Annotated in this window: 51 protein-coding genes, 1 tRNA gene and 2 pseudogenes (1 of these 54 cut by a window edge); 30 read left to right on the top strand and 24 right to left on the bottom strand. The window is 49.3% G+C overall.

Annotated features, from left to right (window positions below):
- The 14 genes and pseudogenes from P1P86_07440 to P1P86_07375 form a co-directional block, all read left to right on the top strand.
- Positions 1-930 carry the 3' portion of an L-lactate permease gene (locus tag P1P86_07440; GenBank protein ID MDF1575009.1) on the top strand. Its footprint begins 750 nt before the window's first position, so only the last 930 of its 1,680 coding nucleotides appear in the window; its start codon lies beyond the left edge, outside the window; it ends in the stop codon at positions 928-930.
- A 36-nt stretch (positions 931-966) separates the two neighbouring features.
- A complete protein-coding gene (locus P1P86_07435) occupies positions 967-1,359 on the top strand; it encodes a hypothetical protein (protein MDF1575008.1) in 393 nt (130 codons plus the stop codon).
- A gap of 144 nt (positions 1,360-1,503) precedes the next feature.
- Positions 1,504-1,833, top strand: a complete 330-nt coding sequence (locus P1P86_07430) for a LytTR family transcriptional regulator DNA-binding domain-containing protein (protein ID MDF1575007.1) — start codon at positions 1,504-1,506, stop codon at positions 1,831-1,833.
- A 200-nt stretch (positions 1,834-2,033) separates the two neighbouring features.
- Positions 2,034-3,038 (top strand): hypothetical protein, encoded by a 1,005-nt coding sequence (locus P1P86_07425; protein ID MDF1575006.1) that lies wholly within the window; start codon positions 2,034-2,036, stop codon positions 3,036-3,038.
- A 21-nt stretch (positions 3,039-3,059) separates the two neighbouring features.
- Positions 3,060-4,070 (top strand): annotated as a pseudogene (locus tag P1P86_07420) (TonB-dependent receptor).
- Between the two features lie 80 nt (positions 4,071-4,150).
- Positions 4,151-4,522 (top strand): cupin domain-containing protein, encoded by a 372-nt coding sequence (locus P1P86_07415; GenBank protein ID MDF1575005.1) that lies wholly within the window; start codon positions 4,151-4,153, stop codon positions 4,520-4,522.
- A 23-nt stretch (positions 4,523-4,545) separates the two neighbouring features.
- Entirely contained in the window at positions 4,546-7,869 is a 3,324-nt protein-coding gene (gene mfd, locus P1P86_07410) for a transcription-repair coupling factor (GenBank protein MDF1575004.1), read from the top strand.
- Between the two features lie 8 nt (positions 7,870-7,877).
- On the top strand, positions 7,878-8,618 hold the full coding sequence (locus tag P1P86_07405) for a type III pantothenate kinase (protein MDF1575003.1): 741 nt from the start codon (positions 7,878-7,880) through the stop codon (positions 8,616-8,618).
- Positions 8,599-9,903, top strand: coding sequence for a hypothetical protein (locus P1P86_07400; GenBank protein MDF1575002.1), 1,305 nt, complete (start codon positions 8,599-8,601; stop codon positions 9,901-9,903). The genes P1P86_07405 and P1P86_07400 overlap by 20 nt, the downstream gene beginning before the upstream one ends.
- Positions 9,904-9,929: 26 nt before the next feature.
- Positions 9,930-11,285, top strand: a complete 1,356-nt coding sequence (locus P1P86_07395) for a hypothetical protein (protein MDF1575001.1) — start codon at positions 9,930-9,932, stop codon at positions 11,283-11,285.
- A gap of 71 nt (positions 11,286-11,356) precedes the next feature.
- Entirely contained in the window at positions 11,357-11,920 is a 564-nt protein-coding gene (gene lptC / locus P1P86_07390; GenBank protein MDF1575000.1) for an LPS export ABC transporter periplasmic protein LptC, read from the top strand.
- A complete protein-coding gene (locus tag P1P86_07385) occupies positions 11,910-12,095 on the top strand; it encodes a hypothetical protein (GenBank protein MDF1574999.1) in 186 nt (61 codons plus the stop codon). Before lptC ends, P1P86_07385 begins: the two co-directional genes overlap by 11 nt.
- Positions 12,096-12,098: 3 nt before the next feature.
- On the top strand, positions 12,099-13,376 hold the full coding sequence (locus P1P86_07380; protein MDF1574998.1) for a hemolysin family protein: 1,278 nt from the start codon (positions 12,099-12,101) through the stop codon (positions 13,374-13,376).
- 100 nt (positions 13,377-13,476) lie between these two features.
- The gene (locus P1P86_07375) at positions 13,477-15,633 is read left to right on the top strand and encodes a SurA N-terminal domain-containing protein (GenBank protein ID MDF1574997.1); all 2,157 of its coding nucleotides are present in this window, start codon (positions 13,477-13,479) and stop codon (positions 15,631-15,633) included.
- 144 nt (positions 15,634-15,777) lie between these two features.
- Here the strand turns inward: P1P86_07375 and ftsZ are convergent, their stop codons facing one another.
- From ftsZ to mraZ, 13 genes are read right to left on the bottom strand one after another with little or no spacing between them, the layout of a single operon-like run.
- Positions 15,778-17,214 carry a cell division protein FtsZ gene (gene ftsZ / locus P1P86_07370; GenBank protein MDF1574996.1) on the bottom strand — a complete coding sequence of 479 codons (1,437 nt, stop codon included), beginning with the start codon at positions 17,212-17,214 and terminating at the stop codon, positions 15,778-15,780.
- 13 nt (positions 17,215-17,227) lie between these two features.
- The gene (gene ftsA, locus P1P86_07365; GenBank protein MDF1574995.1) at positions 17,228-18,559 is read right to left on the bottom strand and encodes a cell division protein FtsA; all 1,332 of its coding nucleotides are present in this window, start codon (positions 18,557-18,559) and stop codon (positions 17,228-17,230) included.
- Between the two features lie 4 nt (positions 18,560-18,563).
- The gene (locus P1P86_07360) at positions 18,564-19,334 is read right to left on the bottom strand and encodes a hypothetical protein (GenBank protein ID MDF1574994.1); all 771 of its coding nucleotides are present in this window, start codon (positions 19,332-19,334) and stop codon (positions 18,564-18,566) included.
- On the bottom strand, positions 19,316-20,689 hold the full coding sequence (gene murC / locus P1P86_07355) for a UDP-N-acetylmuramate--L-alanine ligase (protein ID MDF1574993.1): 1,374 nt from the start codon (positions 20,687-20,689) through the stop codon (positions 19,316-19,318). Before murC ends, P1P86_07360 begins: the two co-directional genes overlap by 19 nt.
- Entirely contained in the window at positions 20,686-21,801 is a 1,116-nt protein-coding gene (gene murG / locus P1P86_07350) for an undecaprenyldiphospho-muramoylpentapeptide beta-N-acetylglucosaminyltransferase (GenBank protein MDF1574992.1), read from the bottom strand. Before murG ends, murC begins: the two co-directional genes overlap by 4 nt.
- A complete protein-coding gene (locus tag P1P86_07345; protein MDF1574991.1) occupies positions 21,794-23,050 on the bottom strand; it encodes an FtsW/RodA/SpoVE family cell cycle protein in 1,257 nt (418 codons plus the stop codon). Before P1P86_07345 ends, murG begins: the two co-directional genes overlap by 8 nt.
- Before the next feature lie 12 nt (positions 23,051-23,062).
- Positions 23,063-24,409, bottom strand: a complete 1,347-nt coding sequence (gene murD, locus P1P86_07340) for a UDP-N-acetylmuramoyl-L-alanine--D-glutamate ligase (protein MDF1574990.1) — start codon at positions 24,407-24,409, stop codon at positions 23,063-23,065.
- 18 nt (positions 24,410-24,427) lie between these two features.
- Positions 24,428-25,678 (bottom strand): phospho-N-acetylmuramoyl-pentapeptide-transferase, encoded by a 1,251-nt coding sequence (gene mraY / locus P1P86_07335; GenBank protein ID MDF1574989.1) that lies wholly within the window; start codon positions 25,676-25,678, stop codon positions 24,428-24,430.
- A 3-nt stretch (positions 25,679-25,681) separates the two neighbouring features.
- On the bottom strand, positions 25,682-27,133 hold the full coding sequence (locus P1P86_07330; GenBank protein MDF1574988.1) for a UDP-N-acetylmuramoyl-L-alanyl-D-glutamate--2,6-diaminopimelate ligase: 1,452 nt from the start codon (positions 27,131-27,133) through the stop codon (positions 25,682-25,684).
- Positions 27,134-29,245: a penicillin-binding protein gene (locus P1P86_07325; GenBank protein ID MDF1574987.1), complete on the bottom strand. Its 2,112-nt coding sequence runs from the start codon at positions 29,243-29,245 to the stop codon at positions 27,134-27,136. It lies immediately after the preceding gene.
- 1 nt (position 29,246) lies between these two features.
- Positions 29,247-29,621 carry an FtsL-like putative cell division protein gene (locus P1P86_07320; GenBank protein MDF1574986.1) on the bottom strand — a complete coding sequence of 125 codons (375 nt, stop codon included), beginning with the start codon at positions 29,619-29,621 and terminating at the stop codon, positions 29,247-29,249.
- Positions 29,618-30,523, bottom strand: a complete 906-nt coding sequence (gene rsmH, locus P1P86_07315) for a 16S rRNA (cytosine(1402)-N(4))-methyltransferase RsmH (GenBank protein MDF1574985.1) — start codon at positions 30,521-30,523, stop codon at positions 29,618-29,620. Before rsmH ends, P1P86_07320 begins: the two co-directional genes overlap by 4 nt.
- Before the next feature lie 2 nt (positions 30,524-30,525).
- Positions 30,526-30,990: a division/cell wall cluster transcriptional repressor MraZ gene (gene mraZ, locus P1P86_07310; protein ID MDF1574984.1), complete on the bottom strand. Its 465-nt coding sequence runs from the start codon at positions 30,988-30,990 to the stop codon at positions 30,526-30,528.
- Positions 30,991-31,137: 147 nt separating this feature from the next.
- Between mraZ and P1P86_07305 the strand changes: the two genes are divergently transcribed.
- Both P1P86_07305 and P1P86_07300 read left to right on the top strand, forming a co-directional pair.
- A complete protein-coding gene (locus P1P86_07305; GenBank protein ID MDF1574983.1) occupies positions 31,138-32,007 on the top strand; it encodes a 1-acyl-sn-glycerol-3-phosphate acyltransferase in 870 nt (289 codons plus the stop codon).
- A gap of 16 nt (positions 32,008-32,023) precedes the next feature.
- Positions 32,024-33,037: a GNAT family N-acetyltransferase gene (locus P1P86_07300; GenBank protein MDF1574982.1), complete on the top strand. Its 1,014-nt coding sequence runs from the start codon at positions 32,024-32,026 to the stop codon at positions 33,035-33,037.
- Between the two features lie 29 nt (positions 33,038-33,066).
- Here P1P86_07300 and P1P86_07295 read toward each other — a convergent pair whose 3' ends face one another.
- Entirely contained in the window at positions 33,067-34,968 is a 1,902-nt protein-coding gene (locus P1P86_07295; protein MDF1574981.1) for an amidophosphoribosyltransferase, read from the bottom strand.
- Positions 34,969-34,979: 11 nt separating this feature from the next.
- Positions 34,980-35,441, bottom strand: coding sequence for an SPOR domain-containing protein (locus tag P1P86_07290; protein MDF1574980.1), 462 nt, complete (start codon positions 35,439-35,441; stop codon positions 34,980-34,982).
- Positions 35,442-35,545: 104 nt separating this feature from the next.
- Here P1P86_07290 and P1P86_07285 point away from each other — a divergent pair, with 104 nt between their 5' ends.
- On the top strand, positions 35,546-36,196 hold the full coding sequence (locus tag P1P86_07285) for a hypothetical protein (GenBank protein ID MDF1574979.1): 651 nt from the start codon (positions 35,546-35,548) through the stop codon (positions 36,194-36,196).
- 16 nt (positions 36,197-36,212) lie between these two features.
- On the opposite strand, the gene P1P86_07280 is transcribed toward P1P86_07285, so the two are convergent.
- On the bottom strand, positions 36,213-36,953 hold the full coding sequence (locus P1P86_07280; GenBank protein ID MDF1574978.1) for a YebC/PmpR family DNA-binding transcriptional regulator: 741 nt from the start codon (positions 36,951-36,953) through the stop codon (positions 36,213-36,215).
- Positions 36,954-37,009: 56 nt separating this feature from the next.
- Positions 37,010-37,543, bottom strand: coding sequence for a LiaF-related protein (locus P1P86_07275; GenBank protein MDF1574977.1), 534 nt, complete (start codon positions 37,541-37,543; stop codon positions 37,010-37,012).
- Between the two features lie 129 nt (positions 37,544-37,672).
- Between P1P86_07275 and miaB the strand changes: the two genes are divergently transcribed.
- Complete coding sequence (gene miaB, locus P1P86_07270) at positions 37,673-38,992, top strand: tRNA (N6-isopentenyl adenosine(37)-C2)-methylthiotransferase MiaB (protein MDF1574976.1); 1,320 nt, start codon at positions 37,673-37,675, stop codon at positions 38,990-38,992.
- On the opposite strand, the gene P1P86_07265 is transcribed toward miaB, so the two are convergent.
- From P1P86_07265 to aspS, 4 genes are all read right to left on the bottom strand, one after another.
- Positions 38,989-39,420 (bottom strand): STAS domain-containing protein, encoded by a 432-nt coding sequence (locus P1P86_07265; protein ID MDF1574975.1) that lies wholly within the window; start codon positions 39,418-39,420, stop codon positions 38,989-38,991. The two genes, miaB and P1P86_07265, sit on opposite strands and share 4 nt — an antisense overlap.
- Positions 39,421-39,481: 61 nt before the next feature.
- Entirely contained in the window at positions 39,482-40,540 is a 1,059-nt protein-coding gene (locus tag P1P86_07260; protein MDF1574974.1) for an amidohydrolase family protein, read from the bottom strand.
- A gap of 22 nt (positions 40,541-40,562) precedes the next feature.
- Entirely contained in the window at positions 40,563-41,669 is a 1,107-nt protein-coding gene (locus P1P86_07255) for a DUF5009 domain-containing protein (GenBank protein ID MDF1574973.1), read from the bottom strand.
- Between the two features lie 156 nt (positions 41,670-41,825).
- Complete coding sequence (aspS, locus tag P1P86_07250) at positions 41,826-43,580, bottom strand: aspartate--tRNA ligase (protein MDF1574972.1); 1,755 nt, start codon at positions 43,578-43,580, stop codon at positions 41,826-41,828.
- A gap of 50 nt (positions 43,581-43,630) precedes the next feature.
- Here aspS and P1P86_07245 point away from each other — a divergent pair, with 50 nt between their 5' ends.
- On the top strand, positions 43,631-44,089 hold the full coding sequence (locus P1P86_07245; GenBank protein ID MDF1574971.1) for a nucleoside deaminase: 459 nt from the start codon (positions 43,631-43,633) through the stop codon (positions 44,087-44,089).
- Here P1P86_07245 and P1P86_07240 read toward each other — a convergent pair.
- Positions 44,086-45,312, bottom strand: a complete 1,227-nt coding sequence (locus P1P86_07240; protein ID MDF1574970.1) for a 3-phosphoshikimate 1-carboxyvinyltransferase — start codon at positions 45,310-45,312, stop codon at positions 44,086-44,088. The two genes, P1P86_07245 and P1P86_07240, sit on opposite strands and share 4 nt — an antisense overlap.
- A gap of 61 nt (positions 45,313-45,373) precedes the next feature.
- Here P1P86_07240 and P1P86_07235 point away from each other — a divergent pair, with 61 nt between their 5' ends.
- The 3 genes from P1P86_07235 (at position 45,374) to dprA (ending at position 48,213) form a co-directional block, all read left to right on the top strand.
- The gene (locus P1P86_07235; protein MDF1574969.1) at positions 45,374-46,552 is read left to right on the top strand and encodes a proline dehydrogenase family protein; all 1,179 of its coding nucleotides are present in this window, start codon (positions 45,374-45,376) and stop codon (positions 46,550-46,552) included.
- Positions 46,539-47,024 (top strand): hypothetical protein, encoded by a 486-nt coding sequence (locus P1P86_07230; GenBank protein MDF1574968.1) that lies wholly within the window; start codon positions 46,539-46,541, stop codon positions 47,022-47,024. Before P1P86_07235 ends, P1P86_07230 begins: the two co-directional genes overlap by 14 nt.
- Before the next feature lie 61 nt (positions 47,025-47,085).
- Complete coding sequence (dprA, locus tag P1P86_07225) at positions 47,086-48,213, top strand: DNA-processing protein DprA (GenBank protein MDF1574967.1); 1,128 nt, start codon at positions 47,086-47,088, stop codon at positions 48,211-48,213.
- A 338-nt stretch (positions 48,214-48,551) separates the two neighbouring features.
- On the opposite strand, the pseudogene P1P86_07220 reads toward dprA, so the two are convergent.
- A pseudogene (locus tag P1P86_07220) lies at positions 48,552-49,833 on the bottom strand (IS1380 family transposase).
- Positions 49,834-49,964: 131 nt separating this feature from the next.
- On the opposite strand from P1P86_07220, the gene gdhA reads away from it, so the two are divergent.
- The 8 genes from gdhA to P1P86_07180 all read left to right on the top strand — a co-directional run bounded on the left by gdhA (position 49,965) and on the right by P1P86_07180 (position 56,231).
- The gene (gene gdhA / locus P1P86_07215; protein ID MDF1574966.1) at positions 49,965-51,305 is read left to right on the top strand and encodes an NADP-specific glutamate dehydrogenase; all 1,341 of its coding nucleotides are present in this window, start codon (positions 49,965-49,967) and stop codon (positions 51,303-51,305) included.
- A gap of 141 nt (positions 51,306-51,446) precedes the next feature.
- Positions 51,447-52,229 carry a TatD family hydrolase gene (locus tag P1P86_07210; GenBank protein ID MDF1574965.1) on the top strand — a complete coding sequence of 261 codons (783 nt, stop codon included), beginning with the start codon at positions 51,447-51,449 and terminating at the stop codon, positions 52,227-52,229.
- Positions 52,219-53,256, top strand: coding sequence for an asparaginase (locus tag P1P86_07205; protein MDF1574964.1), 1,038 nt, complete (start codon positions 52,219-52,221; stop codon positions 53,254-53,256). The genes P1P86_07210 and P1P86_07205 overlap by 11 nt, the downstream gene beginning before the upstream one ends.
- Positions 53,257-53,397: 141 nt before the next feature.
- A tRNA-Ser gene (locus P1P86_07200) sits at positions 53,398-53,485 on the top strand.
- 107 nt (positions 53,486-53,592) lie between these two features.
- A complete protein-coding gene (locus P1P86_07195) occupies positions 53,593-54,411 on the top strand; it encodes a MotA/TolQ/ExbB proton channel family protein (GenBank protein MDF1574963.1) in 819 nt (272 codons plus the stop codon).
- A 6-nt stretch (positions 54,412-54,417) separates the two neighbouring features.
- Complete coding sequence (locus P1P86_07190; GenBank protein MDF1574962.1) at positions 54,418-55,077, top strand: hypothetical protein; 660 nt, start codon at positions 54,418-54,420, stop codon at positions 55,075-55,077.
- Positions 55,078-55,101: 24 nt separating this feature from the next.
- Complete coding sequence (locus tag P1P86_07185) at positions 55,102-55,731, top strand: biopolymer transporter ExbD (GenBank protein ID MDF1574961.1); 630 nt, start codon at positions 55,102-55,104, stop codon at positions 55,729-55,731.
- Positions 55,731-56,231: a biopolymer transporter ExbD gene (locus P1P86_07180; protein MDF1574960.1), complete on the top strand. Its 501-nt coding sequence runs from the start codon at positions 55,731-55,733 to the stop codon at positions 56,229-56,231. Before P1P86_07185 ends, P1P86_07180 begins: the two co-directional genes overlap by 1 nt.
- Positions 56,232-56,355: 124 nt before the next feature.
- Here the strand turns inward: P1P86_07180 and P1P86_07175 are convergent, their stop codons facing one another.
- Positions 56,356-57,339 (bottom strand): hypothetical protein, encoded by a 984-nt coding sequence (locus P1P86_07175; GenBank protein ID MDF1574959.1) that lies wholly within the window; start codon positions 57,337-57,339, stop codon positions 56,356-56,358.
- Positions 57,340-57,671: the final 332 nt, after the last annotated feature.

Below are 57,671 nucleotides of genomic sequence, written 5' to 3'. Positions count from 1 at the left end.
GTGGCCGTGGCCCTGTTGCTCGGACCCGAGTTCCCCAGCCTGCTGGGAGGATTGCTGGGACTGCTGATCCTTATCCCGGCCACCAGGGCTGGCTTCCTGGTTCCTAAAACCACCTGGAATTTTCCCGACAGGTCGCAATGGGAAAAGAACTGGACAGGAACCATCAGCATGGAAAAACCTGAAGCCGCAAAAAGTTCCATACTAAAAGCCTGGATCCCTTATATGCTGATTGGCCTCTTGCTTGTCCTCACCAGGGTTCGCACCCTCCCTCTCTATGAATGGGTGAAATCGGCAGATATTCCCTATACCGGCCTGTTTGGCACCACGGTCAGCGGCACGATTGATCCGCTGTATAATCCTGGTATCCTTCCATTTATCCTGGTCTCCCTGCTTTGCATCCCCCTCTTCCGGATGAAAAGAAGAGAGATCGGGGCCGCCTGGTCAGAGGCCCTGAGAAGAATCAAGAATCCGGTGATCGCATTGATCTTCGCGGTCCCTATGGTCCGGATCATGATGCAGTCGGGAAATAATCCGGAGGGGATCACGGGCATGCCCATTGCCATGGCTGCTGCCATGAGCAGCATCTTCCAGGGTAGCTGGCCGCTGGTGGACTCCTTCATCGGGGCACTGGGCTCCTTTATGGCCGGATCCAATACGGTTTCCAATATGCTTTTTTCCCTCTTCCAGTTTTCCGTGGCCGAGCAGCTGGGCTTTTCCACCATCCTGATCGTAAGCCTGCAGAACATCGGCGGTGCCATGGGCAATATGATTTGTGTGCACAATGTAATTGCAGCCTGTGCCACGGTGGGGCTGGCCGGAGTGGAAGGCCTGCTGATCCGGCGCAACCTGCTGCCCATGGCCATCGTGGGCGGAATTGTAGGAATTATCGGCCTGATCCTGGTCTATACGGTGGGCCAGGGTATGATCTGAAAAGGCTCACAAAAAAACCTTGTATATTTGCAGGGAATGCGTAAAATAAACCTGAAGGCCAGATATCCCCAAAATTATATTCTCCGGCAACCCCTGTGGGGAACACTGATCCTGTTCTTCTTTTTATCGGTATTTATGGTATTATACCAGCCATTTAATGCCATGGAGAGCCGCTGGTTCAACTTCCGCTCAAGCATGTTGGTTTATGCCTTTACCGTATCTCTGACCGCCTTATTGCTCATCCTCCTTTTAAAAAAGACCCGGTTCTTTGGCCAAAAGAAACACTGGACCCTTGCCCGGGAACTCTTTTTCATCTTCCTGGTGCTACTGGGCATGGGAATTACCCTTTTCCTGCTTGGTTTTGTTCTGGAGGATCACTCTGAGATGAGCCGCTGGAACCTGCAGACTTTCCTTGATTCTTGCAAATAAGCCTTTCTTATCGGAATCCTCCCCTTCGCCCTTTTTACGGGAACGAATTACAGGTACCTGCTGACCGGGGACGGTCCCTCTTTTATAGACCTGGAGGAGGAAAATAAAGATAACACAGAGCCCCTGATCCATGTAAGCTCTTCCCTGAAAAAAGAATCCCTTAGCTTTGAGCTCAGTAAATTGCTTTTTGTGAGCTCAGATGGCAACTATGTGGAGTTCTGCCTCCGGAACGGCAAGCCGGCCAGGAAAATACCCATCCGGAATTCGATCACCAACATTGAACAACAGTTCAGGGACATTCCACATTATTTCAGGTACCACCGGGCCTTCATTGTAAACTTGAAGACCGTAGTATCAAAAAAAGGAAATTCTCTGGGCTACCAGCTTACACTTCAGGATTGCCATCAAAAGATTCCCGTATTCCGCCAGAAGGTCAAAGCCTTTGACAAGCTATACCGCGAAGTGGCCTCTTAGGGCTTTGCCATTTGTCACAACTCCTTGCTTTTTATCTCAGAAAGGGGAGTCCCGTTTGTCACCCGTCACAATTCCTTTCAGAGTATCCCAATAATTTGACAGGTCTTAAAAGCTTTCGTCTATTTGTTTAGTCGATTCATTAACAATGATTTGAAACCAGTCTGGAAAAGATCCGGCTTCAGGAAAAAGCTTCTGTCGAATTGGGAACTATCCAGCTTTCTGAAGAGCGAATCGAGCTTGCTGAAGCAAGCATCATCGGCGAGCGAATCAAAGCCAGGCAGGAGGCCGACAAAACCACCTACTATGTATATAAGCAAATGGAAAAGGTTTCCAGCACGGCTGTGGATCTTTTAAAATACATTCCAGGCATCCAGGTAGACCTTTTTCATAATATCTCCCTGGAAGGCAATAACAGGATCCTGATCCTGGTCAACGGGAAGGAGCGGGATGGAAATTTCCTGAATCAACTGGATCCGGCAAGGATCGATAAAATAGAAATCAGGAACCAGCCTGGTGCTGAATTCAGATCCGGCGTTTCGGGGGTGATCCATGTCATTTTGAAGGACGAAGAAAGACGTGGCATCAGTGGCCACCTCTACAGCGAGATTCCCGTCCGGCAAAATGAGATTTATGCCTTTCCTTCGGCAAACTTCAATCTCTCCTTGAAGAAGGTAAACATCTATGCCTCCTATAGCGGAGAACTCAGTTATTTTGATATTAAGGGAAAAAACAACAGGAACATCACCCTTCCGGATCAGAATATCCTGATTGCCCGCTCCACAAAAAAAAACCAGGAATACTGGTCCCACAAAATCCACTATGGCCTGGACATTCTTCAGGACAAACGGAATAAGATATCTGTATACGGATTCCTGAATCCCTACTCCAGTGAGTTTGACGGATCCGTAAGTTTGATGGAGTACCAGGGAGAATCCCTGATGAACAGCTGGACCGCCAGGCAGGATGACAGAGACCGGAACCTGACGGCCTACGGGACCGCCTATTACAAGCACCTGTTTCGCAAACCGGACAGCGATTTTTCGGTGGATTTGAACTATTACCATTACAGGGGAGAAAATAACAGCTTTCTGGGTGAGGAAAACGGGGAAACACTATGGAGCAATTCCCATCCCATACATCGTTCATTCAGCACACGAATAAATCTTCAGTTAGCCCTGACCGAGGGACTGATGCTAAAAGCATGAATCAGGGAGATGAGTCAGGAGATGAGCGATGCGGACTGGAATACCTTTCAATTCCGCGAACTGATCTCGGCAGGATATGCTTCCCTGGCCTGGAACAGGGAAAAAATTCACCTGAATGGAGGACTAAGGACAGAACATGCCGTTCAGGATCTTCCGGATTCACAATCCATACAGCACCTGGGCCTCTTGCCCCGCTTTTCTGCCAAATTTGAGTTGACCACTAAAAGCACTCTGGGGATATCGTATCAAAAAACTCTGGAAAGACCCTCCATTACGTAACTGAATTCAAATATCAAAGTCCTTGATCCCTACAGTTCAATGCAGGGAAACCCTGAACTGGCACCGGAAACATACCAGGAGCTTTCCCTGGATTACTCCATCCTGTTAAACAACAATTACCTCTCCATGGCCAGCTTTTATAGTCGCTCAGAGAATCGAATGGAATACCTGGCGAGGGTTTCAAATGAGACACATACCAGGTACAGCATGCAAAATCTGGGCCGCATTGACCAGGCCGGAATTAAATTCCTGGGGAGTCTGAAGCCCTTGAAAAATGTTTCCTTCAATCCGTTTATGAAAGTCTATGCGGCATTTTCCAGGGGAAACCAATTGGCCCGTGAGCATGGTATAGAGGATCAGAAAAAAATGGTGCTGGAGTCAGGATTCTCCCTCTCTGCCCTCTTCCGGAAAGATTTTGTTTTAAGTACCATGTTTAAATATAATAGTGCCAGGGTCAGCATCCAGGGGAACTCCTTTGATGATATGCTCTATTTTATTTCACTTGAAAAAACGTTTAAAGACAAGTACATAATAGGGCTGAGCAGTGCTGTCCCCTTCCGTAAAACATTTACCTTCCAGGGCTCTGAGACCAGCATGAGAGCTTACAGCGAATATTCCGAAGGCAATATTCAAATGTCTCTGATTCCCATATGGATAAAATTCAAATACACCTTCTCTTCCGGACGGAAGAATAAGCGGATTGAACGATCGGATGATTTTACGGAAAATACCAGAAGCAAGGGTTTGTTTTAATCCCTCGGGATCCCGTGGAGAAAAGCAGGTCTCATCCAGTATTATCCTTACTTTTACTCCTGTAAACTAAAATGAATGGAATGAACAGAGCCAGTAAAACTATGATCCCGGGCCGGAGCGGGGAGTGGGAACCACTCGGGCCCGGACTTTCCCGGCAGATTCTGGGATGGGACAATCAGATCATGATGGTTAAGGTCCGGTTTGAAAAGGGAGCCGTCGCAGCGCAGCATGCCCACTTTCACACCCAGACCACCTTTTGCCACAGCGGGAAATTTGAATTTTTCATCGATGGAGAAAAGCAGGTGATTGAGGCAGGGGATGGCCTCTATATTGCTCCCAACCTGGTCCACGGTGCGCTGTGTCTGGAAGCTGGCACAGTCCTGGATGTGTTCAGCCCCGTGCGGGAGGATTTCCTGGATGGATCGCAGCCCTCCTACCTAAGCGGAAAATAAGTAAGTTTGCGCTGTTTTAAATTATGATCCGCAATCCTTATTCAAAGCATCCGCTTTTCACTGAACTCAGTGCGTCGCTCAAAGAGGAGAAGCTACCGGTTCAGTACCTGGAAGGACTGGCGGGGTCGGCACGCTCGGCACTGATACAGGCTTGCCTGAACGAACTGAAAGGCTCCCACCTGGTCATCTTCAACGACAAGGAGGAAGCTGCATTTTTCTATACCGACCTGGTGACACTGGAAGGAAGCCCCGACCGAACTCTCTTTTTCCCTTCCTCCTACAGGCGCTCTGTTCAGTATCAGCAGACCGATGAAGCCAACATTATCACCCGGACACAAACCCTGCGAAGACTCTCGGAGCGAAGGGTGGCCAGCTTCATTATTACTTATGCAGAGGCGCTGGTGGAATCGGTGGTGACCAAAAAACAACTGGGGGAAACCACCCTCGAACTAAAAAAGGGGGAGAAAATTGACCGGGAATTCCTGGAGGAAATTCTGCGGACCTATGACTTCCAACTGGTCGATTTTGTGTACGAACCCGGACAGTATTCCATCCGGGGAGGGATCGTGGACGTGTTTTCCTACGCATCATCCCATCCCTGCCGCATCGACTTTTTCGATGAGGAGGTGGACTCCATCCGGACCTTCGATACCGACACCCAACGTTCGCTTGAAACGGTAAAAAAGGTGAATATCATTCCCAATATCCAGTGGGAACACGAGTTGGGCACTGAGCGGATCTCTTTTCTGGACTATATCCCCTCGGGGACCATCCTCTGGCTGGATAACCCCGGACTCATCACCGGGCAGGTACAGTCCCTGTACGACAAAACCGACTTTCACACAGAGGAGGAAAAACCGATCCACAAGGAACTTTTCCTGATTCCCGGAACCAGAATCGGCGAGCAGATGAAGCGCTTCAGCCAGGTGGTTTTCGGGGTTCACCTGAATCAGGATGAAGAACGCTCCTGGCGTTTTAATACGGCTCCTCAACCGGCATTTAACAAAAACTTCGATCTGCTGGCTTCCACCATGAAAGAGCAGACGGCCTCAGGGATCAGCAGCTACCTCCTTTCCGATAATGAGAAGCAGCTGGAGCGATTGCGGGCCATCTTTGAGGAAACAGACCCGGAACTGCAGTACCAGACCCTGTCAAAAACGCTCCACGAAGGGTTTACAGATTATGATCTCAAGCTCTCCTACTACACCGACCACCAGATTTTTGAACGCTATCACAAATTCAGGTTCCACGACCGCTTCAGCAAGAAGGAATCGGTTTCGGTCAAGGAGCTGATCGGCCTTAATCCCGGCGACTACGTCGTGCATGTGGATCACGGGATCGGTATCTTCGGGGGACTCGAAAAGATTGATGTAAACGGAAAGATGCAGGAGGCCATCAAACTGGTCTATAAGGACAAGGATGTACTCTTTGTAAATATCCACTCCCTGCATCGAATCAGCAAATACAAAGGAAAGGATACGGGTCCTCCGAAAATCTATAAGCTGGGGACCGGGGCCTGGCAGAAACTGAAGAGCAACACCAAAAAGAAGGTGCAGGACATTGCCCGGGAACTGATCCTGCTCTATGCCAAAAGAAAGGAACAGCAGGGCTTTGCCTTTTCGGCCGACACCTACCTGCAACAGGAGCTGGAATCCTCCTTTATCTACGAGGACACCCACGACCAGCTTAAAGCTACCGAAGAGGTTAAAGCCGGCATGGAAGCGAAATTCCCCATGGACCGGCTGGTGTGCGGTGATGTGGGATTCGGGAAGACCGAAGTGGCTATCCGGGCAGCCTTCAAGGCCGTTGCCGACAGCAAGCAGGTGGCGGTACTGGTCCCCACCACCATCCTGGCCTTCCAGCATCACAATACCTTCCGGGATCGCCTCAAAGGGCTCCCGTGTACGGTGGATTACCTGAGCCGTTTCCGCAGTCAGGCCGATCAGCGAAAAATTATAACAAAGCTGAAGGAAGGAAAGATCGATATCATCATCGGAACCCATAAGCTAGTGGGTAAGGAGATCGGGTTCAGGGACCTGGGGCTGCTGATTATCGATGAGGAGCAGAAATTCGGAGTGAGCGTCAAGGAGAAGCTGAAGCAGCTGAAACTGAATGTGGATACCCTCACCCTGACGGCCACTCCCATTCCAAGAACCCTGCAGTTCTCGCTGATGGGCTCAAGGGACCTCTCCATCATCAATACCCCCCCGCCTAACCGGCATCCCATTATCACCGAATTACATTCCTTTAACGAGGAGATTATCAGAGAGGCTATTGAATATGAAGTAAGCCGGGGAGGACAGGTCTTCTTTATTCATAACAGGGTGCAGAATATCATGGAGATCCAGGAGATCGTCAACCGGGTGGTCCCCGGAATCCGCTCGGTGGTCGCCCATGGTCAGATGGAAGGAAGAAAGCTGGAATCGCTGATGCTTGATTTTATGCAGGGGGAATACGATGTACTCATTGCCACTACCATTGTGGAATCGGGCCTGGATATCCCCAATGCCAATACAATAATTATCAACAACGGTCAAAACTTCGGATTGAGTGATCTGCATCAGCTCCGGGGCCGTGTAGGGCGTTCAAACAAAAAGGCCTTTTGCTATATTTTTGCCCCGCCCTTAACCATTCTGTCGCAGGAAGCCCGGAGAAGGCTAAAGGCTGTTGAAGAGTTTTCCACGCTGGGAAGCGGGTTTAACATCGCCTTGCAGGACCTGGACATCCGGGGGGCAGGCAACCTGCTGGGAGCTGAACAAAGCGGTTTTATTGCCGATATGGGGTTTGACACCTATAACCGGATTCTCAACGAAGCCATCACCGAACTGAAAGAGACCGAGTTCAGCGGACTCTATGAGCAAGCGGCTGAAAGCAAACAGGAAGACACCCTGTTTCTAACTGACTGCCATATCGATACGGACCTGGAACTGCTTTTCCCGGATCGTTATGTTTCCAACATCAGCGAGCGGGTGGAACTCTACAGGAACCTGGATGCCATCACCGATGAACAGGGGCTGGAGTCCTTCAGGGAGATGCTCCTGGACCGCTTCGGCGCCCTCCCCGCATCTTCTGAAGAATTGCTCAAGGTCGTAAAGCTCCGCTGGCTGGCACAACGCACGGGTGTTGAAAAAATAGTATTGAAAAAGAACGTTCTGATCACGTATTTTGTAAGTAATCCTGAATCGCCCTTTTATCGCTCCGGGAAATTTAAAGAAGTGATCAGGAATATACAGGCCAATCCGGGGATCTTCAGAATGCGGGAAGACCAGGAAAAACTAAGCCTGAGAAGCGAAGCTGTGAACAGTGTGGGTGAAGCCTGTCAGATTTTGGAGAGACTGAGTAACTGATATAAGAGATGAACCTGGTACTTGACCTTGGAAACACCTGTGGGAAGATTGCCGTATGCGACCATAAAGGGGTGGTCGAAGCGGCCAGCTATGAAAAAATCACCAGCCGGGAGATCTCCTACTTTCATTTGCGGTACGGCGGACTGAAAGGAGCCATAATCTCCTCGGTGGTCAATTACTCCAGGGAGATCATCGATTACCTGAGCAACCTCTATGAACCCTGCATCGAACTGAACCATTCCACCCCCCTTCCGCTTATCAACAGGTATGTCACTACAGAGACCCTGGGATATGATCGTATTGCAGCTGCCGTTGGAGCATATACGATTTACCCCGGAAAAAACGTTCTGGTCATAGATGCCGGCACGGCTATTACCTATGATATAGTGACTTCCAGGGGCGAGTTTCTGGGGGGAAACATCTCCCAGGGCGTGGATATACGGTTTAAATCCCTGCATAAATTCACCAATCGCCTGCCACAGCTGGAACGGCCCGATAAGGTGCCGGGCCTGGTGGGAAGCACTACTCGTGAGGCCATTCAGTCGGGAGTTATAAACGGTTTACTGTTCGAAATGGATGGTTTTATTGGGGCTCTCAGCGAGAAATATCCTAAATTACAGGTTGTTTTAACCGGGGGCGATGCAAAATACTTTGTTGGAAAGTTAAAAAGTAGCATATTTGTGGACCCAAATCTGAACCTGATCGGACTTAACAGAATATTGGAACACAATGCAGAAAGAGAGATATAGTTCATTTTTAGTCAGTTTAGGATTCGCCCTGATTATTTCCACTCCGCTTTTTAGCCAGTTTAATACTTATTCGCCCTATACACGCTTTGCCCTGGGCGATCTTGCCAGGCATGGCGTGGCTCAGAACCAGGCCATGGGAGGAAGCGGACTGGCCATGCATGAAGGCAACAGGATCAACTTCCTGAACCCGGCCTCTTTTGCTGCACTTGACAGCACTTCGGTCTATTTTGACTTCGGAGCCAATTCATTTCACAACCAGTATGAGACCCGGAATTACTCCAATAGCTGGTGGAATATGAACCTGCACCATGTGGCATTTGCCTCCTCCATGGGCAAGTACCTGGGATTTTCAGCCGGAATTGTTCCCTACAGCAGCGTTGGCTACAACATTAAACAGGAGTATGATGACTTTACCCATGGCCTGGCCATGGACACTTACTTCGAGGGAGAAGGGGGAATCATAAACTTTTACATGGGGACTTCGGTCAAACTGCTGGATCGCCTCTCCCTGGGGGTAACCATGAACTACCTGATGGGCAAATTAACCCGTGAAAGAGCCGTTAATTTTCCGATGAACTCCAGCTACTCGGATGTGACCTCCACCGAGAACCTGAACCTGCGAAAACCCGTATTCACCCTGGGTCTTCAATACAGGGAGGTATTTGGATACAAGTTCTTCTTCACCGTGGGAGGGATCTATGATTTCAAAGCAGGCACGGAGATTGCAAACGAATATCTGATCCATAACGAATTTTACCCGGATGATCCCGTCTGGATCAATGATTCGGTACAGATTGACCCGGTCTATATCCTGGGCGAGGATACCGCCTATAACACACTGAGTATACCACAGAAAATGGGAGTGGGAATTGCGTTTGGGATACCCGACAAACTGACGATCACCGGCGACTATTATATCCAGGACTGGAGCGGATCCATGTCGGGCGAGAACTACAGCACAACCAGGGCCACCTCCATGCATTTCGGGGCAGAGTATACCCCCGACGTGGAGGCCATCAGAGGCTATCATAAACTGATGAGCTACAGGCTGGGAGGGTATTACTCCAACTCCTACCTTATGGTGAATGAACAGCAGCTGCAGGACTATGGCATAACTTTTGGAGTAGGATTACCGGTAAAAACTCTCCGGTCAAGCCTAAATGTGGCTTTCACTCTGGGCACCAGAGGTACTACCGAGTATAATTTAGTGAAAGAAAATTATGGAATTATTACATTTAATGTAACTTTACATGACTTGTGGTTTAGAAAAAGGAGATTTGATTAAATCCGTATACCGTATAATTGAACTGTATGAAAATGAAAGCCCTCAAAACCATCCTATTAACAACAATGGCTCTTGTGTTTGCCCTGCCTGCTGTTTCACAGAAGGGAGTTGAGGACGGGTCGAAATATGGTAAAGGCCAGGACAGTATTAATTGTATCAAGAACCTGTCGCTCTACCGGGAATTTTTCAAACACAGCAACTATAAAGATGCCATTCAGCCCTGGCGGAAAGTGTTTGACGAATGCCCGGCCTCCAGTGAGCGTATGTATGTGGAGGGAATCACTATGTATCGGACATTTATCGGAGCGTCTTCTGTGCCCGCACGTACCGAGGAGCTGATCGACACCCTGCTTCTGATCTACGACCGGCGGATGGAGTATTTCGGGGGAGAAGGCAATATTCTGGGAAGAAAGGGAATTGACATCCTGCGCTACCGGAGGCTCGGAGCAGACGGATCCGTAAACACCGAAGCAGTCAACCAGGGTTACAATGACCTGAAGCGGAGCATCGAGCTGGAGAAAAATAAAACCCGGGATCCTACCATAGTTACTTTTATCTCGGCCAGTATTACCCTGAACCAGAAAGGCAGGATCGATGACAACCAGGTGATTGAAGACTATTTCATGGTCACCGATATTGTAGATGCCTTGCTGGATAAGAGCTCCCGCTGGCCAAGGGCTAAGCAGGCCATTGATGATAACATGATCCAGAGCGGCCTGCTCACCTGCGATGCCCTTAACGGCTATTTTGAACCTCAGTTTGAGGCCAAAAAGAGTGATCCTGCATTCCTGGATAATGTAATCAGGTTCTATAATTCGGCAGGTTGCGACAGGGCCGACCTTTACGTGGCTGCATCGGAACAAATGTACCGGATCAATCCGGGCCCGGAATCGGCCCACCAGCTGGGCATCCTGCTGATCGCTAAAAATGACTTCGAAAAAGCTGCCAACTACCTGAAGATGGCTGTAATTGGAGAGAATATTGATAATGATACCCGGGCCGAATGGTTCTACAAACTTACCATTGTAAGCCTGGCCAACAAAGACTATTGCGATGCCATCAGCTATGCCCGTGAAGCCATCGCCTATAATAGCGAATACGGGAAAGCTTATATCGCCCTTGGTGATGCCATGATCGCCTCCAGGGATAACCTGGGTGATGATTTTGAGAAGCGGACCGCATTCTGGGTGGCCGCCGACAAGTATGCCAAAGCCAAATCTGTGGATCCGAGTGTGGCGGACGATGCCAACAAGAAACTGAACGATTATGCGTCCCAGTATCCCAATCATGAGGAGGTTTTTTTCAGGGATATCAAAGATGGCGACTCCTACCAGGTGAAAGGATGCATCAATGAATACACGACCGTCCGGTCCAGAAAATAATACCGGAAAAGATCATTTGGAAAGGCCATCTCCGTCAGGATGGCCTTTTTTTTTTCCCTATCTTTGCAGTTATGCGAACCGGCTCTCATATTCGTGCTGCTCTTCTGCTCTTCCCGCTCCTGTGGCTGGTTGCATGTGAGAATGATATTGAACGGATCAACCTGCTTACCGATGAGACCGAAGCGCCTACCCTTCAGGGAAAGAACATCAGGGTAATCTACAGCGATTCTGCCAGGGTAGAAGTCCAGATCCTGGCACCCCTCTATAAACGATACCCCAATGCCGAACGTCCCTATATGGAGTTTGAGAAAGGCCTGGAGGTCTACTTCTATGACGACTCGGCAAAGATAGAATCGGAAATCAGGGCCGACTATACCATTTACTACATGGAGGAAAGGCTCTGGCATGCCACGGGAAATGTGGTCGCACAGCAATTTGAAACCGGGGACGCCCTCTATACCGATGAGCTTTTCTGGGACGAAAGCGAAGAGTTGATCTATTCCGATTCTTATACCAGGGTACATAGTGAAGACAATATCCTGTACGGAAAAAATGGATTCAGATCACACCAGAACCTGTCCAACTGGCAGTTACTGGGTTCAAGTGGAACCATAAATGTTCAGGATGAAGAGTAGTATATCCGGTTTTTTCGAAGTGGTCTGGTTCGTCCTCGGTGGACTGATGCTTTTTATGGCTGTGGATTTGCTGCTGGAATCGGGCATAAAGGAAAGCTGGTACTATTTCCTCTTCTCCTTTCTGGCTTTTGTCATGTATTTTATGCGAAGACGTTCGAGAATCACACGCCGCTAAGCCATGAACTTTCTGAATCTGATCACCCTCATACTAATATCCATTCTGTTCTCGGCCTTTTTTTCGGGAATGGAAATCGCCTTCGTATCCTCCAATAAATTAAGGATTGAGATCGACCGGAAGCAGAAGAAAGCCTTTGCTGGTCTGGTCAGTTACTTTATCAAGCACCCCTCCCGGTTCATTGCCACTATGCTGGTGGGTAATAATATTGCTCTGGTTATTTACGGGATCGCCTTTGCCATGCTGCTGGAAGAGCCTATACGGGACCTTGTGGGAGAGCAGGCCGATGCAGCTGTGCTGCTGATACAAACCCTGATCTCCACCCTGATCATTTTACTTACTGCAGAATTTCTGCCCAAGGCCCTGTTCCGGATAAATCCCAATAATTCGCTGCGTATACTGAGCCCTCCCATCCTGCTGTTCTATGCGCTGCTTTATCCCGTAACCATTCTCACCATCGGGCTCTCCAACTTTACCATGAAATACCTGCTCCGGATCAAACCCGATGCAAAAGCGGCAAAACCGGTGTTTGGAAAGGTGGACCTGGACCACTTCCTTACCACTGTAAAACCACAACAAACCACCACTGGTGAAGAGACGGAGGATCTGAGGATATTTAAAAATGCCCTGGAGTTCTCCGGACTGAAAGTCCGGGAATGTATGATTCCGAGAACCGAGATGATTGCCCTGGAAACAAATGCTCCACTGGACGACCTGGCCGAACGTTTTATTGAAACAGGTTTAAGCAGAATTCTTATTTACAGCGACACCATTGACAATGTGATCGGCTATGTGAACTCCAAAGATCTTTTCAGAAAGCCGGAAAAGATCAAATCTCTCCTCAAACCCATTCACATTGTTCCGGAAACACTGCCGGTTAACAAGTTACTGACCCGGTTTATCAAGGAGGGTAAAAGCATAGCCCTGGTAGTGGATGAGTTTGGGGGCACCTCCGGGCTGATCACCACCGAAGATATCATTGAAGAGATATTTGGAGAGATAGAGGATGAACATGACACCATCGACCTGGTTGAAAAAGAACTTGGAAATAATCATTTGCTGCTTTCCGGCCGGCATGAGATTGATTACCTGAACGAAAAGTACTTCCTGGGCATTCCGGTCTCGGATGAGTATGATACCCTGGCAGGATACATTATCTACCACCTGGAGAGTATCCCCGAAAAGGAGACTGCCCTTCAGGTGGATAATTTCCTGATAACCATCACAGATGTCAGTTCTAACCGCATCGAAGAAGCAGAGTTAAAGGTGATCCGTTCCTGAATCCGCAATTTTCATCCATTCTATGTGCATTAAACCTCTAATTATTACTATATTCGTACCCTTAAAAAATTAGGAGAATCAGTTAAACAGTTATATATAAATGGCAACATTACAGAATATCAGAAACAAAGCGGGACTGCTTGTAGCCGTCGTAATCGGACTTGCCCTGTTTGCATTTATCCTGGGGGATATGATGGGATCAGGATCAAGCACCATAGGGAAGAAATCCGTTGCAGAGATCAATGGAAAAGGGGTGGGTGTGACCGACTACATGAACCGGGAAAAAGCCCTGCGGGAATTCTATGAGCTTAATGCAGGCGGACAGTCCCTGGATGCAGAACTTGAAAAGCAGATCCAGCAGGAAACCTGGAGAAGGCTTATCAGAGAAACCATCATGGAGCGCTCCTATGAAAATCTGGGACTCTACGTCAGTGCCGATGAGCTTAAGACCATGGTAACCGGAGATCAGTCCATGGCTTTAAACGGCAATCCCGCACTCAGCGAACCTCATCCGATTATTCGCCAGATGTTTACCAATCCGGAAACCGGGGAACTAAACCGTGCCGTAATGACCAACTACTTCAACAGCCTGGATAATCCACAGTTTGCACAGGAGAAGAGACGCTGGCTATTTATTGAGAATGAAATTGTTGAGGAGAAGATGAACCAGAAATATTTTAATCTGGTAAGAAAGGGATTTCAACCTTCTTCTCTTGATCTGAAAGACTATATCACTGAAACTGCAAAAAGCACTGACTTTGCCTATATCTCGGAACCATTCACCGAAATTGCTGACGAGGACATTACGATCACTGAGGCGGACCTGAAAGCATACTACAAGGAGCACCGGGAATCATACAAACAGAATGCCTCCAGAACCTTTCAATATGTTGTTTTTGAAGTAAAGCCCAGCGAAAAGGATGTGGAAAGTGCCTTGTACTGGGCCAATCAAACCAAGGCCGAGTACAGCAGGATATCCGGTGATGAGATTCCCCGGTATGTAAACGGAACCTCGGATGAGCCTTTTGACACCAGGTACTATACCTACGAAGAGTTACCGGGGATGATCAGAGATTCGGTGTTCCAGGCAGATGAATCGACCATTGTGGGACCCTATCGTGATCAGGAATCCTTCAAGCTGGCCCGCGCGTTTAATCCGGAAATGAGGCCCGATTCAGTGAGGGCCAGGCATATCCTGCTCTCTCTTCAGGCCTACGGAGGAAACAGGCCGCTGATGAATGACCTGGCCGACAGCCTGAGGACAGTCATTGAAAATGGGGGTAACTTTAACCAGATAGCCCTGGAATATTCCGCCGATGAAAGCAACCGGGCCATTGGTGGCGATCTGGGTTGGTTCACCGAAGGGAACATGGTTACGGCTTTTAACGATGCCTGCTTTGAAAACAACAAAGGAGATGTGATAACTGCTGAAACTCAGTTTGGCACTCATATCATCAAGATTGAAGATCAAAGCCGGCCCGTCCGGAAAATCCAGTTAGCCACCGTGGTGAGACATATTTTTGCCAGCGACGAAACCAACCAGGATTACTATAACCGGGCCGTGAAATTCAGGGGAAAGGCCACCGACCTGGAAAAATTCACAGAGCAGGCCAGGGAATTCGGTCTGGACCCCCGCTTTGCTCCGAACATTACCAGGGACCAGGCGACTATTCCGGGAATAGAGGATCCCATCAGGATTACCAAGTGGGCTTATACCTCGGAGGTAAACAGCGTAAGTAACATCTTCAGCCAAAACGACGATAAATACATTGTTGCCGTGCTAACCGAAGCTAAAGAAGAGGGATATGCAAAACTGGAGAGTGTGCGGGCAGAGCTGACTCTGGCCCTCAAAAAGAAGAAAAAGGCCGAAAAACTGGTTGAGCTGCTGAAGGATCAACTGGCCGGCGTAAATGATCTCTCCCGGTATGGAACAGAAAACAATGTGAACGTCGGTGAAGCCACGCAGATCAAGTTTGCCAATACCTATGTGGCGGGAGTTGGGCTGGAGCCCTATGTGGTTGGAGCTTCCATGTACCTGCCTCTGGACCAGATCTCTGATCCGCTGGTGGGTGAAAGCGGTGTATTTGTTATTTCTGTGACCAACCGCAGCGAAGATCCTGCGGCAGTGGGAGATGATCCGGCTGTAAAGGCCAGGCTAAAATACGCCCTGGAATCCAGAAGCAATTATGAAGCTTACAATGCACTGGTGGATGCGGCCAAGGTAGAAGACAACCGGCTGGAGATCTTCTACAACTAGCTACGTATATGTTATCTCCTCGCTGAACCCAGCCTGCGGCTGGCTTAGGCTTCCCTGCGGCTGGCTTAGGCTTCGTCCATAAGAACAGCCCTGTTTATTTAAGAAGCTGACGGCAGCGGCGACATCGTATCCCTTCGGGGTACATCAATCGACATTGTCGTGCAGGTAGGAGTTGTCCGGGCGCAATTTGGGGCCCTCTTCTCCATCCTTGTTGTCGGTAAGACGATAGCGGGAAACCTCCTTCTCCTCCGAGTGCTTCTGATGGTCGATAGGAATATTTTTGCGGACATAGGCCGGCACATTCTCCAGCTCCTCAATCTCATCATCGCCCGAAGCACTGAGGTAGCCCCTGTCCCTGAGCTTCTCATGGGTCTCGCGAAGTCTCCTTACCCGGTCGGCCATCTTCTTTTCCCTGGCCCCGGGATCTGTCTCATCAGACTGATCCATCAGGATATACTCCTCCGAATCCTCTTTGTCCTTCACTCCGAAAGAGAGGGAGCCCTGCCGGGGGATCACGTTGGATTGTTCCTCTGTCAAACCGGCATTCCTGCCTGAATCACGCAGGGGAACCTTGTGTGTCTGTTTCCTCCCCACATAAAGCTCCGGGATGCTATTCATCCGGAAACCGGTGGCGATGATAGTTACACTGATCTCTTCTCCCAGAGATTCGTCATTACCGATTCCCCAGATCAGGGTGGTATCACGGGAGGTTGCACTGACCACGTAGTCCGTGATTTCACTGACCTCATCCATGGTGATCTCCTCCGATCCCGAGGTAATATTGAGCAATACGCTCCTGGCCCCCTCGATATCGTTGTTGTTCAAAAGAGGTGAAGTAAGAGCCTGTTCAATGGCCAGACGAGCCCTCTCTTCGCCTCTGGCAGTGGCGGAACCCATGATGGCCACACCACTGTTGCTCATTACTGTCTGAACATCTGCAAAATCCACGTTGATATACCCGTGAACTGTAATGATCTCAGCGATCCCCTTGGCAGCGATAGCCAGCACATCATCGGCCTGTTCAAAAGACTTGCTCACCGTAAGGTTTCCAAAGATCTCTCTTAACTTCTCATTATTAATCACCAGCAGGGAATCCACATGATCTTTCAGCAGATTGATTCCATCTATGGCCTGGTTGATACGCTCAGGACCCTCAAAGCGGAAAGGTATGGTGACTATGGCAACAGTCAGTATTCCCATTTCTTTCGCTACACTGGCAATGACGGGCGCCGCACCGGTGCCGGTTCCTCCACCCATACCGGCGGTAATAAAGACCATGTTGGTATTACTGGATAGTACCTCCCTGATCCTGTCAATGCTCTCCAGGGCTGCTTCTCTTCCAATCTCAGATTTGCTGCCGGCACCTCTCCCTTCGGTCAGCGCATCTCCCAGTTGCAGTTTCACAGCCACCGGGCTGTTATGCAGCGCCTGGGCATCTGTATTGCAAACCACAAAATTGACATCCCGGATCCCCTTCTTGAACATATGGTTCACCGCGTTGCTTCCGCCGCCTCCTACGCCAATTACCTTGATAACGGACGACCGCTCAGGTGGCAGGTCAAAATTCATTAAATCTTCCATGAGTTTGGATTTTCTACATTTTCACATCAGTCTCGTCAAATATATCACTCAGGGTGTTTTTCAGGTTTTCCAGGATCCTGCCTTTCTTCATCCCTTTCCTAACCCTCCTTTCCTCAACCGGTATTTCCTCAGCTTCCGGTTCCCCGCCGGCCAGAGGCTGGCTGACCTTCATCTCTTCCGGCTTTTCCTCATAGTACTCCAGGCCTTTCAAAAGAAGACCCACCGAAGTGGAAAACATGGGTTGATTGATCTCTTCGGAGGAGCTTGCTGCCATCATTTCACCAGGAAATCCAATGCGCACATCCATTCCTGTTTTAAATTTCACCAGCTGATTCAGATGTTTCAGCATGGAGCCACCCCCTGTCAATACAATCCCTGCACTCAGCTTATCCATATAGCCAGAATTCTCAATCTCGTAGCTGACTGCATCAATGATCTCCTCCATACGCGACTGGATAATATAGGCCAGACTCCGGAAACTGATCTCCTTGGGTTCCCTTCCGGAGATTCCCGGGATGGTGACTACCTTATCCTCCTGGGCCAGATCGCCCAGTGCCGACCCGAACTGGACCTTCAGCGATTCTGCCTGTCGCTGCAGAATGGCACATCCCTCCTTGATATCACGCGTAATCACATTCCCTCCAAACGGAATGACGGCTGTATGGCGGATCACATCATCATAGTAAACCGCCACATCGGTGGTACCACCCCCAATATCCACCAGAGCAACACCCGCCTCCTTTTCATCTTCGGTGAGCACCGCAGCACTGGAAGCCAGGGGCTCGAGAACCAGCTGTTTCACATCCAATCCGACCCTGTTGATACACTTCTCAATATTTCTTGCCGAGGAGATCTGACCGATCACAATATGGAAATTGGCCTCCAGCCGCTTCCCGAACATTCCGACAGGGTTCTTCACACCGGTCTCGTTATCGACGATATAACTCTGCGGCAAAACATGAAGAATCTCTTCACCCACATCCACGGGGATCTTATGCATGTCATCGATCAGATTTTGAAGATCGTCCCTGGTGATCTCCACGTCGTAGGAGTCGCGGTTTATATATCCCCTGTTCTTTACAGATTTGATATGCTGTCCGGCGATACCCACAAACACTTCACTAAATTTAATCCCCGATTGTTTACTGGCCTCGGAGGAGGTGGTCTGAATTGCATTAACGGTCTCTTCGATATTCAATACAACCCCTCGTTTGACTCCCTTGGAAGGAGTCTGACTGATGCCCAGGACTTCCAGTTTGCCCTGTTCATTCAACCGGCCTACCAGGCTAACGATCTTGGTTGTACCGATATCAACCGCAGCTACAATTTTGTCTTTTGTTGCCATAGTCTTAACGTTTAGTACATATTACTTGATTGGTATATTTCAAATTAATGGTCTGATAGTTGTTCCACCCGTAGATGGAGAGGCCCTGCTTATAAAGCAGTTCCAGATTTCTCAGTTTTCTGTCCCAATGCTCCATGCTTCCCATTAGAATCTGGTGGGCTCCGACTCTGGGAATCAGCTCATATTCCCCCTTGCGATTCACGTAAATCTGCACGATTTGTTCGCTCCAGAAGGGATGTTCCGTGATATAGGTACAAAAGCGGTGGATTTCATCCAGTTGTTTTCCCGGCTCCCCCTCCCTGTCCGGAGGCTGAATGCTTCCGGAAACCAGCATAATATGAGGCACATACTGCTTTGACAGGGGGAGTACTTTTCCTTCTGTATCGAGATAGAATCCTTCCCTGCCTTCGGGCAAAATGCGGACCCGGGCGATTCTCTGCTCCAGCCTTATCTCCATTCGACCCGTCACATCCGTATTCACCTCAGCACGTTTAATATAGGCGTTCTTTTCCAGAAGGCTCTCAAGCTCCCTGGTATTGATCCCGCTCAGCGGGTAACCCTGCAGCTCCATTCCTTCCGACTGAAACATGTCCCTGATATCTGTCTCGGTCACAAAGCGGTTGTTCACCGTATCGGACAGTACCACATCGATCCGGGTACACAATACCTGATCCGCTTCACTGGCAACAAATCCCAGGATCACCACAAACCATGCAGCAATACCTATCCAGGTGCCTGTTTTTAAGATCCTGCGTATCATATTCTTGCGCACCATTCTTGCAATGGTTTTACAAACTGGTTAATATCTCCCGCTCCCATGCTCACCAGAACCTCGGGATCCCTCTCTTTCACCACTCTCATAAGCTGCTCTCTTTCTATCAGCACCTTTTCATCGAGCTGAACCCGTTCCAGCAGCATGCCCGCATCTACCCCTGGGATCGGTTCCTCCCTGGCCGGGTAAATCTCCATCAGGATCAATTGATCGAGCATTTCCAGGCTGCGGGCAAATTCATCCGCAAAATCGCGGGTCCGGGTGAAAAGGTGTGGCTGGAAGATCCCCGTAATCCTTTTACCCGGAAAGAGTCTCCTGACCGAAGACAAAAAAGCTGTAATCTCAGCAGGATGATGCGCATAATCGTCGATATAAACCCTTCTCTGATTATTTACCTGTATATCGAATCTCCGCCGCACACCCTGGTAATCCAGAAGGGCATGGGCAATAATATCGGGCGTTAAGCCCAATTGATGTGCCACAGCCACTGCTGCCAGTGCATTCTCCACATTCAGCAGCCCCGGTATCTTCAGTTTGATCCCAGGCATCACGGAACGCGGGGTGATTACAGTAAAGCTGTGATCCAGTCCGTCGATGCTAAGGTTCTCCACATGATAGTCAGCCTCGGCCCGGTCGACCGAATAGGTAAATGAGCTAACATGATCGGGTATGGCCGGGTTAAGCCCGTACTTTAGTATCAGCTTCCCCTTCTCCCTGATCTGCGATATATAGGATTCGAATCCTTTGCGCATATTCTCCGGGGAATGGTAGATGTCCAGGTGGTCCGCATCCATGGAGGAGACCACAGCAATCTCCGGGTACAGAGTCAGGAAGGAACGATCGTATTCGTCTGCCTCCGCAATAATTACCCGGGAAGCCGGATCGAGATAGAGATTGCTGGAACTGTTTTTACTGATCCCCCCCAGGAAAGCATTGCATCCCAGAGTGGAGCTGTGAAGTATGTGGGCCAGCATGCTGGAGATGGAGGTCTTTCCGTGCGTTCCGGCCACACCAACGCCCCTGCCTGTATTAAAAACCTCTCCCAGCGCCACCGAGCGTTTGATCACCCGGAATCCTCCCTTCCGGAAATAATTTAATTGCTGATGGGTTTCAGGAACCGCCGGTGTGTAAATGACCAGGGTGTGTTCCGGATCCCGGAATACCGGAGGGATGAGCTGGGAACGGTCCTCGAAACTGATTGTAATTCCCTCACGTACCAGCTCATCGGTCAGTGTGGTGGAGACCCGGTCATATCCGGCCACAGTCTTGCCCTGACTCACAAAATAGCGGGCCAGGGCACTCATTCCGATGCCCCCCGCTCCAATAAAATAGACATTATCGAGATTTGTCCAGATCATGGTTGAGTTAGTATTTTTTGTACCTCGGCTGCGATCCTTTGCGATGCATCGGCAATGCCAAGTACTTTGATGTTATTAGATAAATTTTCCTTTTCCTCCTCATCCTCCATCAGCCTGAGCAAACAATCCACCAGCTTCTCCCCGGCCTCTGCATCGGCTACCATCAGAGCCGCATTCCTGCTTACCAGTGCCTCGGCATTATGTGTCTGATGATCTTCGGCCACATTGGGTGAGGGAACAAGTATGGCCGGTTTTCCCACCACACAGAGTTCGGAAACGGTAATGGCTCCGGCCCGGGAGACAATAACATCTGCCACCCCGTAAGCCAGGTCCATTCGTGAAATAAACGGCAGGACACGGATATTCTTCTGTCCGCTTTTCCTCACCTTCTCCTCCACCTCCTGCTGATAAAACTTCCCGCACTGCCAGATCACCACCAGGTCGTCCCGGTCCAGTTTCTCCAGTCCACCCAAAAAGCTCTGGTTCAGTGTCCGGGCACCCAGACTGCCACCCAGCACCAGGCAAACCTTCTTTCCCCTCTCCAGGTCAAATTCCCGGTAAGCCTTCTCCGGATGGTCCCGGAGTTCTAACAGGTTCCGGCGTACAGGATTTCCCGTAATCACGATCCGGTCCGCAGGGAAGTAGCGCTCCATTTTTTCATAGGCCACACAAATGGTCCGGGCCGAACGGCCAAGCAGGCGGTTGGTCACACCAGCCAGTGAATTCTGTTCCTGGATCACCAGGGGCACTCCTTTTCTGGCTGCAGCCTTCAGAATGGGTCCGCTTGCATATCCTCCCACACCGATGGCCAGATCAGGGGAAAATCTTGAAATGATCCTTCGCGACCGGAGCATACTGGCCAGAAGTTTATAGAAGAAGGTGATGTTTTTTAGGGTAAGCCTGCGTTGGAATCCGGCCACCGGCAAACCCTCAATGGGATAGCCTGCCTCGGGCACCTTCTCCATCTCCAGTTTTCCCAGGGCTCCCACAAACAGAAACTCCAGGTGCGGATCCTGCTCCTTCAGTGCATCGGCGATAGCGATGGCCGGGAAGACATGCCCGCCGGTTCCACCCCCTCCGATCAGTATGCGATATGAAGGTTTCTTATGCATCTGCTTCAAATTCGGTCCGTGTATAATCCTTCTTTTCCGGCCTTGCTCCGGCCGGGGCAGCCTCGCCGGCTAAGGGCCCTGAATCTCTTTCAGAAGCGGGTTCTTCCCCTCCTTCGCCTGTCGCCCCGGACTGCTCCCTGGTACCCCAGCTCACCGAAAGGATCATCCCGGTGGCCATACTGGTAAAGAAGATGGATGAACCACCCATACTGACCAGCGGCAGGGTCTGGCCGGTAACCGGCACCAGTCCCACCGCCACCGCCATATTCACAAAGGCCTGCAGGACCAGCCCCATGGAGAGGCCAAAGGCCAGGAAGGCTCCATAGGTGCTCTTGCTCCGGCGGATAATCATTCCGGCCCTGAAAAACAACCAGAGATATAGTGCAATCACCAGGATCCCTCCGATCAGGGTTCCATACTCTTCAATGATAATGGCATAGATAAAATCGGAGTAGGGATGGGGCAGAAGATTTCTCTGGGTGCTGTTGCCGGGCCCCTTCCCGAAGAGCCCACCCTGTACAATAGCCACCTTGGCCTGATCGGCCTGGTAATTGTCTCCCTCGCCATCCACAAAATTCTCAATCCGGTTCTTCCAGGTGGATAACCGTCCATCCCGGTCAAACAGAAGCGATCCCCCGATAAAGACAGAAAGGGCAAAGACCCCTGTGAAAATCATCAGAAACAGGTACCTGAAGGGAATTCGCCCCACGAACATCAGGCTGATAGCAGTTATAAAAACAATCGCAGCCGTAGAAAAGTTAGCCGGCAGGATCAAAACACAGGTTCCTGTAATGGCCAGGGATATCTTTCCGAAGACTCCTTTGAAATCTTTTATATTATTCTGATTCACCGAGAGTATCTTAGCCACATACATCACCAGGGCGATCTTGGCGAAATCGGAAGGCTGAATGGTGAGTCCGGTCCCCGGTATTTGCAGCCAGCGGGTGGCCTCATTGTAATTGGTTCCGGCTATCAGTGTCAGGATCAGCAAAGGAATGGTGAAGTAGAGCGCAAAGACCGATACCCGGCTGAATATGCGGTAGGGAACCAGGTGAACAAAGAATATAATCAGCACACCCAGCAGGATGAACTTAAGTTGCCGGAAAAGGTAAAAGAAGGTATTCCCCGACCGGTGCTGGTATGCCAGCGACCCGGTTGAACTGTACACCGATAAGAGGGAAATTACCAGGAGGATCAATACCACGATCCAGATAATCCTGTCACCTTTTATATACCTTCTGATCTTCATCACCCAGGTTTATCAGAGTGCCCTGACTGCTTCCTTAAACTGCCGTCCCCGGTCCTCGAAACTCTCAAACAAATCGAAACTGGCACAGGCTGGTGAGAGTAGCACAGTCTCCCCGTCCCTGGCCAGGTAGTAGGCGGCTTTTACAGCTTCCTCCATACTCCGGGTCTCCACAATGGATTCCACCTTTTTTCTGAAAGCCTGGATTACTCGTTCGTTGTCCTTTCCCAGACAGACAATGGCTTTCACCTTATTCTCCACCAGGTTGTAAAGCTCGCTGTAATCATTGCCCTTATCCACTCCCCCCACAATCCATACCGTGGTTCCTTTTACGCTCTCCAAGGCATACCAGGTAGAGTTTACATTGGTGGCCTTGGAATCATTGATAAAGTTGATCCCATGAACTTTCATGACGTTTTCCAGCCGGTGCTCCACTCCCTGGAAATCCATCAGGGCCTCCCGGATCACATCATTGCGGATCTTCAGGACATTGCCGGCGATACCGGCAGCCATACTATTATAGGTGTTGTGTCTTCCCTTCAGAGACAGTTCCTGAACTGACAAGCTGAAATCCACATCATCAAACTCGATACGAAGCTCTTCCTCCTTCTCTACCCAGGCCACATCATAGGGCTTTTTCTGATAGGCAAAAGGGAGTTGCTCTGCCCGGGTCACTATCTTTTCCAGCTCTTTGATCGTAATTTCATCGTCGGAACAAAACACAAAGTACTCCTCCTCGGTCAGGTTCTGCGCAACCCGGAACTTTGAGTCCACATAGTTCTGAAAATTATAATCGTAGCGGTCCAGGTGATCGGGGGTGATATTGAGTAAAATGGCTATGTCTGCCTTGAACTGATACATTCCGTCCAGCTGAAAGCTGCTCAGTTCCAATACGTAGTAATCATATGCCTCTGTGGCCACCAGGAAAGCGAAACTCCGTCCCACGTTACCCGCCATTCCTACATTCAGGCCGGCCTTTCGCATCATATGGTGGATCAATGAGGTTGTCGTTGTTTTGCCGTTACTGCCTGTTATGCATATCGTTTTTGCATTGGTATAGCGCCCGGCAAACTCAATTTCAGAAATGATCGGGATCTCTTTCTTTCGCAGCAATTTGATAATGGGAGCGCTTTCGGGGATTCCAGGGCTTTTGATCACCTCCGTGGCAGAGGTGATCAGACGCTCGGTATGACCGCCCGATTCATAGATCACCTGGTACTCGTCCAGCATCTCCCGGTAGAAAGGCTTAATCTTTCCGGCATCCGAAACAAAAACATCCATTCCTTTTGTTCGGGCCAGAATGGCTGCTCCCGTCCCACTTTCACCTGCACCAAGGATGACTATCCGTTCTCTGTTTTCCATAGGGTTCGTTTTATTTTATTATCTCATCTTCAGGGTTACAATAGATATCACCGCCAACATGATTCCCACAATCCAGAACCGGGTCACAATCTTGGGTTCCGGGAATCCTTTCATCTGGTAGTGATGATGTATGGGAGCCATTAAAAACAACCGTCGTCCTTCCCCGAATTTATGTTTGGTTCTTTTGAACCATCCCACCTGAAGGATCACCGAGAGGCTCTCCACCAGAAATACCCCGCAAAGAACAGGGATTAAGAGTTCTTTCCGGATGACCACCGCAAATACTGCGATAACCCCTCCCAGGGCCAGGCTCCCCGTATCGCCCATAAATACCTGTGCCGGATACGAATTATACCAGAGAAATCCGACCGTGGCACCGATAAAGGCACCGGCGAAAACCACAAGCTCGCCGGCATTGGGAATATGCATGATGTTCAAATAATTGGAGTAGATGGCGTTTCCCGACAACCAGGCCAGCACTCCCAATGTGATCCCGATTATGGCCGCCGATCCCGTGGTAAGTCCGTCGAGTCCATCAGTTATATTGGCTCCGTTGGATACCGCGGTTACAATAAAAATGACGGCCAGTACAAAGATGATCCACACCAGCTGATCGGCATACTTTCCGCTGAACCAGACCAGCCAGGAGTAATCAAATTCGTTGTTCTTGACAAAGGGAATAGTGGTAAGCGGCTTCTTATGCTCCTGTACAATATAGAGATTACCGGCCTGGTCAACCTTCATCTCCTCCGTTTTGAATTCATCAAAATTCTCCTGGGTTACCTGTATCCGCTCGCGGATCATCACATCGTCACTGAGATAGAGGGTGATCCCCACAATCAAACCAAGGCCCACCTGGCCGATCACCTTGAAGGTTCCACGCAGGCCCTTCTTATTCTTCTTGAATACTTTGATATAATCGTCCAGGAAGCCGATCAGTCCCATCCAGATGGTTGCCACCAGCATTAAAATGATATAGATGTTGGTGAGATCAGCGAAAAGCAGCACCGGCAGGATGATGGATGCCAGGATGATGATCCCTCCCATGGTGGGTGTTCCCTGTTTCTGTTTCTGCCCGTCAAGGCCGAGGTCGCGGACCGACTCCCCGATCTGCTTGCGGTGAAGCAACTTGATGATTCTCTTACCCACCAGCATGGAGATAAGCAGCGACGCAATCACCGAGAAAGAAGCCCTGAAAGAGAGGTACTGGAACATCCCCGCTCCCGGAACATCGAATTTATCTAAGTATTCAAACAGGTGATATATCATGATCTATCCCCTTAAATTTTTCTTTAACAATGCCATATCATCAAATGCCCTGAGCTCACCGGCAATCTCCTGTGTTAGCTCGTGGCCCTTGCCTGCCACCAGAATAATGTCTTTCTGACGCGCAATGATGCATGCAGTGCGGATGGCCTCTTCGCGGCTCACTATGCGCATGGTGCGATCGAGCAAAGGCTTTGGCACGCCCTTCATCATATCATCCAGGATCAACTCCGGATCTTCATCCCTGGGATTATCGGAGGTGAGGATCAGCTTATGGCTGGCTTCAGCAGCAATCTTTGCCATGGCCGGGCGTTTCCCCCTGTCCCTGTTTCCTCCGGCACCCACTACGGTGATAATCTCACCGCCGCCTGTCTGTACTTCATGAATGGTATCCAGCACATTTTGCAGGGCATCCGGAGTATGTGCATAGTCGACGATGGCTGTAATTCCCTTCCCGGACCGAAAAGTCTCAAATCTTCCTCTGACCGGATCCATTTCACTCAGCACGGCTATCACCTCGTCGGGATGATGTCCGAGTAAAACTGAGCTCCCGTAGGTGCAGAGCAGGTTTGAGGCATTAAACTTTCCAGGCAGTCTGATCCATACCTCCCTGCCATTGATCTCCATGGCCGAACCCTCCAGGTGCATTTCAGTGATCCTGGCTCTAAAATCGCACATGAAACGCAGGCTGTAGATATGTTTTTCAGCCCTGCAATTCTGAATCATCACCCTCCCGTTCTTATCATCCCCGTTCACCAGAGCAAAGGCCTTTGCGGGCAACTGGTCAAAAAATCGTTTCTTCACATTCAGATAGGCCCTGAAATCCTTGTGATAGTCCAGGTGGTCCCTGGTCAGGTTGGTGAAGATGCCCCCGCTGAACTTCAGACCCTCCACCCGTTCCTGGTCGATGGCGTGGGAGGAAACCTCCATAAAGCAGTATTCACAACCGCTATCGACCATCTCCCTTAAAACCGCATTGATCCGGAGTGGATCGGGAGTGGTATGTGTGGCCGGCCTGGGCTCCTCACCGATCAGGATCTGAATAGTCGAGATCAATCCGGCCCTGAAGCCCATCCTTTGATGCATCTGATGCAGGAGGGTGGCAATGGTGGTTTTCCCGTTGGTTCCCGTCACACCCACCAGGCTTAGTTCGCTGGAGGGGTGATGGTGCCAGTTGGATGCGGCCAGCGCCAAAGCTTTCCGGCTGTCGGGCACACAGATCACGGGGATGCCGGAACCGGATTCTTCGCCAATCTCCTCACAAAGCACTGCAGCTGCACCTGAGGCAATGGCTTTATCTATATACCGGTGACCGTCGGCCTTCAGCCCCCTGATAGCTACAAAAAGATCCCCCGCTTGTATCTCCCGGGAATCGAAAGTGATCTTCCCGATAAGGGGATCCTGATCACCGTTTAAGGAAGTGATCTCCAAACCCTGTATGATCTCTTTCAGTCTCAATTATCCTTCATTTAAACTCATATTCAATTCTATCATGCTTCCCCTTCGTACCAGGCTCCCCGGAGCCTGCGACTGGCCACGCACCGTACCCCTTCCATTTACCACCACCTTTAATCCGCTGCTTTCCAGCAGGTAAACCGCATCTTTTAATCCCATGTCCACCACGTTGGGTACCAGTTGGGAAGAAATCTCCCTGGAGGAGTAGATGACACCTTCGGGAGTGCTCTGGGTGGAAACCCAGGGACTTTCCTCTCCCTGTTGCATCAAAGGGAGCCGGAGATATTCAAAGGCCGCACTGAGAGCCTCGCTGCTGCCACTCTTGGAATAAGGAGCCTGAAGGTCCTGCCCGGCCAGCTGGATCCGGGCTTTATGCAGCTCGTATTCCCTGACATAGATCCGGTCGGTAATGGCCCGGAATATGGGTCCGGCCACCACGTTCCCGTAATAGATCTGCTGGGAAGGGGCATTGACCACCACGATACAGGAATATTTGGGCTGATCGGCCGGGAAGTACCCGACAAAAGAGGCCTGGTATAATTTGGTATAGCCCTCCTTACTGAGCGAGACCAGCGCGGTACCCGTTTTCCCTGCAATCTTATAGTGGCTGTTGGCCAGGTTCCTGGCGGTCCCGTTTTCCACCACTCCTTCCAGCATTCTTTTTACCTGTGTCAGGGTTTCCCTGGAACAGATATGATTATTTAACACTTGGGTCTCCCCCCGTCTGACTACTTTTCCATGAGAACGGATCTCTTCGAGGAAGACCGGCTTTACCATCTTCCCGTTGTTGGCCACCGCATTATAAAAGGCAAGAATCTGCATGGGTGTCAGCATGACCTCGTATCCCATAGACATCCATGGAAGGGAGATACCCGACCACTGTTTATTATCGGGATACTTGATGTCGGGCTGACCCTCTCCCTTGATCTCTATACCCAGCTTCTGGTTGAGCCTCATCTCATAGAGGCGGTTGACGAAACGTTCCGGATTCTCTTTATAGGAGGCATCGACTGTTTTGGTTATGCCCACATTGGACGACACCTCAAAAGCGCGCTGAATGGTAATCTTTCCCAAAGCCTCATGCTGGCTGTCCTCCACCTTATGTCCATAGAAATAGGTCACCCCCGTTCCCACATCCACGATATCGTCGGGCCGGACATGGCCATCCTCCAGCAGGGCAATGATGGAGACCAGTTTGAAAGTGGAACCAGGCTCTGTGGACTCCCCGATGGCATAATTGTAATCCTCGACGTAGTCGCCGTCCTCATCCCTGGAGAGGTTGGCAATAGCCCGTACCTTCCCGGTCTCCACTTCCATCAGAACTACCGTACCATGATCGGCCCCATGCCGGTTAAGCTGTTCATAGAGCGCATTCTCGGCCACATCCTGGAGATCCAGATCCAGAGTGGTAACCACATCCTGGCCATCTTCGGGCTCTATTTCGTTGGCGCCATTGATAGGCATCCAGTCGTCACCACGGATCTTTCGCATCAACCTGTAACCCTCAATACCTTTCAGTTCGGTATCGTAAGCTCCCTCAAGTCCTACCACGCTTTTATATTCATCTTCCATGAGATATCCGATGGTTCGGTAAGCCAGCCAGTCATAAGGAGTGTCCCTGCGGTTTTGCTGAATATACTGGACTCCCCCCCGGAATCTTCCCAGCTTATAGATAGGGAATTGCTTCACCTGCTGCAGCTGGGTGTAGGTGACATTTCGTTTTACCAGGTAGTAACGGTGTCCGTTTTCCCGCGCCCTGACCAGTTCTCTTTTATAGGTGGTCCAGTGGCGGTCGCCAAAGAGTCCGGAAAGGGACTTTGAAAGCTCATCCACCCCGGCATCAAAAATATCCCGGGTAAAGGATTCTGAACGGAAATCCATCCGTATCTCGTAATAGGGGACCGAAACGGCCAGCAATCTGCCATCGGACGAATAGATGCTCCCCCGGTTGGGTTCGATCACCATGTGACGGATGGTACTGTTCTCCTCCCGGGCCCACTTCTCCTTCTCAAAAAACTGAAGGTGCAGAGCTTTTCCCAGAATCAGAAGGGCAATCATCAAAACTCCCAGATAAATCAGGGAGGTCCGAATCAGTATATCCCGCTTCAGTGACATCTTATTCTTCGGTTTCAATCAGTTGTTTTGGGGGCTCCAGATTCTCTTCCAGACTCAGTCCATACCGGTTCACCAGTTGCTTTACCTCCGACTGCCGGCTGATTCTTACCAGTTCTGAAGAGGTAGAGATTGATTTTGCCCGCATCTCTTTCACATCACTCTGCAGCTGATTCAGACGAATCACCGTCTTTTCCGCATGATTCCTGTTGGCGATAGAAAGAAAAGCGATCAGAACCAGCAGCAGGATAAAACGGGACTGTTTGATCACCGCTTTGCGGGTCAGTACATTTCCATCCACCAGGTCACGAAAGGAAAAACTCTTTTCCTTCTCCTCGACAGACTGGTCAAATTCTATGTTCTTCCTGTCCCTGCTCATAGTCCGGTTCGTTCAGCAATTCTCAGTTTGGCACTCCGGGCCCTGTTGTTCTCCTTAATCTCCTCTTCCGAGGGGGTAATCACGCTCCGGTTCACCAGTTTCCAGGGCGATTGAATATTTCCATAAAAATCCTTCTCTATCTCACCCTCCAGATTCCCCGACCGCATATAGTTTTTCACGACCCGGTCCTCAATGGAATGGTAAGTAATCACCACCAGCCTGCCTCCTGTATTCATACAGGCTGCCGTCTGTATCAGCATCTCCCTGAGAGCCTCCATCTCCCTGTTTACCTCGATGCGCAGGGCCTGATAGACCCTGGCCAGAAATTTACTGGGATGCTGCCGGGGTATAAACCTTCTGAGCACCTCCTCCAGGTCCACGGTCGTTTCAATGGCACCCTGCATCCTCGACTCCTCTATAGCACCGGAGATCGCAGATGCGTTTCCAAGCTCTCCGAATGATTTGAAGATTCTGACCAGCTCTTCCCGGGGGGCCTCATTCAACAACTGCGACGCAGTCCGCCTGTTGCGTACATCCATTCGCATATCCAGTGCAGTATCTGATTTGAAGGAAAAACCCCTCCCGGGCTGGTCGATTTGAAAAGAGGAGATACCCAGATCCGCCAGAATACCGTCTACTTTCTCAATGGCATGATATCTCAGGAAATGTTTTAAGTATCTGAAGTTTGCCCCGACAAAAATGAGCCGCTTGTCATCCGGAACATTGGCCAGGGCATCCTGATCCTGATCAAATACCACAAGTTTGCCATTTTTACCCAACTTTTTTAGAACTTCGAGGGAGTGTCCCCCCCCTCCAAAGGTCAAATCAACATAAGTGCCCTTTGGTTTAATGTATAGTCCGTCGATGCTTTCATGCAATAATGCTGGCTTATGATAGCCCATTATTATTCCTGTTCATCAATTGTTCCACCTAATATTTTCTCGGCCATGGCTGCAAAATCATCATCTGCCGCACTGACTCTTCCATACTGCTCAGAGGCCCAGATTTCAATCTTTCCGGACTGACCCGCCAGAACCACCTCATCACTGATTCCGGCATATTCCATCAGACGCTTTGGAAGAAGCATCCGGTTATTGGCATCCAGAGATACCTCAGCGGTCCCGGAAAAAAACATCCTGAGAAAACGTGCATGCTCTTTATTGTAGGGATTGGTACGCGAGCGTATGATCTTATTCTGCCGCTCCCACTCATCCATGGGATACAAAATCAGGCAGTTCTCGAACAGATCACGTTTCAGCACAAACCCATCGGAAACCATCTCTCTGCACTGCTTTTTAAAAGCCGCCGGAAAGGAGAGCCGTCCCTTTGAATCGAGTCTTACTGTATAGTCTCCGATAAACGTAATCATAGGGTTATCACGGGTTTAAGGATAAAAGTAATACTTTTTCACCACTTTGTACCATTTTACCCCACTTTTTCCCACTTTGTTAATAACTTATCTTTTAATACTTTTGTCTTTGCACTATAGAGCGGGATAGCCCTTAAGCGGATACCCATGGACGAAAAAACTCACAAACTTAACTTTAAGCCAATCAATATCAAGGACTTATTCATGGATAAGAATCCCGGAATGGCCCGCTGGATACCTGGCTTTGTATACAGGCTTTTGTCCCGCATTCTCAGGATCGATTTTATGAATGATCCCATTCTTTACAACCATGGATATAAAAAGGATGTGGACTTTGCCATGGCTTCCATTGAAGTCTTCGGTGTAAGCCTGGAGGTCAAGGGAAGGGAACATCTTCCCCCGGAGGGACGCTTTATTTTTGTGGCAAACCACCCCCTTGGGGGCTTCGATGGTATGATGATAATCAGTGAGTTATCCAAAAACTACCCGCATCTGAAAGTCCTGGTCAACGACTTGCTGACCAATGTGAAGAACATGGACGGCATTTTTGTACCCATCAATAAGCACGGGGCCCAGGCAATCGAAAATGTCCGGCGTATCCAGGCCATTTTTGAGTCCGACCAGCAGGTGATGACCTTTCCGGCCGGCCTGGTTTCCCGGCGGAAAAAAGGAATAATCAGGGATACACAGTGGCAAAAGAGTATTATTACCAAGGCGGTACAGACCAAAAGGGATATTATCCCCATCCACGTTACAGGCCGGTGCTCTAATTTCTTTTACAACCTGGCCAACACCAGAAAATTCCTGGGAATCAAGGCCAACATGGAAATGTTCTTCCTTCCCAACGAATCCTACAAACACCGCAATAAACATTTTGTGATTACTTTCGGGAAACCGATTCCTTATTCTACATTTGATAAGCGCCATACAGCTCTTGAGTGGGCTGCCCTGATCAAGGATTATACCTATACCCTGGTTGAAAACCCTGAAGGAGTATTCAGCGAAATAACCACATAAGCTGTTAATCATGAAAATGAAAGATATTATACCTCCTGTTCCCCTGGAAGCCCTCAAAGCGGAACTTACTCAGGAACGGTTGATCCGAAAAACAAATAAAGCCGGGAATAAAATCTATATCATTAATGCCGAAAATTCCCCCCATACCATGAGGGAGATCGGGCGGCTCAGGGAACTATCCTTCCGGAATGCCGGGGGCGGTACAGGCCTGGAATGCGACCTGGATGCTTTCGATACCGGCGAGAAGGCCTACCAGCAGCTTATTGTCTGGGACCCTGATGAGCAGGCCATTCTTGGAGGATACCGTTTTTATATCTGTGATCCCGGAAAATGCATTAAAGACGGAAAAGTGAGGCTGGCCACTTCCAAACTTTTCAACTTCTCAGACGAGTTTGTAAAAAACTATGTCCCGCATATGATTGAACTGGGACGCTCCTTTGTTCAACCCAAGTACCAGAGTACTTCCCTGAGACGAAAAGGCCTGTATGCACTTGACAATCTCTGGGACGGTCTGGGAACCCTGGTACTCGATTATCCCAGTAAGAAATATTTGTTTGGAAAAGTGACCATGTACCTGCACTATCATCAGATGGCCAGGGATATGATCCTCTTTTTTCTGAACAAGCACTTTCCCGACACAGAAGGTCTGGTTACTCCCAAAGAACCTCTGACAATGGCCACAGACAGGGCCAAACTCACTGCAATCTTTAAAGGTCAGAATTATTCGGAGGACTATAAAATCCTGTCCAAAGAGGTGCGGGCATACGGGGAAAATATTCCGCCCCTTATAAATGCCTATATGAATCTTTCGCCTTCCATGAAAACTTTTGGCACGGTTCTGAACAAAGGATTTGGTGATGTAGAGGAAACCGGGATCATGATCACGGTCAATGACCTCTACAAGGCCAAAGTGGAACGCCATGTATTAAATTATGTGCCCAAGCAACTGCAAAAGATCAGGAATATCAGGAGAAGAAACCTGAAAGTCCAGAAACTGATTACCCGATTCCATATTTCCAAACGGAGATAAAAAGGTCGCTGTAAGAAACAGACCGCTGCCTAATAGGCCCGGGTATGGATTCCGTGAATATAATTCAGGAAAGAGGTGCTGACCACTTTGTTTCCTCCCGGAGTAGGATAATCGCCGGTGAAATACCAGTCGCCCAGATCATCCGGCACCGCCTTATGCAGATTTTCAATACTCTGGTATACGATGGTCACCTCGGCCTTCACCTCCGGATCCGTTAGCATCTCGGCGATTTTCCTGCTCACCTCCTGCCTGGTGAAGGGCTTGTAGATATCCTTCACATAGTTGACATACTCTTCTTTGGGAAGGCCCCTTTGCTGATCGCACTTCTTATATACCTCATTAATCACATGCTCCATCTCCTTCTCCTTCAGCAATTCGATGGCCGCCTGGAAGGCGGCAAAATCTGCCAGTCTGGCCATATCTATGCCATAGCAATCGGGATACCGGATCTGGGGTGAGGAGGAGACCACCACGATCCTTTTGGGCTCCAGACGGTCCAGAATCTTGATAATACTCTGCTTCAGCGTGGTGCCCCTGACAATGCTGTCGTCGATGATCACCAGGTTGTCGAGTCCCGGCCGGATAGTCCCATAGGTAATATCGTAGACATGGCTTACCATATCTTTACGACCCTGGTCCTGGGAGATAAAGGTCCGCAGTTTCAGGTCCTTAATGGCCACTTTCTCAATGCGGGCCCGCTCCTTCATTACTTTCAGGATATCCTCCGGACTGCACTTCCCTTTCAACTTCATCAACTCATCCATTTTCTTAACGACCATGTGATCCTCAATCCCCTTGATCATCCCGTAGAAAGCAGATTCGGCCGTATTGGGAATAAAGGAGAAGACCGTGTCTTCCACCTCGTAATCGATGGCCTCCAGAATCTGGGGCACCAGAAGTTCGCCCAGTTTCTTTCGCTCACTGTATATCTCCCTGTCACTTCCCCTGGAGAAATAGATGCGTTCGAAGGAGCATGATTTCTTTTCCTGCTCCTCCCTGATACGTTCCAGGGAGATCTCACCGCTTTTTTTCACCACCAGAGCGTGACCCGGAGGCAATTCTTTCACCTGCTCAAATTCCACATTCATGGCTGTCTGAATGACCGGGCGCTCTGAAGTGACAATGACGATTTCCTCGTCATGATAATAAAATGCAGGCCTGATCCCCCAGGGATCGCGCATGGCAAAAACATCCCCGTGACCCATCATTCCGGCCACGGTGTACCCGCCGTCCCAACGCCTGCTGGCTCCTTCCAGAATCTTGGCCACATCCAGGTTCTTCCCGATCTGTCCGGTGATGTCCCTGTTTGAAAAACCCCTGGATTTGTAAAGATCAAAGAGCCTCTGGTTCTCATTATCCAGAAAATGCCCCACCTTCTCCAGCATGGTCACCGTATCGGAGTATTCCTTTGGATACTGGCCCAGGTCGACGAGAATATTAAACAGTTCATCCACATTGGTCAGGTTGAAGTTTCCGGCCAAAACCAGGTTGCGTGTGCGCCAGTTATTCTCCCGCATGACGGGGTGAAGGTTATCCGGATTATTGGCCCCGAAGGTGCCATAACGCAGATGACCCAGGTAGGCCTCTCCGACAAAGGGCAGGTTCGTTTTTGCCCAGTTTGGATCCATAAAGGTATCCGGATGCTGTTTCTCTTCCTTTCCGAAGCGGGAGTAGATCTTCCTGAAAATTTCATTGATGGCCGAAGAACCGGTTTCCCGGAGGTGGTTGAAATACTTGTTCCCCGGGGGAACATCCAGTTTCAGGCTGACCAGGCCCGCGCCATCCTGTCCCCGGTTCCGCTGCTTCTCCATCAGCAGGTACAGCTTTTCCAGTCCGTACCTCCAGGATCCATGCTGTAGCTGATAGTATTCCAGCGGCTTAAGTAAGCGGATCAGTGCAATGCCACACTTGTGTTTTAACTCGTCAGTCATATAACAATCCGCTATTCAGTACTCTTTAGATTAATATAATCCGAAACAATAATCGGGTTGGGGAAATCCTTTTTTATGCGATCGTTCAATTTCAGTGCCTCGCTCCTGGTGCGGCAGTCTCCGATGTAGACTTTGAAAAAAGGTTCATCATAGCGGTTATAGGCATCCAAACCCCGGTAGAGAGAAAGAAACCGGGCCCTGACCCGCTGCTGTTCTTCCTTGGCACCAACCCCACTTCCGGAATAGATCCGGATCCGGTAACCCGGCACACCGGTGGATCCCATATTCCTGGCTATCATTTTATTATAATTAGCCAGCAGCTGGCTGTCCAGTTCCAGGGTCACCTGGCCACGGGGGCCCTCCTCCATCAATGACTGCAGCAGATCGCCCTGAGAGCTGTTCTGCCCGTCCTGCGCCTTTACCAGTGTGATGGAAAGAAAAATAAATAAGATAGCTGCGAAAAAGCGTGTCATCCTGATATTTTGTGGGGACAAAATTAATCAAATTTGCCCACTGTTTGTCAATCCATTAATAAATTGATTACATTCACTTGATGCAGAAGGAAGAACGCAGAAAAATGAGACGCAGAGGAGTGCTGGCCGGTTTAACCATGATTCTGGCAGTGGGCAGCTATGTGACCTCCCTTCTGCTGGATTTCAATTTTGTAAGTCCTTATGCCACCCTGGAGGAGGACCTCTCCTATCTATTCACCCACCAGCAAAACCTTCAGATTAGTGTCTGGGCCTGGCTGGGAACCTCCGTCATCACTTTCCTGTCCATTCCACCTTTCCTGCAGCTCTTCCATAAAAGGATGAAATTTTTTCACTATGTTATTGCCTTCTGCCTGCTGGGTGCTGCATTGGGGTTTCTATGGATGGGAAAGGCCGGAATTCATCTCTACCAGGAATTGGGCGATGGGATGCAAACCGCTATGGAGGAAACAGATGAGCAGATATGGATCAGGCTGCTGGGACTTTTTCAGGAGGAACAGTTCTACAGGCGAATTGGAAGCAGCTTTGTTGGCCTGTTTGCGATCGGGCTGGCACTTACCCGGTTCAAAATCAAAGGGGTTCCCCTCCTTGCCGCGGCGCTAATGATCCTCTGTGGACCAGCCATGATTTATTTCAACTGGTCCGATCCCGATCACGTGATCAGAACCGCTGCCATGGCTGGCATCATGATCGGGGTATCCACCTTTTCGGTAAGAATAATTAACAGGGGCTTATAGGCCAACTCCGGGCGTCCTATTCCATGGCATCGGAGAGTTCGTCTGTGATGTTCAGGTTGTGCCAGACCGATTGCACATCGTCATCATCTTCAAACTCCTCAATGATCTTCATGATTTGTAAGGCCTGCTCCACGGAGAGGTCCACCATATCATTTGCGATCCTCTGAAGCTCGGCGCTTTCCGGCTCCAGCCCCATTTCCTGCAGCTTTAACTGTACACTGTGAAAGTCCTCCATGGGCGTGGTGATCATAAAAATATCATCTTCCAGTTCAAGCTCTTCCACACCCGCATCGATAAGTTCCAGCTCAAATTCATCGGGATCCAGGTTTCCTTTGGCCAGACTAATGATCCCTTTTCGCTCGAACATGTAACTGAGCGATCCGTTGGTTCCCAGTTCTCCGCCACGCTTATTAAAGATGGCCCTGATATTGCTTACGGTCCGGTTCCGGTTGTCGGTCAGACAATCGACAAACACCAGGATGCCATGGGGAAGTTTCCCTTCAAAGCTAAGTTCCAGAAACGAAGAGTTGTCTTTATCTGCCTTGTTAATCGCCCGCTGGATGGTATCCTTGGGCATATTCATCCCCCTGGCATTCTGAACAGCGGAGCGTAGTCTCGGATTAGATTCTACATCCATACCTCCCTCGCTGGCTGCCACCGTGATTTCTTTGATCAATTTGGTGAAAAGCTTTCCTCTTTTGGCATCATTGGCGCCTTTCTTGCGCTTGATAGTCGACCATTTGCTGTGTCCTGACATAATTCTGAATCAATAATTTATTGCAAAATTAGAAAAATGCCGCTCTTTTAAAAACATCAGCGCCGGATCACCTGAACTCCGCCAAAAACCACATCCACCTTGATATCAATGGAGGCTGTATCCGGACGCCAGGAGTCACTTTCATAGGTGCTGGTGCCAAATACGGCATTGTTGCCTCCCGGCAGCTCGGCCCCTGCAAACACGGCATCGGCCTGGATCCTGACCGGCTTATCCCGCGGAATAATAATCTGAGTACCTCCGAAAACCGTGCTTACCTTGGCCCGAAAACTACCCTGCTCCAGGTCCACATTGGTAAAATCATACACCCCCTTGCCAAACAGCACCGTGTACTCCTTACCCGATTCAGGATTGTCGTATACCCGTTCATTGAAAATTGTTTCCTCACTTTTAAAATGCCCGGGCGATATTAAGAATTTACCAAAGATCACTTTCAATCCAAGCACAACCAGGAAAATCCCAATCAGAACTTTAAATACCGGGAAGTCTACATGAAAGACCACCTTTATGATCAGGGCCACCCCCAGAAGGAGTAAAAACGCCCCCCAAAATAATCCTGCTCCCATTTTCATTTGTTTAAATTTATAAATAAGACTTCATTATCTATTGCAAGTATAAAGCATCTTTAAGCACTCGAGAAGCTTAAATCGGTAAACTGTTTCAAATTGCCGGTCAATGGTCTTTTTTCTACCTTTGCGTCCATGTCAAAGCGCAAGCTCTATATAGAAACCTATGGCTGCCAGATGAATGTGGTGGACAGCGAAGTGGTAGCTGCCATCCTCCAACAGCATAATTACCAGGTAACTGAAACCCTGGATGAGGCCGACCTGGTGCTGGTGAATACCTGTTCCATCCGGGACAATGCCGAGCAGCGGGTCAGAACCAGGATACGGGAATTTGGCCGCCTCAAAGAGCTGAACCACAGCTTTAAGGTTGGAGTGATCGGCTGCATGGCAGAACGGCTCAAAGAGAAGCTGCTGGAGGAAGAAAACACGGTCGACCTGGTAGTGGGGCCCGATGCCTACCGCGATCTGCCTTCCCTGCTGACAGAGGTGGAAAGCGGTCAGAAGGGCATCAATACCCTCCTGTCGCTGGAGGAGACTTACGGCGATATCCGGCCGGTCCGGATGGACCGCAACCACGTGACCTCCTTTGTGGCTATCATGCGGGGCTGCAATAATTTCTGCGCCTACTGCGTAGTACCGGGAACCCGGGGCAGGGAACGGAGTCGCGATCCGGAAACCATCATCCGGGAAAGCACCGGGCTCTTTGAACAAGGCTACCGGGAAGTAACCCTGCTGGGACAAAATGTGAATTCCTACCGTTGGAAAGAGGACGGCAATCTGATAAAATTCGAGGAGCTGCTGGAAAGAGTGGCGGGAATCAACCCGGCGTTCAGAGTGCGCTTTGCCACCTCACATCCCAAGGATATGTCGGATGAGCTGCTGAAAGTCATTTCACAATATCCCAACCTGTGCAGGTCGATCCACCTTCCCGTGCAGTCGGGCAGTTCCACCGTACTAAAAAGAATGAAGCGAAAGTATACCAGGGAACATTACATGGACCGTATTTCGGCCATCCGTACCTACCTTCCGGAGGCCACGATCTCCACAGATATCATTGCCGGTTTTTGCGGGGAGACCGAAGAGGAGCACCAGCAGACGCTCAGCCTGATGGAGTGGGCGGACTATGACTTTGCCTATATGTTCAAATACAGTGAACGACCAGACACCTATGCGGCCGACAAATTAAAGGATGATGTTCCGGAAGCAGTCAAGACCCGCAGGCTGAATGAGATCATAAAGCTGCAATCGAGACTTTCCCTGAACAGTAAGAAAAAGGATCTTGGAAAGACCTTTGAAGTGCTGGTGGAGGGCACTTCTAAAAAATCGGAGGAGCAGCTTTTTGGACGCACCTCCCAGAATAAGGTAGTAGTTTTTCCAAAAAGGGACCTGAAGCCGGGCGACTATACAGAAGTTACAATTTACGATTGTACTTCGGCTACCCTGATCGGATCCTAGTCCAGCTCCATCAGTATCTTTTCTCCGGTATTCGCGCAGCTGATCATATCAAAACGGTTCCCCAGCTCCGTCAGCTTAATGAGTTCCATGACCTCATCGGTGATATTGCTGAGTTTAAACTGGCTCCCGGCCTCCCTGGCCCGGTCGGCAAGCTCCACAAGCACATGAAAGCCGGCAGAGTCGATAAACCGAACATCATCCAGATTAAAAACCACGCTTACACCGGGTGTTTCGACCAGTTCAAGCAACTGTTGCCTGACCAGCTCTGAAACCAGGATATTCAGTTTGTTTACCTGGAACAACTCCACCCGGTACTGATTATCGTCTTTTGCAATTTTTAGCATCTCTCTATGTGGGTCACAAATATACAGGTACAAAGTAACGGGCATCTTTTTCACCCCGAAATTAAATGCCGCAAAGTTATGCACAAATAATCATTCTGAGAGTGCTTCAACAATCCGAGCCTTCTGGCCACCGTTTCTGTATGGATCACTCAAAAACCCCCGGATACCATTCCAAGGCATTGCTGTAAAAGATTTTCCGGAGAACTTCTTCATCCAGGTCCAGTCCCATGAATGCATGCTCCACGTTCCGGGAGCTCATCAGGCTGTCGCCGGCAAAATAGGCCCAGTCGTAATGCCACTCCTTCTCCAGCCATTCAATCCTGTTCTCAACGTTGTTATCGGTGACCCCCAGGTCGGTGGCATAAAGGATCCGGTCCTGGAAGCGGATCATAAATGCGCGGACCTTCTCTCTATCCTGGACCTGGAGATGGCAAACCCGGGCTGCCAGGTCCACTGCAAAATTGGGATAGCGTTCCAGCCTTCCTGCCAGCACATCCACATCCCACTCCAGGCTGCCCAGGTGGGCCCCGATCATGTTCAGGGCGGGGTAGGTAGCCAGCACATGATCCCTGGATTCCATCAGCCTTTCGTGGGAGGGATAATCGGGATGCAGGTACATGTGGTATTGCGGGTTGTTGGTGAAGTAGCTCTTATCGCCGTTTACGGTCATCGAATCGACCGGAAGCCAGCAGTTCCTCGGTTCTCCGATATGGGTCAGCAGTGGTTTTCCACTGGCCTGCATAAAACTCAGCACAGGCTCAAAAAGGGGATCATCCAGAAAAACAAAATGTCCCAGACTGTCGCGAAAGGTCATCCCGATGTCCTTCCAGATCTTAAATCCGGAAGCACCCCGGTCCAGATCCTCCCGGAGTTTGCGGACCACCTCCTCCGCCCATCCGGACTCCTCAAAACCTTCCATGGAAAAGGTGGCCAGCCAGCTGATATCATCCGGGTACCGGTCCTTCATATTCATGGCATATTCACGCTGTTCATCAATATTCTTCTGGCTTTCGGAGCGTGTATTGATGGTGAGCAGCTTAAACCCTTCCGAACGGGCAAACTCCATGATGGCCGGATCCGCAGTGCGGATATGCACATGGGCATCCGTTTTGGTCATCAGGTGATAAAGTTCCTGCTTACCGGAAGTGAGGGAGCATCCCGTCAGGAAGCCTGCCAAAACAGGAATTAATAGTCTTCTGATCATGATCTGTGCTTTTAATAAGTGCTTAAATCCTTATGTAAATCTTATGCTTATGGAGCCATTGACATATATACCACAGGATAAACAAAACGAGGGCGCTGGTCAGAATGGATGCGCTTAGTGTTCCCATCCAGCCAAAGAGGGCAAAGGTAAAGGGATGCAGGATAGCTTCAATAAAGACCGCCCCGCCCACATGGGCAAAAAGGTATATAAAAAGAGGGTTCATTCCCACCACCCTGAAAAAGACCGACCACTTCTGCCGCTTTTTCATATCAATCAGCCAGTAGGAAAAGGCCAGTGTCAGAAAGGTCCAGCCTCCGGTCACTATAACAAAAGTAGAGGTGCTTATTCTCTTGATAATCGGTGTAATGGGACTGAGACCATACCCGACAACAACACCAATAACCCCGGCTATTATTAAGATCTTCAGCTTTTGGCCCGCCCTTCTCTGGCTCATAAGCAACTGGCCAGCGAGAACTCCCCAGATGGTATGGGCCGTGGTGGGAATGGCATTAAATGAGACCCAGTGTCCATGCAGATCGGCGCCTCCGTATTGCAAATCCAGCCAGGTTCCGAAATTCTCATTGGGCACGAAGGCATGGTTAAAGCCTTCCACCCAAAAACCTCTGTATATAATTTCAGTCAGAGCAATAAGCGCAAAGGAGAAGCCAATCTGAACCCACGGCTTTTTCTTCATGACCAGGAAGGCCAGGATATAAGTCACGGAAAGCTGAGCCAGTACATTCTGAAAACGAAATACGATCTCCCCCGGATCGATGCAGTAAAGCGCCCATCCAAGAAACAGGAGCAGAAAGGCTCTCTGGATGGCATGCCGGGTGATTTGTGCCCGGGAATGGCCGCGCTTTATACGATTCGAAAATGAGTAGGGCATGGCCACCCCCACAATAAACATGAAGTAGGGCTGTATCAGGTCCCAGAAACGAAGTCCGTTCCAGGGATGGTGATGGAACTGCTCAGCAATGGTATGGATGAATGACCCTTCCAGCGAAGGATCGTACAGATAAGAGAACAGGTGGGTAAATTCGGCGATCAACAAAAACATGGTCGCGCCCCGGAAAAAATCAAGCGATAACAGCCGTTCCGGTTTTGGGGAGGAAGATAAATCAGTCATAGCTATCAAAAATAGTGCATAGCTAATTCTAATACAAGCGGTTCATCTTCGGTCGCCGTGCCATGACAGCACCCGAAGGTGAAGACCATGGTGCCGGAAACATGGTGCAGGGCAGAAATCAGAAACCTGTATGGATCCTGATACAGCCTGCATGTCTCAGAGCTTCAGATCCACCTTCAGGAAGAGTTCCTTAAGTTGATCTTCGGAGATGGCAGAAGGAGTATCGATCATCATATCGCGACCCGCGTTGTTTTTCGGGAAAGCAATCACATCACGAATCGATTCAATGCCTGCAAAAAGGGCCACCCAACGGTCGAAGCCAAAAGCGATCCCCCCGTGAGGAGGTGCCCCGTAACGAAAAGCGCTCATCAGAAAGCCGAACTGCTTCCGGGCCTCTTCCCCGGTGAAACCCAGTTTATCGAACATCAGTTTCTGCATTTCTTCATCATGGATCCGGATGGAGCCTCCACCAATCTCCACCCCGTTAATGACTAGGTCGTAGGCCTTGGCACGAACTTTACCCGGATCGGTCCGGAAGAGTTCCAGGTCCTCCTCGTAGGGACTGGTAAAGGGATGATGCATGGCATGGAACCTCTTCGTCTCCTCGTCCCACTCCAGCAATGGAAAATCTACCACCCACAAAGGTCTGAAGATATTTGGATCGCGCAGTCCCAGTCTCTCTCCCATCTCCAGTCTCAGTTCACTGAGGGCTTTCAGAGTTAGCTCCTGTTCGCCGGCAAGTACCAGGATCAGATCACCCGGCCTGGCCCCGAAAAGATCCGTCCACTGCTTCAGGGCAGCTTCATCGTAAAACTTGTCTACCGACGATTTCAGGGTGCCGTCTTCGTTGTATTTCACATAAACCAATCCTTTCATTCCTAATTGGGGACGCTTCACCCAGTCGGTCAATGCATCCAGCTGCTTGCGGCTGTATTCCGCACAGCCCCGGGCACATATTCCACCCACATATTCCACCGAGTCAAATACCTGGAAGCCTTTCCCTTTCACCAGATCAGACAACTCACTGAGCTCCATGCCAAAGCGTATATCGGGCTTGTCGTTTCCATACCGGCTTTTGGCCTCGGAATAAGGCATCTTTGGAAAATCTCCATCAATGTCCACCTCTTTGATCGTTCGGAACAGGTGCCTGGCCAGTCCCTCGAAAGCGGCCAGCACATCGTCGCGTTCGACAAAGGACATTTCGCAGTCGATCTGGGTAAATTCCGGCTGGCGGTCGGCCCGCAGGTCTTCATCCCTGAAGCACTTAACGATCTGAAAATATTTATCGAAGCCTGCCACCATCAGCAACTGCTTAAAGGTCTGGGGGGATTGGGGCAGCGCATAGAATTCTCCCGGATTCATCCGCGATGGCACCACAAAGTCCCGGGCCCCTTCCGGGGTGGACTTGATCAGAACCGGGGTTTCCACCTCCAGGAATCCTTCTTCACTCAGGTATTTCCGGATTTCAAAGGCCATACGGTGCCGCAGTTGGAGGTTTTCCCTGACCACCTTCCGCCGCAGATCCAGGTACCGGTATTTCATACGGAGATCATCTCCCCCGTCTGTATTTTCCTCAATGGTAAAGGGAGGCGTTATGGAGCTGTTCAGGACCTCCAGGTTTTCCACCAGAATCTCAATATCACCGGTGCTCATCTGTGGATTTTTATTGCTTCGCTCTGCCACACTTCCTTCCACCCTGATGACAAATTCCCTTCCCAGCTTCCGGGCCTTTTTACACAGGCCTGAATCGCTTTCCATGTTAAAAACCAGTTGCGTGATTCCATAGCGGTCGCGCAGGTCGACAAAGGTCATTCCTCCCAGGTCTCTCGATTTCTGAACCCAGCCGGAGAGTATCACTCTCTCACCCACCTTCTTCATATTCAACTGTCCGCAATGGTGTGTCCTGTACATAAGATTCTATTTTTGTAACTTTGTTGAGCTGCAAATTTAGCAACTTTAAGATGACTTATCCCCTGTTCTCGGACGAATATTTTATGAATGAAGCACTTAAGGAAGCGCACAAAGCCCTGGAGCTGGATGAGGTTCCTGTAGGTGCCGTGGTGGTGAATCAGAAGCGGATCATTGCCAGGGCCCATAACATGACCCAGCAGCTGAATGATGTGACCGCCCATGCCGAAATGATTGCTATCACTGCAGCATCCAACTATCTGGGGGCCAAATACCTGAGCGGGTGCACCCTCTATGTGACCCTGGAGCCCTGCATAATGTGTGCCGCGGCTACCAGGTGGGCTCAGCTTTCCAGGATAGTCTTTGCAGCTTCAGATCCCAAAGAGGGCTTTTCACGAATGGACGGGAAGCTCCTGCATAAGCGAACAGAACAGAACTCCGGCATCCTGGAGAAGGAGGCATCCGGCCTCCTGAAAGAGTTTTTTCGAAATCAGCGAAACAAGCAGAATTAAGTGATTCTGAAACCCGCCTTTTCCAGGTCGTTCCAGTATCCGGGATAGGATTTGCTCACCACGGAGGGATCTTCAATGACAATCTTCCCCAGTTTGATGGCCAGCGGGGCAAAGGCCAGGGCCATGCGATGATCGTGATACGTCTTTATGACCGGACTGGCATCAGGCTCGCAGTGCATTCCGTCCCAGTCCAGCCATTCCCCCCGGCGATCGGCGCTAAGCACAAAACCTGTCCGCTTCAGTTCGTTCTGAAGAGCTGCCAGGCGGTCTGTCTCCTTCACCCGCAGGGTGATGGTACCGGTAAAACGGAAGGGAATCCCCAGGGCACAGAGGCTAACTGCCAGGGTCTGCACCAGATCGGGGCAAAGGGTAAAATCATATTCAACGCGATCCGGCAATTCCATGATTTGAGAGCGTATTCTCAGCCCCTCCTCACCAAAGGTGGCCAGGACACCTAAAGGTTCAAAAATCCGGACCAGAGCCGCATCCCCCTGAAGGCTGTCCGCGCACAAATTGGGTAAGAGAATATCGGAACCGGGAAAAAGTGCGGCCACCTGGAACCAGTAAGAAGCCCCGCTCCAGTCCGATTCCACCCTGAAATCCTTCACCTGGTAGGTTCCCTGTGGCACGACGATCCTCCTGCCATCAAAACTTGCTCCCGCACCGCAACGGTTCATCAATGCCAGGGTCATCTGCAGATAAGAGGCCGAAACCACCTCTCCCTTCAGATGAATGATAAGCCCCCCCTCCAGCACCGGTCCGATCATCATCAGGGCACTGATGAACTGACTGCTGATTCCTGCGTCGATTTCCAGCCTTCCCCCCTTCAGATCTCCCCCTGTTATCTTCAGCGGAGGGCAACCTTCCGACTCCAGGTAGCTCACACGGGCCCCAAGCTGTTTTAGTGCATCCACCAGGGGCCCTACCGGGCGCTGTTTCATCCTCCGGGAGCCTGTCAGGATCACCTCCCCGCGTCGTGTGGAGAGGTAGGCAGCCAGGAAACGCATGGCGGTTCCTGCATGTCCCACGTCTTTTACATCTCCTGCATTATCAAGCGCCATACGTAAAACAAGGGTGTCATCACTGTCCGACAAATTATACAGGGATCCTCCCGAAGAAGCGAGGGCGCGGATAATCAGCATCCGGTTGGAGATGCTTTTGGAGGAGGGGATATAAATGGTATCCCTGACTGCTTTTTTGGGAGCAGAAATGACTTTTTTCATATATCAAAGATAATAATTAGCATATATTGCGGCCTCAACTAAAAGCAAGCGAACGTATACCATGAAAGAAATCAATTTTGAAGATACAAAGACGGCTTTCCGGATCAAGTCGGACCGCGATCTTCGCAGGGCATATATATTGTTTAAACTGATCTCCTACCCCATCCTGGTGAAAATTGGCAACCCCGTGATCAAAGTGTTCTCGGCACTCAGGATCCCCGTGGGCTGGATCGTTAAGCCCACCGCGTTCAAACATTTTGTGGGAGGTGAAACGCTGGAGGACTGCCAGGGGGCTGTTGAAAAGCTCAAGAAGGCCAATGTTTATTCCATTCTCGATTACTCGGTGGAAGGAAAGGAAACAGAGAAAGCCATAAATGCGGCACTGGAGGAGACGCTCCGGGCCGTGAAGAATGCAGGCAGTAATCCGGACATTCCCTTTGCGGTATTCAAGCCCACTGCGTTCGGAAGTCATAAGGCCCTTGAAATCCTCAGCAGTGATACAACTCCCGATAAAAAAATCCTGGAGGAGGGTGAAAAATTCCGTCAAAGGATCAATACGCTCTGCCGTACGGCCTATGAACATGACATCCCCATTATGATCGATGCAGAGGATACTTATATCCAGCATTTTATCGATACAGTGGTGATGGAAATGATGCAGCTGTATAACAAAGAAAAATGCATTGTATTCAACACTTACCAGATGTACCGGCACGACCGGATCTCCATTCTCGAAAAGGACATTGAAACGGCCCGCAAAGAGAAATTCTTCCTGGGAGCCAAGTTTGTCAGAGGAGCCTATATGGAGAGGGAACGGGCACGAGCGGCCAGCATGGGCTATGAAGATCCCATACAGCCCGACCGGGAAAGTACGGACAGGGATTACAACCTGGCCCTGAAGATCTCCATGGAAAACCTGGATGTGGTCTCCATTTTCAACGGAACACATAACGAATTCAGCAGCAAATACCTGGCCGAGATGATGATCGGGCAGGGGGTGGATCCTGCGGATAAACGGATCTGGTTCTCCCAGCTCTATGGCATGAGCGAACACATCAGTTTCAATTTGTCGGCTGCTGGTTTTAATGTTGCAAAATATGTACCTTACGGTCCGGTTCGTTTTGTACTGCCCTACCTGATGCGACGGGTGGAAGAGAATACTTCGGTTAAAGGGCAGACCGGCAGGGAACTTGCCCTGATCAAAAGGGAGCGGCAACGGAGAAAAAATGAACATAGATAACCAGAAAAACACCTACCACATCTGGTTGAGCAGGCTGGTAATGACCACTGTCTTTGCCCTGATCATCCTGCTCCTGGTGTTTGTAGACTGGTTTGACTTTTCGGGTTCGCCCTTTGGCAAATACCACATCATGATTCTGATTTCGGTGGTTTACCTGGCCATCAACTGGATCAATTATTTGAAACGTCCCTACTTTGTTGCCTACAGCGACCGGGGAGAGATGATCGTGGTACGTTACTACCCGATAAGTATGTTTACCAGCCGGAAGAACTCCATCGAGATTCCGAAAAAGCAATTTGTGAAATATGAGCTCAAACCATTTCTGTTCGGAACACAGCAAATGCTGATCCTTCACCAGAATTTCCGGGGCAAAATAGCCTCCTACCCAAAAATCAGCCTGTCGGCCATGGACAAAGAGCTCAGGGAAAAAATGCTCGATTCACTAAATAAGTATTCAGGGAGCGGTTCATGAGTCAGATTTTCCTGACGATGTATCGATAAGCAGGGCGCCCGTCACATCAACCCAAAAAACGATGTCCGGCTCCTTCCATCCTGAACTTCAGTACCAGATAGCACTGACTCTGGCCCCTGCCATCGGGCCGGTTACCGCACGAAAACTGATCAAAGAAGCAGGTTCGGCCCGTGAGGTATTCCGGATGAGCAGGACCACCCTGGAGAAGATCCCGGGAATTGGCCCGCTGATGTCCGAATCCATCCATTCATCCTCCCTGCTGGGAAAGGCGGAGAAGGAGATGGCATTTATGGAGAAAAACCAGGTCTCGGCCCTGTATCTGGAGGATGCAGAATACCCACAACGCTTAAAAGAATGCGAGGACGCCCCCATCTTGCTTTATTGCCAGGGAAGTGACGGGCTCCGCCACGGCAGGGCTTTAAGCGTGGTTGGAACCCGGAGGGCCTCCTTTTACGGAAAAGAAATGTGCCGTTCCATCGTTCTGGATCTGAGTAGCAGGATCAAAGACCTGGTGATTATCAGCGGACTGGCTTTTGGCATTGATGTTATCGCCCACCGGGCAGCCCTGGAAGGAGGGATTCCCACCGTAGCCGTGCTGGGCCATGGCTTTCATACACTGTACCCAAATGCTCACCGCGAAACCTCTAAAAAGATTCGCAGTCAGGGGGCCCTGGTCACTGATTTCCCCTCCGGTATGGGCCCCGAACGTAATAATTTTTTGCGCCGGAACAGAATTATTGCCGGCATGGCCAGCGCCACACTGGTGGTGGAATCGGCAGCATCGGGAGGCGCCCTGATCACGGCGGCCATGGCCTCTTCCTATCAGCGGGATGTTCTGGCAGTCCCGGGACGTGCGACAGATGACCGTTCGAAAGGGTGTAACAGACTGATCAAGGAAAATCTGGCCGGCATGGTAGAATCCGCTGAAGATGTGATCGGCCACCTGAACTGGCCGGAAGACGGAAATCAGCATGCCGGCACACCTTCCGGAAAAATCTCCTTTACGGAACAGGAATTGCGGCTGCTGGAACTACTTACGCATCATGGTACTCTGAGAGTGGAAGAGCTCAGCAGCTTATCGGAGCTTCCCATACAGGTGGTGCTGTCCAGGCTCACAGAAATGGAACTGAAGCGATGGGTATTCGCCGAACCGGGAAAGCTGTATCAAAGCATGATCAGTCTTCCCTGAAGAAGTCATATGCCGTAAACATGTTGTCTGACATTGTTTAATGACATACAAACTACATGATAAAGGACATATCCAACTGTGGTAAATAATTTTAGCCTGATTAATTCATAAACACCAAAATCTGGGATATTTCACCGCGATTTTCACTCTAAGATAGGTCATCATAGTATCTGCACCACAGTTTGGCGGCAAAATCTTACATGATACAGGTTGTTTTCATTTACTCTGGCTGAATTTTGTGCGACAATCTGCTGATTCTGTGATTTATGAGCATAGTTTTCTTGTACGACTGCTGTCGTTCTTATGCATATGTCAGTGATTCAGTGAGATGGCTCAGGCTAGACTCTCATTATGGAGAACATCTCCAGGCAGTTTGACTGTATGGATTTTGTCGGACAGCATCTTGGGAGCTCAATTTTGATCTTGGTTTTCAGCTCTTTGACCAATGCTGCGGTTTTGATGATCTTATTCTGGATGGTCTTGAAAGTTGCATTGACAAACTCAGTTCCACGTAGCACCTCTTTTTGCAAGGTATGCAGTAATACATATGCCATTGAGTGCAGGTACAGCCTGAACTGGTTTGCTTTAAAACTATTACACGAAGAACGGTCGGATTTGAGATACAACTTATGCTCCTTTATCCTCAGTTCCATTGCACCCCGTGCACAGTACCCTTTTTCATACAGATCCCTTGCTCTGAAATGAACCAGATCGGTAACAATGTAGCAGATATTGGTACCTAAATCGGAGACCTCGACTTTGACAACTACTTTCTGTGGCTTTGCCCAACTCCCGGCCTGGTACCAAAAGGAATGGTAACGTTTTACAGGTTTGCCATATTGCTTAAATTCCCTTTCTGCACTCTTGATGGTTACACCGGCCAGTTTATGCAGTTTGCTGTTCCCGCTCAATCCGGTAATATAACCAGTATTGTACTGGTCATCGCACCACTGCATGAAATCTGCAGATGCAAAATGACCATCACCCCTGACAATGATCATCGTATTGGCCAACTCCTCCCTGAGGCGGCCAATGATCTTCTTCAACAGAGAAGCAACATCGTTTTGCTTGCTCCTTCTGCCTGGTTTGAGGATGGTGGCGATCAGACTTCCCGACAGTCCTTCAGAGATATGCAGTGGCATGTAGCAGTAATCGTGGTAATAATTATTGAACAGACTCAATTCCTGCTGACCATAGGTATTATTATTGGTATCGTCACAGTCCAGGATAATTACTTTCGGAGTTCTCCAGACGGCTCATCGTTGGCTGGGAAGCAAGCTCATGACCACTTTGTGGCAATCGTCCTGCACACATCTTGAAAATCATATCATCGCGCAGATCATTACAGTCGTTGCAGTCCTCATATCCGGCGGCTATTTGAAATACACGTTGGAGAAGCATCTCTTTTATGGAATGGTCAGTATATCGTTGATCCTTACTATCTGTAATACAGTTGCTTATGCGATCAATGAGTCCTAACTGGTTTTCAACCTCCCGGAGCAATAACAGGCCGCCATCGCTGCTGATCTGGTCGCCGGTAAAGGAAAGCTCAACTGGTTTGCCAGATGCTGGAAAAAGATCGAGATTTAAGGGGCTGATCTCAGAATTATTCTTTAACATTGTAGAAAGGGGGTTTTTGTTCTATACACCCTGAATTTACTGACTTTTCAGTAGTTCAGGTAACAAAATCCTCTTTATTTATGAATAATTCAGGCTAGATTTACTGCACCTGAACCTTTTAAAAAACAGATATGGATCCAAAAGTTGAACAATTCATGGCCAAAATCAAGGCCAAAAACCCTGCAGAACCAGAATTTCATCAGGCAGTCCAGGAAGTGGCTGAATCGCTGATTCCCTACATTGAAGAGAATCCCAGATACAAGCATGCAAAGATTCTCGAAAGAATGGCTGAGCCCGAGCGAGTGATCTTGTTCCGGGTTCCCTGGATCAATGACAAAGGAGACGTAGAGATCAATAAAGGCTTTCGGGTAGAGATGAACTCAGCTATCGGACCCTACAAAGGCGGGCTCCGCTTTCACCCCACCGTGAACCTGGGCATCCTGAAATTCCTTGCCTTCGAACAGGTATTAAAAAACAGCCTGACGACCCTGCCCATGGGAGGTGGGAAAGGCGGTTCTGATTTTGATCCCAAAGGAAAATCTGATAACGAAGTCATGCGTTTCTGCCAGAGTTTTATGACTGAGCTTAACAGGCATATCGGACCCGATACAGATGTGCCGGCAGGCGACATCGGAGTGGGGGGCCGTGAAATTGGGTTCCTGTTCGGACAGTACAAGCGTATCAAAAATGAATTTACCGGTGTACTGACCGGTAAAGGTCTGCAATGGGGAGGCAGCCTGATCAGGCCGGAGGCCACGGGCTACGGAGCTGTCTACTTTGCCCAGGAAATGCTGGGGGCCAAGGGAGATTCGCTGGAGGGCAAGATTGCTGCTGTTTCAGGATCAGGCAATGTCGCCCAGTTTACTGTACAGAAGCTGACCCAGCTTGGCGGGAAAGCAGTGACCCTGTCAGATTCTTCCGGTACTATTTATGATCCCGACGGTATCGATGCTGAAAAACTGGCCTGGGTGATGGATCTGAAGAACATCCGCAGAGGCAGGATCAAGGAGTATGCAGATCATTTCGGTTGCGAATACTTCGAGGGCAAGCGTCCCTGGCATGTGAAGTGCGACGTAGCATTCCCCTCAGCCACGGAGAATGAGATTAATAAGAATGATGCTGAAACCCTGGTGAAAAACGGTTGCAGGGTGGTTAGTGAAGGAGCCAATATGCCATCCACACCGGATGCCATTGAGATCTACCTGGAAAAGAAAATATTATACGGACCCGGGAAAGCAGCCAATGCAGGAGGCGTTGCCGTATCCGGACTCGAAATGACCCAGAACAGCATGAGACTTCCCTGGTCCAGAGAAGAGGTGGACAGTCGCCTGCAGTCCATCATGAAGAATATTCATCAGACCTGTGTGGACTTTGGTACTGAATCAGACGGTTATATCAATTATGTGAACGGGGCCAATATCGGCGGTTTTGTTAAAGTTGCCGATGCCATGCTCGCACAGGGAGTTGTGTAATTCCTTCCCGGAAGGGAATACCGTATAAGGAGTAGTTTTTCCAGGGTGTATTAAAAGTGGCGTGAATCTGCTGCGAAGTAATACACCCTGGATTTTTTCCGGCTGTTTCAATCAATGTTGTATGTTTGTAGCCGAAAAAAAATGTTTACCGACTCACATACCCACCTCTATCTGGATGCCTTTGATGCCGACAGGGAGGAGATGATACAGAGAGCGCTGGATGCACGGGTAAACCGTATGCTGCTGCCCAATATTGACAGCCGGTCCATAGACCCCTTGTTCGCCCTGGCGGAAAAATACCCCAGCCACTGCTTCCCAATGATGGGACTGCATCCCACCTCGGTTAAAGAGAATTACCGGGAGGAGCTGGCACTGGTGAAAACAGGACTGCAAAGGCCGGGGATCATTGCCATTGGCGAAACCGGAATAGACCTTTACTGGGATCATACTTTCCTGAAAGAACAGGAGGAGGTTTTTGCCGCACAAATTGAATGGGCCATGGAGCTGGATCTGCCCCTGGTGATCCATGCGCGGGACTCGTTTCAGGAGATATTCCGGATCCTCCACAGGGAAGGAGGCCCCGGACTCCGAGGCGTGTTTCACAGCTTTACAGGCGGAATGAATGAACTGGAACAGGCTCTTTCCTTCAACTTTTTGATCGGGATCAATGGCATCCTCACCTTTAAAAATTCCAGCCTGGGCCAGGTGGTCAGGGCAATCCCCCTGGACAGGCTCCTGCTGGAGACCGACTCCCCGTTCCTGGCACCCGCTCCCTACAGGGGAAAAAGAAATGAGAGCAGTTACCTCTTACGAACTGCTGAAAAAGCGGCAGAAATTTATAACTTGACCCTGGAAGAGCTTGCCAGGATCACCACTTCAAACGCGGAACAATTGTTTCGACTAAACCCCCGGCATGAACGCTGAAAGAGCCTCGATTCTAATCATCTACACCGGTGGCACCATCGGAATGATCAATGACCCGGCCAATGGCTCCTTAAAGCCCTTTGACCTGAATAAGATCCTGAAACAGATTCCCGAAATCAAAACCCTGGGCTACCGGATCGAATCATATAGTTTTGATCCGCCCATAGATTCCTCAGAGATCAATCCGGCCGTCTGGATACGGATTGCAGAAATCATTGAAAAGAACTATACGGAGTTTGACGGATTTATCATATTGCATGGAACCGATACCATGGCCTATTCGGCCTCCGCACTCAGTTTTATGCTGGACGACCTGGCCAAACCGGTCATCTTCACAGGTTCCCAGTTACCCATCGGAGCCCTCAGAACTGACGGAAAAGAGAACCTGATCACCTCCATTGTAATTGCAGCGGCAAAAGAGTCCGGCCGGCCGGTGGTTCCGGAAGTATGCATCTATTTCGAGAGCAAGCTGCTTCGCGGGAACAGAACCACCAAAGTGAGCGCCGAGCAGTTTAATGCTTTTCAATCGGCCAACTATCCCTATCTCGCCGATGCAGGAGTGCACATTGTATACAACCGGGAAGCCATCCGTTACCCGCTTGAAATCAAGGAGTTTATCGTTCATAAGCAATTGAACAATCATATCGCCATCCTGAAACTGTTTCCGGGTATCACCCCGCAGTACATGGATTCAGTTCTGAGTTATCAGGAAATGAAAGGCTTGATCCTGGAAACCTACGGGGCAGGTAATGCGCCCACAGAATCCTGGTTCCTCGAAAGAATAAAATCGGCGGTTGATAAAGGTATTGTCATTTTAGATGTTACCCAGTGCCGTCGGGGTAGTGTGGAGATGGGAAGATACGAAACCAGCAGACACCTTTTAAACACCGGAGTAATAAGTGGTTATGATATTACGACAGAAGCTGCCACAGCCAAAATGATGGTACTGCTGGCTCAGGGTCTGAAGATGGATGAGGTTAAAATGCTTTTAAATAAATCGCTTAAAGGAGAAATCACACTGCCTTGAGTGCTTGTTTTAATATTTTTTTGTATTTTTCGCCGCAAATTTCTTCCGAGGGAAAGACAGTGTTGGGTAACGGGAGTAGTTCTTACAAAATTCTGAAGATAAGCGGGTTTGAGCGACCCAGTTAGTCTTTACTGGTATATCGGAGAGGTGCAGGAGTGGTTGAACTGGCACGCCTGGAAAGCGTGTGTACCCCTAAAGGGTACCGAGGGTTCGAATCCCTCTCTCTCCGCAAAAAGTTCTTTTACATGTCTTATATTTGTGCTAAATTGTATAAGTCTGAAGTATATTAGAGAATTATTCACGTTAAATAATAAAGTAAAACAAACAAACAACACCATGAAAAAATTATTTGCATTGATAGCCGTATTCGGGATGCTTTTTATGGGAGCATCGATCTTTGCGCAGGACGAAACTACCGAAACTCCTGACGCTGAAGAGACCACACAGCTTGCTGAAGAGGTTGTAACTGAGCCAGTGGCTGCTGTTGAAACAACAGCTGCCGAAGAAAAAGGTGGAATTGCAGTACTGCACACCACCCTGAAGACCAAATTTATCGAAGGTGGTGCCGGCTTTATGGGCGCTGTCCTGCTGACTTTGATCTTTGGTTTGGCCCTGGCTTTTGAAAGGGTCATCTACCTGAACCTGGCAACCACCAATACCGATAAACTCCTTGACGCTGTGGAAGAAGCACTGAATAATGGCGGAATTGAAGCTGCCAAAGAGGTGTGCCGCGAAACCCGCGGACCTGTAGCGAGTATTTTCTATCAGGGTCTGGACCGCGCTGAACAGGGAATCGATGTGGTTGAAAAATCAGTTGTATCTTATGGCAGTGTTCAAATGGGGCTCCTTGAGAAAAACCTCTCCTGGATCTCTCTGTTTATCGCCATCGCTCCTATGCTTGGTTTCATGGGTACGGTAATTGGTATGATCGATGCATTTGATAAAATACAGGAGCAGGGAGATATTTCTCCGACAGTTGTTGCCGGTGGTATCAAGATCGCCCTTATTACAACCGTAACGGGTCTGATGGTGGCCATCATCCTCCAGATTTTCTACAATTACCTGGTGTCTCAGATTGACGGAATCGTCAATAAGATGGAAGATGCTTCTATCTCTCTCGTGGACATGCTGGTAAAACATAATCTTAAAAAATAAGAAGCTATGGCTTTTTCAAAATTAACAAGAATCACACTTTTTGTGGTTGCAGGAATCTCCCTGGTGGTGGTTCTGTTCTTCTACATTGGTCCCAAGACGCTTAATTATGATGCGCTTGAGCTGAAGGTGGAAGAAACACTGACTCCCATGGACCTGACTCCTATGGCTGCAATTCCTGAAATAGATACAAGCCTGACGGATTCTGTCGCTATTGCAGAAAACCTTGCAGCAGTAGAGAGAGCCGAGGAGGAAGCTGAAATTGCAGCTGCTGAGGCACTTAATACTCCCCCTCCAGATCTGGGTGAGGTTCTCTCCGGATGGGAATACCTGGTTTGGTTCCGTACCGATATCGCACTGGTATGGGCCTATATCCTGATTATCTTAACAGCGTTGGCTGCTATCGTATTCCCTCTTGTCGCAGTCATTTCCAATCCGAAAGCATTGATCAGGCTGTTGGCCATACTGGCCGGAGCGGCAGTGCTGATTGTGATTTCCTATGTGCTGGCAAAAGGCACGCCCATTGAGATCATTGGTTACACAGGAACGGATAACAGCGATCCCGGGACCCTTAAAATGATCGATACCGTGCTTTTTGTAACATATATGCTATTTGGATTGGCCCTGGGGTCAATTCTCTATGCCATTATTTCAAGGGCATTCAAATAAGAATCACTAGAAAAACAAAAACCGATGGCAAGATCAACACCGGAAGTAAATGGAGGATCACTGGCAGATATAGCCTTTCTTCTGTTAATATTCTTCCTGGTTACCACCACCATGGACATTGATACCGGGATCACCAGGCTGCTGCCTCCTGAACCCGAGGAAGACCAGATTACGGATGTACAAGTAAACAAGAGAAATGTACTGGTGGTACTTCTCAACCGAAGCGACCTGCTGATGGTGGGTGGTGAAGTGATGGACAGGCTGGCGCTGAAAGAAAAGACCATGGAGTTCTTTACCAATCCGATGAATAAAGCGGATTTGCCGGTTATGGAAGATACTGAGGTTCAGTTTCCTCCTGGCAGTTCATCCCTGCTTCCCCCCGATGGAATGTGGAGGGGTAAGGTCTCTAAAGGAGTAATATCCCTTCAGAACGACCGTACTACGACCTATGGAGCATATCTCCAGGTGCAGAATGAATTGGTGGCCGCTGTGAACACTTTGAGAGACGACTTCTGCAAGCTCTATTTCGATAAGGCATATGATGATTTAAATCCAGCCAATCCTATTGAAGAAGAGATCCAGGAAGGAATCAGGAATATCTATAAGATGAACATTTCCGAGTCGGAACCCAAAAACATAGGAGGACGTAACTAATGTCTAAATTTAGAAGAAAAAAGGGTAAGGGTCTTCAGACGATCAATACCTCATCCCTGCCTGACATTGTTTTCATGCTTTTGTTCTTTTTCATGGTGGCGACAACAATGAGGGAAACAGAGGTGCAGGTCAGGGTAAAAGTGCCTGAGGCAACAGAGGTGAAGAAACTGGAGAAGAAATCCCTTGTTAGTTACATATACATCGGACGCCCCGTGGCTCACGTGGCCAGGTTGTATGGAACTGAGCCCCTGATTCAGCTGAACGACAAGCTGGTAAATGAAGAGGGCATCCCCTTTGAGTCGATCCAGGACTTTGTACTTTTTGAGAGGGAAAAGCTTCCCGAATCGGATAAGAACAGAATGACCATGTCCCTGCGAATCGATGAGAACATCTCTATGGGAAAAGTGGATGATGTGAAGAAGGCACTCAGGCGTGCCAAAGCGCTGATCATTAACTACTCTGCCCGTAAAGAATACCGGGAGCAGGGAAGACAACGGTAACAGGAGAAGATCCAATCATACAGAGGGCTCCCGGATGGGTTGCCCTCTTTTTTTTCTTTATTCCCGGAGCCATATATGATCTCGCAGCTGAAATTCCCTGGAAAGCCCAGTGGTCATAGAGTGCTTATTCGTAGAGGGCGGCATATACCTGATCAACCATGTCCTGGAAGGTCACCGGCTGATCAAAGATGGAACGCTTTTTCAGAAAGCGCTCCGTGTGGTAAAGGAGCTTGGTTTTATCCGGTCCCGCATACATCTCAATTTGGCTGTCAAAATAAAGCTCACTTATATTTTTCCCATAGAGCTTTTTAACGGAGTTCCCGATACCGAACAGGAAATAGTATTTGGATATGGGTTTTGCGGGATTTTCATAATCACAGTAGATCTTATCCACGTAAGTTCCGTTTTCATAGATCACTACCTCTCTGACAAAACCTTCGTAGCTATAAAAAATCCATTCCCCGTGCCTTTGCCGTGTTTTTTTGAATCCCTGGATCTTGATGGTCCCGTCGTTATACAGTTCCATTTCGGGAATATATAACTTCCCGCTGGGAGCTTTCACTTTGCCATTCTCCAGAACCCTCTCCTCAATACCAAAATAGTTCAGGTAGGGCATATCTCTGATAATTTCATCGGGTCGCGTAAAATCATCCGGCTTCTGAAAATTGGCCCCTGCGAATACCTCTTCTGCATATTCAACAAGCAGCTCCTGTTCATAAATACCATCCTCATAAGCCTTCCTGTCCCTTAATTTCGATATCAGCAGTCCCATATCGCTATGCTGACTTCCACTCAAATCCAGAAGGCCCATGGAGGTTAGAATCATCTCCTTTTCATTTCTGAAAAGAAAGGTATTCAATTTATCATGGTAAAGGACCCGGAGATTCCTGAACTCCTTAAACCAGCGCTGACCCCTGATCTGGTTCCTCTCTTTTCCGTACAGCAGGGTAATGCGTATATTGCGCTGATCGGCCTGCTGCAATCGCAGAATCACACTCTCATGCAGCTTCAACACCGGGGCACAAAAGACAATTTCATTGTTTGCCTCAGAAATCAGGCGATCAATCTGGTACGATGTCCCAACAGGTGAGAGGAATTCAGCTGCCATATATTTGGTCCCTTAGGGGGTGTCTATGTCCAGGAAATGAAATTATACAAAAAACAAACTGCCTTTTTAAGGAAATATCAACAAGTAAAAGTATGTGTCCTACGTGTATCTTTCTCATCAGCCAACATGAGAGGGTTCCTTTTCGCCAGGAAAGGTTTTTCTGATTGCCCTGAACAAATTATAAAGACAGGCTCCTTACAAGAATAAAACCCTGGCGGACCCGCCTAAAAAAGAGACCGTACAATAGCACCTCTATGAAAGTTATACCCGTGAGATAGCCTACAAATGTTTACGCAGTAAAGATTTTAAGCGACGAGCGGGTATAACAAAAA

The sequence above is a fragment of the Bacteroidales bacterium genome, from assembly GCA_029210725.1.
Classification (GTDB): domain Bacteria; phylum Bacteroidota; class Bacteroidia; order Bacteroidales.
This window is presented reverse-complemented; position numbering and strand designations above follow the sequence as displayed.

Bases quoted from the DNA above. Each gene is read 5' to 3' on its own strand.
- P1P86_07435 (MDF1575008.1), top strand. From the start codon at position 967: ATGCGTAAAATAAACCTGAAGGCCAGATATCCCCAAAATTATATTCTC.
- P1P86_07415 (MDF1575005.1), top strand. From the start codon at position 4,151: ATGAACAGAGCCAGTAAAACTATGATCCCGGGCCGGAGCGGGGAGTGG.
- mfd (MDF1575004.1), top strand. From the start codon at position 4,546: ATGATCCGCAATCCTTATTCAAAGCATCCGCTTTTCACTGAACTCAGT.
- P1P86_07405 (MDF1575003.1), top strand. From the start codon at position 7,878: ATGAACCTGGTACTTGACCTTGGAAACACCTGTGGGAAGATTGCCGTA.
- P1P86_07400 (MDF1575002.1), top strand. From the start codon at position 8,599: ATGCAGAAAGAGAGATATAGTTCATTTTTAGTCAGTTTAGGATTCGCC.
- P1P86_07395 (MDF1575001.1), top strand. From the start codon at position 9,930: ATGAAAATGAAAGCCCTCAAAACCATCCTATTAACAACAATGGCTCTT.
- lptC (MDF1575000.1), top strand. From the start codon at position 11,357: ATGCGAACCGGCTCTCATATTCGTGCTGCTCTTCTGCTCTTCCCGCTC.
- P1P86_07385 (MDF1574999.1), top strand. From the start codon at position 11,910: ATGAAGAGTAGTATATCCGGTTTTTTCGAAGTGGTCTGGTTCGTCCTC.
- P1P86_07380 (MDF1574998.1), top strand. From the start codon at position 12,099: ATGAACTTTCTGAATCTGATCACCCTCATACTAATATCCATTCTGTTC.
- P1P86_07375 (MDF1574997.1), top strand. From the start codon at position 13,477: ATGGCAACATTACAGAATATCAGAAACAAAGCGGGACTGCTTGTAGCC.
- ftsZ (MDF1574996.1), bottom strand. From the start codon at position 17,214: ATGGAAGATTTAATGAATTTTGACCTGCCACCTGAGCGGTCGTCCGTT.
- ftsA (MDF1574995.1), bottom strand. From the start codon at position 18,559: ATGGCAACAAAAGACAAAATTGTAGCTGCGGTTGATATCGGTACAACC.
- P1P86_07360 (MDF1574994.1), bottom strand. From the start codon at position 19,334: ATGGTGCGCAAGAATATGATACGCAGGATCTTAAAAACAGGCACCTGG.
- murC (MDF1574993.1), bottom strand. From the start codon at position 20,689: ATGATCTGGACAAATCTCGATAATGTCTATTTTATTGGAGCGGGGGGC.
- murG (MDF1574992.1), bottom strand. From the start codon at position 21,801: ATGCATAAGAAACCTTCATATCGCATACTGATCGGAGGGGGTGGAACC.
- P1P86_07345 (MDF1574991.1), bottom strand. From the start codon at position 23,050: ATGAAGATCAGAAGGTATATAAAAGGTGACAGGATTATCTGGATCGTG.
- murD (MDF1574990.1), bottom strand. From the start codon at position 24,409: ATGGAAAACAGAGAACGGATAGTCATCCTTGGTGCAGGTGAAAGTGGG.
- mraY (MDF1574989.1), bottom strand. From the start codon at position 25,678: ATGATATATCACCTGTTTGAATACTTAGATAAATTCGATGTTCCGGGA.
- P1P86_07325 (MDF1574987.1), bottom strand. From the start codon at position 29,245: ATGTCACTGAAGCGGGATATACTGATTCGGACCTCCCTGATTTATCTG.
- P1P86_07320 (MDF1574986.1), bottom strand. From the start codon at position 29,621: ATGAGCAGGGACAGGAAGAACATAGAATTTGACCAGTCTGTCGAGGAG.
- rsmH (MDF1574985.1), bottom strand. From the start codon at position 30,523: ATGGGCTATCATAAGCCAGCATTATTGCATGAAAGCATCGACGGACTA.
- mraZ (MDF1574984.1), bottom strand. From the start codon at position 30,990: ATGATTACGTTTATCGGAGACTATACAGTAAGACTCGATTCAAAGGGA.
- P1P86_07305 (MDF1574983.1), top strand. From the start codon at position 31,138: ATGGACGAAAAAACTCACAAACTTAACTTTAAGCCAATCAATATCAAG.
- P1P86_07300 (MDF1574982.1), top strand. From the start codon at position 32,024: ATGAAAGATATTATACCTCCTGTTCCCCTGGAAGCCCTCAAAGCGGAA.
- P1P86_07295 (MDF1574981.1), bottom strand. From the start codon at position 34,968: ATGACTGACGAGTTAAAACACAAGTGTGGCATTGCACTGATCCGCTTA.
- P1P86_07290 (MDF1574980.1), bottom strand. From the start codon at position 35,441: ATGACACGCTTTTTCGCAGCTATCTTATTTATTTTTCTTTCCATCACA.
- P1P86_07285 (MDF1574979.1), top strand. From the start codon at position 35,546: ATGAGACGCAGAGGAGTGCTGGCCGGTTTAACCATGATTCTGGCAGTG.
- P1P86_07280 (MDF1574978.1), bottom strand. From the start codon at position 36,953: ATGTCAGGACACAGCAAATGGTCGACTATCAAGCGCAAGAAAGGCGCC.
- P1P86_07275 (MDF1574977.1), bottom strand. From the start codon at position 37,543: ATGAAAATGGGAGCAGGATTATTTTGGGGGGCGTTTTTACTCCTTCTG.
- miaB (MDF1574976.1), top strand. From the start codon at position 37,673: ATGTCAAAGCGCAAGCTCTATATAGAAACCTATGGCTGCCAGATGAAT.
- P1P86_07260 (MDF1574974.1), bottom strand. From the start codon at position 40,540: ATGATCAGAAGACTATTAATTCCTGTTTTGGCAGGCTTCCTGACGGGA.
- P1P86_07255 (MDF1574973.1), bottom strand. From the start codon at position 41,669: ATGACTGATTTATCTTCCTCCCCAAAACCGGAACGGCTGTTATCGCTT.
- aspS (MDF1574972.1), bottom strand. From the start codon at position 43,580: ATGTACAGGACACACCATTGCGGACAGTTGAATATGAAGAAGGTGGGT.
- P1P86_07245 (MDF1574971.1), top strand. From the start codon at position 43,631: ATGACTTATCCCCTGTTCTCGGACGAATATTTTATGAATGAAGCACTT.
- P1P86_07240 (MDF1574970.1), bottom strand. From the start codon at position 45,312: ATGAAAAAAGTCATTTCTGCTCCCAAAAAAGCAGTCAGGGATACCATT.
- P1P86_07235 (MDF1574969.1), top strand. From the start codon at position 45,374: ATGAAAGAAATCAATTTTGAAGATACAAAGACGGCTTTCCGGATCAAG.
- P1P86_07230 (MDF1574968.1), top strand. From the start codon at position 46,539: ATGAACATAGATAACCAGAAAAACACCTACCACATCTGGTTGAGCAGG.
- dprA (MDF1574967.1), top strand. From the start codon at position 47,086: ATGTCCGGCTCCTTCCATCCTGAACTTCAGTACCAGATAGCACTGACT.
- gdhA (MDF1574966.1), top strand. From the start codon at position 49,965: ATGGATCCAAAAGTTGAACAATTCATGGCCAAAATCAAGGCCAAAAAC.
- P1P86_07210 (MDF1574965.1), top strand. From the start codon at position 51,447: ATGTTTACCGACTCACATACCCACCTCTATCTGGATGCCTTTGATGCC.
- P1P86_07205 (MDF1574964.1), top strand. From the start codon at position 52,219: ATGAACGCTGAAAGAGCCTCGATTCTAATCATCTACACCGGTGGCACC.
- P1P86_07195 (MDF1574963.1), top strand. From the start codon at position 53,593: ATGAAAAAATTATTTGCATTGATAGCCGTATTCGGGATGCTTTTTATG.
- P1P86_07190 (MDF1574962.1), top strand. From the start codon at position 54,418: ATGGCTTTTTCAAAATTAACAAGAATCACACTTTTTGTGGTTGCAGGA.
- P1P86_07185 (MDF1574961.1), top strand. From the start codon at position 55,102: ATGGCAAGATCAACACCGGAAGTAAATGGAGGATCACTGGCAGATATA.
- P1P86_07180 (MDF1574960.1), top strand. From the start codon at position 55,731: ATGTCTAAATTTAGAAGAAAAAAGGGTAAGGGTCTTCAGACGATCAAT.
- P1P86_07175 (MDF1574959.1), bottom strand. From the start codon at position 57,339: ATGGCAGCTGAATTCCTCTCACCTGTTGGGACATCGTACCAGATTGAT.